The following is a 55,620-nucleotide window of genomic DNA, read 5'->3' on the forward strand; positions in this document are numbered from 1 at the left end:
TTCCGATCTCCCGCCGCCCACCGAACCGCCGCCGCCTCCGACCACGCCCCCGGCGCCGGTCACCACCTCGCCGGCCCCGCCGCCGACGAGCGCTCCCGCCGAACCGGCGCCGACGACCGCCGCGCCGGCCACCACGGCACCGGCGCCCCCGCCGGTCGTGCCGCCGGTCAAGACCCCGCCGCCACCGCCGCCGCAGCCGGCCGGCGGGCCCCTGGGGGTACGCGTGACCACCGAGGACGTGGTCCTCCCGCCGGCCTACTGGAACGCCGACGCCACGGTGGCCACGCTGCGGGTGACGGTGGCCAACACGGGCGGACGGGCGGAGCGGATCAGCCTCGGCTACACGCTGCCGCCGGGGCTGACCGACGCGGGCAACCCGGGTTGCGAGCCGGCCGGCGACGGCAACCACCGCTGCGTCGGGTGGGACGCCGAGCCGGGTGCCCGGTTCAGCGCGACCATCCGGGTCCGGGTCGACGGCGACGCCTGGCGGACCATGCCGCTGGCCGGATCGGTCCAGGTCACCGCCGTCGCGCCCGGTGTGACCGGCGCGGCGTACGACGACGAGGGCTTCGCGGTGCTGTTCCCGCCCGGGCCACCGGTGCCCGGCATCTCGCTGCGCGCCGACGAGGTGCTGTTCGACATCAGCGGCGCCCCCAGCACGCTCACCGTCCGGCTCGGCAACACCGGCAAGGTCGACGCCGCTGGCCGGATCGAGGTGCTCCTGCCCGAAGGGGTGACAGTGGCCGGCACCGAGAGCGGCTGCGCCCCGGTGTCGGCCGACCGGACCCGCTGCGAGCTGGGCGTGCTGGCGGCCGGGCGGACCGCCACCGTACGGCTGACGCTCGCCGCCTCGGCGGAGGCGCAGCGGCGGGCGCCGCTGTCCGGCGCGGTGATCGGCCGGCTGGATCCGCGTAGCGGGCGGGACCGGCAGGTGCAGATGAGCTTCCGGATCAGCGCGGCGGCGGCGGACGCCGTCCCACCCGGTGGGGCGCCGGCTCCGACCGGTTCGCAGGGCGTGCTCGTCGCCGCCGGCGAACGGGACCGCGACGACTCCTCGGTCCGGGGGACCGCCATCGCGCTCATCGCCGTGTCCGGTCTCCTGGTCGTGCTCGCGCTGACGCTGGCGACCCGTTCGCTGCGCCGCCGCAGCGACATCACCGTGCCGGAGCGTCCGATCACCGACCGGTGATCATGGATATGTGGTGATCTGGGTTACGGGCCCAGGTACTAAACGCTGCAAAGCAGGGCATACAGCGGCCCGATCCAGTCCCATACGTCGGACCTCGACCAAGGTGGCCCTAACGTGGCGACGTAGGCTCTGACGTGAGAATCGGAGCGGGCCGGGCCGGCGAGGGCGACGGCGCTCAGTTAAGCGAGGTGCGGGTGTGACCAAGCAGATCCGTCAACTGGACCGGGTGGTCATCCGGTTCGCCGGTGACTCCGGCGACGGCATGCAGCTCACCGGCGACCGGTTCACCTCGGAGACGGCGCAGTTGGGCAACGACATCTCCACGTTGCCCAACTTCCCCGCCGAAATCCGCGCTCCCGCCGGGACCCTGCCCGGCGTGTCGAGCTTCCAGGTGCACTTCGCCGACTACGACATCCTGACCCCGGGTGACGCGCCGAACGTGCTGGTGGCGATGAACCCGGCCGCGCTGAAGGCCAACCTGGCCGACCTGCCGCGCGGGGCGGACATCATCGTCAACACCGACGAGTTCACCCGGCGCAACCTGGCCAAGGTGGGCTACGCGGCCAGCCCGCTCGACGACGACTCGCTCGCCGGGTACGCGGTGCACCCGGTGGCGCTCACCTCGATGACGATCGGCGCGCTGGCCGAGCACGACGTGTCCAAGAAGGACGCCGAGCGGGCCAAGAACATGTTCGCGCTCGGGCTGCTGAGCTGGATGTACTCCCGCCCGTACGAGTCCACGCTGCGCTTCCTGGAGCGCAAGTTCGCGGCCCGCCCCGAGCTGGTGGCGGCGAACGTGGCGGCGTTCCGGGCCGGCTGGAACTTCGGCGAGACCACCGAGGACTTCTCCGTCCGGTACGAGGTCAAGCCGGCCAAGATGCTGCCGGGCACCTACCGGAACATCACCGGCAACGCGGCGCTGTCGCTGGGCCTGGTGGCCGCCGGGGTGCGCTCCGGGCTGCCGGTGTTCCTCGGCGCGTACCCGATCACGCCGGCCTCGGACATCCTGCACGAGCTGAGCAAGCACAAGAAGTTCGGCGTGGTCACCATGCAGGCCGAGGACGAGATCGCCGCGGTCGGCGCGGCGCTCGGTGCGTCGTACGGCGGCGCGCTCGGCATCACCACCACCAGCGGCCCGGGCGTGGCGCTCAAGAGCGAGACGATCTCCCTGGCGGTGGCGCTGGAGCTGCCGCTGGTCATCGTCGACGTGCAGCGGGCCGGCCCGTCCACCGGCATGCCCACCAAGACCGAGCAGGCCGACCTGAACATGGCCCTGTACGGCCGGCACGGCGAGGCGCCGGTCGCGGTGATCGCGCCGAAGTCGCCGTCGGACTGCTTCCACGCGGCGCTGGAGGCGGCCCGGATCGCGCTGACCTACCGCACCCCGGTGATCCTGCTGTCGGACAACTACGTCGCCAACGGCTCCGAGCCGTGGCTGCTGCCCGACGTCGAGTCGCTGCCCGACCTGCGGGTCGAGTTCGCCACCGAGCCCAACGGCGAGGACGGCACCACGTTCCTGCCGTACCTGCGGGATCCGCAGACGCTGGCCCGCCCGTGGGCGGTGCCCGGCACGGCCGGTCTGGAGCACCGGATCGGCGGTCTGGAGAAGGCCGACAAGACCGGCGACATCTCGTACGACCCGGCGAACCACGACTTCATGGTGCGGACGCGGGCGGCCCGCATCGAGACCATCCCGGTGCCCGACGTCGAGGTGGAGGACCCGGACGGCGACGCCCGGGTGCTGGTGCTGGGCTGGGGCTCGACGTACGGGCCGATCGGCGCGGCCTGCCGTGGCCTGCGCCAGCGCGGGCTCTCGGTGGCCCAGGCCCACCTGCGGCACCTGGCCCCGATGCCGGCCAACCTCGGCGAGGTGCTGGGCCGCTACGACAAGGTGGTCGTGCCGGAGATGAACCTCGGCCAGCTCGCCCACGTGATCCGGGCGAAGTACCTGGTCGACGCGATCGGCTACAACCAGGTCCGCGGCCTGCCGTTCACCGCCGCCGAGCTGGAGACGATGCTGGAAGAGGTCCTGAAGAATGTCTGAGCCCGTCGCCCTCAAGCTCACCGCCAAGGACTTCAAGTCCGACCAGGAGGTGCGCTGGTGCCCCGGTTGCGGCGACTACGCCATCCTGGCGGCCGTGCAGGGCTTCATGCCGGAGCTGAACATCCCCCGGGAGAACATCGTCTTCGTCTCGGGCATCGGCTGCTCGTCGCGTTTCCCGTACTACATGAACACGTACGGCATGCACTCGATCCACGGCCGCGCCCCGGCGATCGCCACCGGCCTGTCGGTGTCCCGGCCGGACCTGTCGGTCTGGGTGGTCACCGGCGACGGCGACGCGCTCTCCATCGGCGGCAACCACCTGATCCACGCGCTGCGCCGCAACGTGAACCTGAAGATCCTGCTGTTCAACAACCGGATCTACGGGCTCACCAAGGGCCAGTACTCACCCACCTCCGAGGTCGGCAAGATCACCAAGTCGACGCCTGCCGGCTCGGCGGACGCCCCGTTCAACCCGCTGTCGCTGGCGCTTGGCGCCGAGGCCACGTTCGTGGCCCGGACGATCGACTCGGACCGCAAGCACCTCCAGTCGGTGCTGCGGGCCGCCGCCCAGCACGAGGGTTCGGCGTTCGTGGAGATCTACCAGAACTGCAACATCTTCAACGACGGCGCGTTCGACCCGTTGAAGGAGCCGGCCACCCGGGACGACTTCCTGATCCGGCTGGAGCACGGGCAGCCGATCACGTTCGGCAAGGACGGGCAGTTCTGCGTCGTCCACCCGCCGGGCGGTTTCGGGCTGGAGGTCCGGGAGACCGCGAACACCCCGGCCGAGGAGATCGTGGTGCACGACGCGGGCGTGGCCGACCCGGCGTACGCGTTCGCGCTGTCCCGCCTGCCCGGCCTGGACCTGAGCAACACCCCGATCGGGGTGTTCCGGTCGGTCGGCCGCCCCTCCTACGACAGCGTAGTGCAGGAGCAGGTCGCGGCCGCAAAGGCCACCGTCGACAAGACCCCGGAGCAGCAGCTCGCGGCGCTGCTCGGCAGCGGCGACACCTGGACGATCCTCTGATCCGCCGCTGACCCGTCACGGATGAAGGGCGGGCCGTTCCCCCGCGGAACGGCCCGCCCTTCGCGTGTGCGCCGGCCCGGTCAGGCGGCCGCCGAGGCGGGCACCCACAGCTCGTCGACGGCCCGCTCGGCCGCGGCGAGGCTCTGCTCGAACAGCGGGATCAGCTCGGCCATGGCCGGGTTGACCGGGGCCAGGGTCAGCTCGGCGCAGATGAACCGCGGCTCCAGGCCGGTCAGGGACAGGCCGTGCGGCAGCCACGGCTCGGCGTGGTCCCAGCCCTCCCGCGGGGTGCCCGGGCCGTACCCGCCACCGCGGCTGACCAGGACGACGAACTGGCGGTCGCCGAGCAGCCCGGCGTTCGTGACCGGGTCGTACGCGATGCCGGGGGCGATCAGGTGGTCGACCCAGGACTTCACGCTGCTGGGCGGGCCGTAGTTGTAGAGCGGGAGCCCGAGCAGGACGGTGTCGGCCTGCTTCACCTCGGCCACCACCTCCTCGGTCAGCCGCCAGGACGCCTGCTGCTCGGGCGTGTGCTGATCCGGCGGCACCATGCGCGCGAGGCCGCTCGCCGTGTCGAGGTGCGGAAGCGGGTTCCGACCCAGGTCGCGGTAGGTGACGGTGCCGTCCGGGTGGGCGGCGCGCCACGCGGCGGCGGCGCGTGCGGTGAGCCGGCGGCTGACCGACCGCTCCCCGGTGATGCTCGAGTCGATGTGCAACAGGTGAGCCATTTCTTCCTCCTCCATCGATCGTTCGTGTAGGACCAACTATTTATAGCAGGCCGATGTTCCCCGGGCCGCGTAAACTGGGTCACATGTCCGCCGCACCGGTCGAGGAGTCCGAGCGCCGCTCCGGGCCCCTGCTCGACCACCTGGCCCGGCGGATGCGGCTGCGCTCGGAGTCGGTGCTGGCCCCGCTGGGCCTGCGCCCCCGCCACCTGGTGGCGCTCACCGTGCTGCGCGACGCCGGCGGAATCAGCCAGCAGGCGCTCGCCGGCACGCTCCAGATCGACAGCACGAACGTGGTCGGGCTGCTCAACGACCTGGAGGCGGACGGCCTGGCCGAGCGCCGCCGCTCCCCGGAGGACCGCCGCCGGCACGAGGTACGCCTCACCGAGGCGGGCACGAAGCGGCTACGCGAGGCGGAGTGCGCGCTCGCCGGGGCGGAGGAGGAGGTCCTCGGCGCGCTGGCGCCGGGCGAGCGGGATCTGCTCTACGACCTGCTGCGACGGGCCACCCAGGGCAGGTCGTCGACCTGCGGTGAGGTGATCGCGGAGGGCGGCCCGGGCGCCTGCTGACCGCGGGCGCCCGGCGGGGCGAGGGTCAGATCGAGGTGGCGGCCTGCGGCCGGTCGTCCCGGACGTGGACCAGCATGTCGCCGGTCTCGATCACCGCACCGGCGCGGTCGTTCAGCGTGACCACCTTGCCCCGGCGGACCAACGCGATGACCAGCGACTCCAGCTCACGCGGGGAGCGGCCCACCTCGTCGCGCTCGGCCGACCGCATCGCCAGCGCCATGCCCTGACCCGGGGTGAGCAGGTCCTCCACCACGTCGATCAGGGGCGGGGCCGAGGTGGACAGGCCGAGCAGCCGCCCGGCCGTGGCCGACGAGACGATCACGTGGTGCGCACCGCTCTGCTTGAGCAGCGGCGCGTTCTCCGCCTCCCGGACCGCCGCGATGATGCGTACCTGACCGGCGGTGAGCTGCCGGACCGTGAGCGCCACCAGCACCGACGCGTCGTCGCTGTCCGTCGCGATGATGACCGACTTCGCGGTACGCACGTGCGCCTGCTCCAGCACCGACGAGCGGGTCGCCGAGCCCTCGATCGTCACCAGCCCGTTGGAGGTGGCCTGCCGCAGCGCCGGCCCGCTCCGCTCGACCACCACGATCTTGGACTTGTCCGTGCCGTTCTCCAGCAGGGCCGAGACAGCGCTGCGGCCCTTGGTGCCGTAGCCGCAGATGATGACGTGGTCCTTCACGGTTCTCCTCCACCGCGACAGGCGACGGCCGGTGCGGTACTGCTCGGTCAGGACTTCCAGGGTGGTGCCGACCAGGATGATCAGGAACAGCACCCGGGCGGGGGTGATGAACAGGACGTTCGCCAGCCGCGCCGACGGGCTGACCGGGGTGATGTCGCCGTACCCGGTGGTGGAGAGCGAGACCACCACGTAGTAGAAGCAGTCGAGCAGGCTCAGGCCGCTCTCGTCCACGTCGCGGTAGCCGTCGCGGTCCAGCCAGACCACCGCCACCGTGGCGAAGACCAGGCCGAGGGCGGCGAGCAGGCGCAGACTCAGCGCGCTCAGCGGCCCCCGCCGTTGCGCGGGAAAATGGATCACCGTCGGTCCTGCTCCGCCACCTGCACGCCCTCAAGATAGCGGTTACGCCGCGAGCCGGCTGGCTGGGCCAGGCGCCCGCCCTCCTGGCCACCAGCGGTAAGGATTTCGTCACATCCATCGACGCGCCTGCGGGTGAGACTGATGACTCACCGATCGTGACGAGGGGACGTCGGGATGCGTACACGCATGGCATCGACCGCGCTTGCGGTGGCAGTCGGGATGGTGGTCGCCGGAGCGCCGCCCGCGGTGGCGAACCGGCCCGGGGACCGCCCGCCCGGGACGGCCCGGCCCACCCGGCCGAAGCCCACCGTCGTCCCGTCGCCGACCTTCTCCCCACGACCCACCACCACACCGACACCGACCGCCGCACCGACGCCGACGCCGACCGTCTCGCCCACCGGTACGCCGACCGCCACCACCCCGGCGCCGATGCCGACGGCGAAGCGGACCGCCGTGGTGCTGCCGTCGCTGGACGGCCGGGGCAGCATCGCGTACGACGTCAACACGGCCGGGGTGGTGGTCGGAGCGGCGGAGGTGGCCGGCGGCTACTGGCACGCGGTGCGTTGGGTGGACGGTCGGATCGAGGACCTGGGGACGCTCGGCGGGCCGAACAGCCAGGCCCAGGCGATCGACGACCGGGGACGCATCGTCGGCACCGCCCAGGCGGCCGACGGCAGCAGCCACGCCGTGGCCTGGGTGGACGGGAAGATCCAGGATCTCGGCCTGACCGGGGGCATCTTCTCCATCGCGTACGACACCGCGGGCGACCGGGTGGTCGGCGTCTACCACGTCACCGACAGCTTCTCCGGGCGGCGGGCGTTCGTCCGGACCGGGAACACCGAGATCACCATCGACGCCCCGCCTGGTGCGAGCGCGCTCGCGGTGAACGAGGCCGGCACCGTCGCGGGCACCTACGGCTACAAGGACTGGACCGATCCACCGTTCGTCAACCAGGCATTCGTCTGGCGCGACGGCGTCCTGCGGTCGCTGGGCACGCTGGGCGGATCCACGAGCGACGCGACCGGCATCAACGACCTCGGTCAGGTGGTCGGCACGAGCTGGACCGCGGACGGCCGGTTCGCCGCCTTCTTCTGGGACGGTACGACGATGCGCCGGCTGGCCACCGCTTCGTCCTCACCGACGGCGCAGGCCGTGAACGACTCGGGTCTGGTGATCGGCACCGACGGCACCGACGGCCGCGCGATGATCTGGCCCTCGCCCACCGCGGCGTCCCAGCTGCTGCCCCTGCCGGACGGGGCGGGGAGCAGCGTCGCGATCAACGTCAACGACAGCGGCCTGATCGTCGGTCACGTGTCCTTCACCTCGCCGAACTCGCAGCTCCGAGCGGTCGTCTGGCGTTGATCCGCACCTGCCCGGCCGGTACCACGGGGGCCGACCGGGCAGGTGCCGGGCGCGTGGACGGGGCATGATGGGAAAGTCCGGGACGCCCGACCGCGAGGAGGCCGGCATGTCGTTGCTGCGACGCGTGATCGGCGGGGTGCTCCGGCGCATCCGCCTGCGCCAGGGCCGCACGCTGCGCGAGGTGGCCCAGGCCGCCGGCGTCTCCCTGCCCTATCTCTCCGAGGTCGAACGCGGCCGCAAGGAGGCCTCCTCCGAGGTGCTCGCCGCGATCTGCCGCGCGCTCGGCATCCACCTCGCCGACCTGCTCGAAGAGGCCCGCGACGAGCTGCGCCGGGAGCGTCCGGCCCCGGTCGGCCCCGGGGTCTCGGCGGCCCGCTTCGACCGGGTGCCGACCGCCCGCACCGGGCCGCAGCTGCGGGTCGGCCCGCCGCGGCTGTCCGTCACGCGCCGCCCGGCCGTGTCGCCCCGCCCGTCCGTGACCCGTCGGCCCGCCGTCTCGCTCCGGCCGCACGTCGCCCGCCGCCCGGTCACCGCCACGCCGCTGCTGGGCGGCACGCTGCGGCCCGTCGGCCTGGTGCCGGCGCCGCTCGGTGCGCCCCTCGACGCCGCCACGCCGATCGGGTTCGCCGGCGGCATCCGGATCTGGCCGGCTCCCTCCGCCCCGGCCGTCCGCCCCCGTCCGCGTACCTCCGTCACCGTCGCCCGGCGACGGGCCCGCGCCGGCCGGCGGCGGCCGGTCGCCGCGTAGCTTCTGCCCAGGGCGAATCTGCCGCCGGCAGAAAGTCTGGGCCGCGTGGGTGCGCCCGGCGGACGCTGGAGACCGCCGGGTTCCCGGGCGGTCCCCCGCCCACCGGCGTACGGAGGTGGGCGGCGATGAGTGGCATCTGGATGCTCGACGAGGGGCAGCCGGCGTTCGGCGACCGGGTCTTCGAACGGCTGCTGAAGGAGCGGATCATCTTCCTCGGCACCGAGGTCACCGACGCGTCGGCCAACCAGATCTGCGCGCAGATCCTGCTCCTCGCGGCCGAGGACCCCGAGCGCGACATCTTCCTCTACATCAACTCGCCGGGCGGCTCGGTCAGCGCCGGCATGGCCGTCTACGACACCATGCGGTACGTCAAGAACGACGTGGCGACGCTGGCGCTCGGGATGGCCGGGTCGATGGGGCAGTTCCTGCTGTGCGCCGGGGCGGCGGGCAAGCGGTTCGCGCTGCCGCACTCGCGGATCATGATGCACCAGCCCTCCGGCGGGATGGGCGGCACCGCCGCGGACATCACCATCCAGGCCGAGAACATGCTGCACGTGAAGCGCACCATGCAGGAGCTGATCGCCCGGCACAGCGGGCGGACGCTGGAGGAGATCCAGCGCGACTGGGACCGCGACCGCTGGTTCACCGCCGAGCAGGCGCGCGAGTACGGCCTCGTCGACCAGGTGCTCACCCGCGTCGACCAGCTCGCGGCGTGAGCGGGCGCGGCCCGGCCGGTCCCGCACCGGCCGGGCCGCCCTCGCGGTCAGGGGTAGCTGATCACCGGGCTGGTGCCGTACGAGCCGACGACAGGGGTGCCGACCTCGTTGATCGTGCGCTCGATGCCGCCGCTGCCGTCCAGGAACACGGTGATCGCGTCGTGGAACCGCACCCCGGCCCGGCGCGGCGCCTCGATCGCCCGGTCGCAGCGGATGTCCACGCCCTGGTTGAAGTACGAGTACACGCCCAGCCCCCACGCCTCGTGCGTGCGGACGTGGTCGGCCACCTTGTACGAAGCCCAGCCGTTGCCGGTCGGGCTGCGCCAGGCCGCCTGGCTCGGCGGGTCGTACGGCAGTTCGCTCTGGTAGAACACGGTCCGGCCGCGCTCGCCGTTCCAGATCGTCTGCCAGCGCTGATAGTGCTCGACGAACAGCCCGTACGCGGTCACGTCGTCGCCGTTGACGATCACGCCGGTGGCAGCGGTGTTCACGGTCCAGCCGATGGTGCCGGCCCGGCCGTGGTCGCCGCGCCAGGCCCAGATGTTGTCAACGAGCGTGTGCCGACTGTTGATCACCAGGCTGGTCACCGCCCGCCCGGCGTACGGCCCGCCGATGCGGAAGAAGACGTCCTGGAGTGAGATCGGGTTCGTGGCGTGCGACCGGTGGCAGTGCCGCGTACCGACCTCGACCAGCACCGGCGACTCGACCGGCCCGGCGTCCACGAGCACCCCGGCGATGCGGACCCCGTCCACGTCCTCGATGCGCAGCGCCGCGTCCCCGCGGTCCGGGACCAGGCTCGGCATCCCGAGGCCGAGCACCACGGTGTCCGGGCGGCGTACCCGCAGGGCCCGGTCCAGGTGGTAGACGCCGGGGGTGAGTAGCAGGTGCCTGCCCCGGGCCAGTTCGGCGTTGAGGCGCTTGGCCGAGTCGGTCGGCCGGGCCAGGTAGAACGCGGACAGCGGCAGCGACGGCACCGGCGCGCCGCCGGCAGCCCAGGTGGTGCCGGCGGTGTCGCGGCGCAGGCGCGGTACGGCGACCAGCCAGGCGCCCCGGGCGTCGACGAACAGGTACGGCTTCTCCCGGGTGACCGGGCTGGTCGGCAGCGTGGTGTACGGCGGGTCGGGGAAGCCCTGCGCGGGCGCGCCGATCACGCCGGAGAAGACCTGGTTCCACACGCCGTTCGTCCACTCGCCGCCGAGTTCGCTGTCCCGGGTGAGCCACTGCTGCTGCGAACCGTTGATGGTGATGCCGTCCACCTTGGAGTCGGCGATGTAGCCGCCGCTGGAGTAGCCGCCGTTGCCGGGTTCCAGCCACAGCACGCCCTTGACGTGCACCCGGCGCATCGGTGACGCCTGCGAGACGGCCCATTGGTTCGACCAGTCGGTCGGGGTGACAGCGAGGTTCTCCGCCGAACGCCAGAAGTTGGTGAGCGCGGAGATGCCGGCGGGCGAGTTCGGGTCCGGCTGCCCGACCACCCGGACCGCGCCGTGGATCTCCACGTCGTCCGGGTGCGCGCCGAGACCGGCGACAGTCGTGTAGTAGCCGAGCCGGGCGTCCACCTCGTAGCGCCCGGGCTTGAACAGCACGGCGTACCTGTCGAAGCCCATCTCGTTGCGTTCCTGGGCGGTGAACAGCCGGTCCAGCGTGGACTGGATCTCCTCGACCGGCGTGCTGGGGTCGTACACGAAGACGTTCGGGCCGAAGTCGGGCTCGCGGGCGGGTCGTGCGGCCGGGGACGCGGCGGCGGCGCCGGCCGGGAGGCCGAGGGCGGTGAGCGAGGCCGCGGAGGCGGTGAGCGTGAGGAAACGGCGGCGGGAGGGGTCGGGTGATCGCATCTGCCTGCCTGTTCGGTGATGGGACGGGAGAGCGCTCTCTCGGCTGTTCCTACCTCATCACCGTCGATGCCGCCAGAGCCCGCCGGTTCCGGAACCGGCGGGCTCTGCTGCGGGCCGTGCTCAGGCGCGCTCGGCGCGCTGCTTGACCAGGTCGTCGACGAGCTTCTCGACGTAGTCGGCGGTCTCCTCCCAGCGGGTGACCGCGACGCAACGGATGCCCATCGCCTTGACCGGGTAGTCGTTGCCACCCACGTCCAGGCGGTCACCCACGAAGAGCACGTTGTCGATCTTCAGGTCCAGGTGCTCCAGCAGCTTCCGCATGCCGTACGCCTTGTCGACGCCCTTGCGGGTGACGTCGATCGACGTCGAGCCGCCGCCACGCACCTCCAGGTCGGGCAGCTTCGCCGCGACCGCGTCCCGCAGCCGGCGCTTCTTGTCGCCGTCCGGGTCCCAGCCGTACTTCTCGGCCGGCGGGGCGGACTGCCCCAGCGCGGAGAACGTGATCTGGCTGCCCCGGTCCTCGATGATGTCGCCCCAGGTCTTCGCCTCCCACAGGCCCAGCGCCTGCGCCGACTCGGTCAGCGCCGTGACGACGCGGGCCTTGTCGGCCTCGGTGAGATCCTCCGCGTAGACCTGCCGCCAGTCCCCGTCGGACCAGCGGTAGTAGCGGGTGCCGCAGGTCGGCATCAGGTGCAGCCGATCGCGCTGCTCCTCGGTGAGGTCGAGGTGGGCGAGCACCTGCGACTGGAACTGCTCGAACCGGCCACCGGAGATGACCAGCACGTCCACCTCGGTGAGCAGGTGGCCGAGCAACTCCGCCATCCGACGATCGATCTGGGACTTGGAAATCGCCAGGGTGTCGTCGAGATCGAACGCCACCACTCGAAGATCGTTCACGAATACCTCATGTCGTCGCGGACAGGCCAGGACCTGCCAGGGTACCGACGGGTCCTGGCACCGGCCTTGAGGGCCCGGCGGGTGACATGTCCCCTCGACGGAGGGTAACCCGGCGGGTCTCCGGGCGGCCTCGCTTCCCGCTCCCGACACCCGCGGCCCCCGCTGACGGTATCGTCGGCGGTCGATAGCGTTCGCGGCCACCACGCCGACGGGCTCGTCCACGATCGCCGATGGGCCGAACCCGCGACTCGGCGCGCCCGACAGCACGCCTGCTCACCATGAGCTTTGAGGCGGTCACGCTGGGTTGAACTGCTTCACGGAAAATTGCATTTGGCAAGAGATGACACCGATATTTTCTCGATGCGATGCATCTGCTTGTCAGGTACCCGACAGTGAATTGCCCACTCTTGTGCTAGCTGTCCGCCGGGAGGATGCTCGAACGGTCGAACGGCACTGCGTCGCCTCACACAGAGGGCGGCGCCCGGCTGCCACCGGACGCCGCATTCGACTCCACCGCTGCAACGGAAGGAGTCACGTTGACTGTAATCCCTCACGGGTCAGACTTCGAGACACCAGAGGACGAGGACGAAACCGTTGCCGAGCCGCCCGACCGGCACCGGCTCATCCTGGCGTACATCAAGACGCTCAGTCCGATCATCGCCGCCGTCGTCGCCTGCATCGGGACGCTGGTGGCAGCGCTGGTCCGCTGACCCGCCGGCCCCGCGCTCCGGCTCCGGCCGGACGCGGGGCCGTCCCGTCCGGAAAGGTCCGGCCGGACGCGGGGCCGTCCCCCGCTGAACGGTCTGGCACACTGCGGCGATGCCGACGTTTGATCGACTCTTCGCCGAACATGTCGGCACCGGCCTGGCCCGCCAGATGGCGCTGGCCGACCTGCTCGGCGAGCGCGACTGGCAGCTCGACGTGCCCGACGGCATCGCGACGTTCGAAACCGACCTGCGGTACCGCGTCCAACTCCTCGGCAGCGAGAGCCACCTCGACGGCACCTGGCTCTGGGCCTGGGCCAACGAGGCCAGCAACCTCCCGCCGTCGGTGCTGCATCTGGCCGGCTGGCTGCGCGAGTACGGGCACCGCCAGGGGGTCGCCGAACTCACCGAACCCACGTTCCCGCTCCAGCGCGCCGACGGACACCGCCTCGCCATGCTGGCGTCCGGCCTGACCGGCCGCTGCTACTACCGTGGGCCGTACGACGGCGGCGCCGTCTTCTTCCACCTCGACGACGCCCCGCCGCAGATCACCGCGCCGGTCCGGCCGGAACGGGCGCTGACCGTCCTGGCGCAGGTCCTTCAGTCCTTCCCGGTGGAGCATCGCGTCGCCGTCGAGTCGTTCCTGCACCAGCAGGGGTGGCACCTGGATCGGGCGCCGATGTCGGTGACGGCGCAGGATCGGGGCGGCTCGGTTCTGCGTGTCGACTTCGACGCGATGGGTCGGGTCAGCAACCTGTCGGGAACGGTCAGCCCGTAGGCGGAATGTGGTGCCCCCGGCAGGATTCGAACCTGCGACACACGGTTTAGGAAACCGATGCTCTATCCCCTGAGCTACGAGGGCGCGAGCGCCTAGTCTAGCGACCTGGGGGTTCACCTGGGGTGGCCGGGAGTGGCCCACGTTCCCGGGGCCGCCGTTCTCCCAGCCCAGGACCACAGCCCGAGCACACAAACCCCGGGTTGCGACAGGCGGTCGGCCGCGGTGACCCGCGTTGGCACCGGTTCACCCGGGTTGGCATCCGCTGGAGAGCACACACCGCGCACATCACTTCTCGCCCACGACGATGGGATCCTGGTCGCCCCACCCGGCTCCGGCAAGACCGTTATGGCCTGCGCCGTGATCGCCGAACGCAACACCTCCACCCTCATCCTCGTCGACCGCAAAGCCCTCGCCGACCAGTGGCGCACCCGCATCCAACAGTTCCTCGACATCAAGCCCGGCCAACTCGGCGGCGGCCGACGCAAGCTCACCGGCACGGTCGACATCGCGCTGCTGCCCTCCCTCGCCCGACGTGACGACGTCGCCACCCTGACCCAGGGGTACGGGCACGTCATCGTCGACGAATGCCACCACCTCGCGTTGACCGAGCGGGACGAACAGCTGCGGGCGGACTACCAGCCCTACGGAGACCGGAAGCCTTACGTGGTGGCCGAAACCCTTGCCGCGCTGCACGGCCCCACCGACGGCACGGTGACGCTTCCGCGTCACCTCGACTGGTCCGGGCACGCCGAGTACGACCTGAACCGGCCCACGCGCCTGGCCAGCATGTACAAGGTGGTGCTCACCGAAACCAGTACGGTCGAGGATCTGCACACCTGGCTCAATGCCGACCTGCTGCGGCGGCTCTGGCCCACCCTGTGGCTGCCACCCCAGCTCCGCCAGCACTGGGAAGACGCCTTCCCCGAACTCGCCCCGACCCGCAGCAACGCGACGTAGCGGTGGGCCCCTTCCGCGAACCGCCCCGTTCGCCTGGCCCGCAAATCGAACATCGAATGACTGCATATCGAACGCTTCGGGTGCCGCAAATCGAAAGCAAGTGCCCTCGCAGATCGGAAATGCGGCGGTTATGATGACGCCGTGCCCACACCGCATCTAGTCCCCCGCCACGCTGCCGCGCAGGTCAACGCTGCTCTGGCGGACACCCGCGTCGTCTTGATCAGCGGGGCCCGCCAAGCGGGCAAGAGCACCCTGGTCCGCCTCGTTGCCGGCGATCGTCTGGCCGAGCGCCGCGATCTTGATCGGGCTCAGGACCGGGCGGCGGCGATCGCCGATCCGGTCGGGTTCGTGGACTCCTCCGAACTCCTGGTCATCGACGAGATCCAGCGCGCTCCGGAGCTCCTGTTGGCCATCAAGGCTGCCGTCGACGAGGATCCCCGTCCTGGCCGGTACCTGCTCACCGGGTCGGCTCGGCTGTTCGGCATGGTGGCTGCGCCGGACGCGCTGCCTGGTCGGATGGAAACCGTCGAGCTCTGGCCATTTTCCCAAGGCGAACTCGACGGAGCCCTGGACGGATTTATCGACGCCGTCTTCGCGCTCGGCCCGGACCTGCGACACGAGTCGGACGTGACCCGCGCCGACTACGCGGCTAGGATCGTGCGAGGCGGCCTACCCGAGGCCACCGCCCGCACCGACCCGCGCCGCCGCCAACGGTTCCTCGACGCCTATGTCCAGGCGCTCATCGACCGCGACGTCCGGCAGCTCTCCGACATCCAGCACAAGGGCGAGCTACGCAGGCTGGTACGCCTCCTCGCGGCCAGGTCCGCGACCATCATCGCCGCGAACTCCCTCGAATCCGCCCTCGGACTGAGCCGGCCGACGATCGTCCGCTACCTCCAAGCCCTGGAAGAGATCTTCCTGATCAAGCGGATTCCCGGCTGGTCCCGCAACCTCGGCACCCGTGCCACCGCCGCGCCAAAGCTGATCTTCGTCGACTCGGGCATCGCCGCCAACGAAATCGCGACCGACGCCCGGGCACTGCTCCGGCCGGGCGCACCGTTCGGGCCGCTGTTCGAGTCATTTGTGCTGTCCGAACTGTCCCGGCAGCTCACCTGGTCCGAGCAGTTCGTCGACCTGTCTCACTACCGCGACCAGAGCAGGTACGAAGTCGACGCGGTGCTCGAGAACCGAGCTGGTCAGGTGGTCGGGATCGAGGTCAAAGCAGCCAGCACCGTCGGACCCGACGACTTCCGCGGCCTACGCCGACTCGCCGACCGCCTCGGCGACGACTTCATCGTCGGCATCGTCCTCTATACCGGAACCGCCACGCTGCCGTTCGGCGACAGACTCCGCGCCATGCCGGTCAGCGCCCTATGGCAGGTTTCCGCCTCGACAGCAGATTGACCTCGCTCGCAGGCCGCTCCCCAGCCGTCAGGGGAGTGGGCATGCCCTCAACCGGGCGAGGGCGGTGGTGTGGTGGCGACGAGCAGGGTGAGTTCCCGGACCAGGTCGTCCAGGGACTGACCGGTCTGCGCGCGGACCAGTCCGAGGGCAAGGTCAGCGAGGAGGTAGAAGCCGAGCGTGCGGGCCTGGTCGGTGTCGAACGAGGCCAGCAGCGCCTCCGCGCCGGCGAGATCACCGCGGTGGCGGGCGGCGATGACCCCGGCGGCGCGCTGCACGAGGTCGGCGGCGACCGGAACCGGAACGGTCACGCCGGTCAGAGCTTCGGCGCGGCGGCGCGGGCGGCCTCGAACCGGGCGGTCACGTCGGCCCAGTCGACGAGATTCCACAGCCGGTCGACGTAGTCCGGGCGCACGTTGCGGTACTGCAAGTAGTAGGCGTGCTCCCACGCGTCGAACACCAACAGCGGCGTGGAGCCCTGCCCGACGTTGCCGTGGTGGTCGTAGACCTGCTCCACGATCAGCCGCTGCCCCAGCGGCTCCCAGGCGAGGACACCCCAGCCGGAGCCCTGCACGCCCTTCGTCGCCGCCGACAGTTGGCCAGCGAAGCCGTCGAAGGAGCCGAAGTGCTCGTCGATCGCGGCAGCCAGCTCACCGTCGGGGCGGTCGCCGCCGTGCGGGGACAGGTTGTTCCAGAAGATCGAGTGCAGCACGTGCCCGGAGAGGTTGAACGCGAACGTCTTCTCCAACCCGACCAGCGCCGCGAAGTCACCCTTGTCCCGGGCCTCGGCCAGCTGCTCCAGGGCGTCGTTGCTGCCCTTGACGTACGCGGCGTGGTGCTTGCTGTGGTGCAGCTCCAGGATCTCGCCGGACATCGCCGGCTCCAGCGCACCGTAGTCGTACGGCATGTCGGGCAGAGAGTAGACGGCCACCAGCAGCTCCTCACACCATCGTCGTCGCAGAGTTGGGCGGGCACCCCGGCGATGGTGCAGATCATCACGTTGCCGGAGCACCCGCCCACTGCTGCCAGCATTACGTAGTTGCCAAGCTTTGGCAATAAGAGCGGTCCAGAGTGAGGCGCGGCCCGACGTCGGGTCGGGCGCAGCACGTCACAGGAGACCGCCACAGCGGTCGATGGAAGAGTAGAGCCGACCAGCACTTACGCACTTCGCTGGGCTTCAGCCGGCGATCACAACGGCGCGCGGGTGCGACCGGCGCAGAAAGCTTGGAAAGAGAGAATCCGCAGGTCATCGGCCGTGCGGCTACACACGGAGCGTCGTCTTAGGAAACCGATGCTCTATCCCCTGAGCTACGAAGACGCGAGGGCCCAGTCTAGCGACCTGGGGTGGCAGGGAGTGGCACACGTTCACCCACGTTCCCGGGGCCGCCGTTCTCCCAGCCCAGGACCACAGCCCGAGCACACGAACCCGGGGTTGCGACAGGCGGTCGGCTGCGGTGACCCGCGTTGGCGCCGGTTGACCCCCGTTGCGATCCGCTGGAGAGAACACACCGCGCCATCATTGAAGATCAACGACATTCCGTCCGCAGGCCCACAGTCGGCGCCGCCACCGGAGACCAGGGAGCGCTCAGCCCGAGGTCGCTCGGATCCGCCGCGAATCTGACCATGATGGTCCCCCAAGCGTCCGCACATGCCGAGATCAGTGCGTTATCTGGCTAAGGCGCGCCTGGCCAGTCGGCCACGATGACCAATGGAACTGAGTCCGGCGACCGGTAGTCGTCCCCAGGAAGGTACTCGATGTGCTGATGCCGACGGACTGCCCGGTCATCGGCGGTCTCGGCTTGCTCAGCCACTCCATCGAGCCCGTCCCAGAGGATGTCGAGATACTCGCGACCACCGGAGAAATGCAGCGTGGTCCCGCCTTGCAGACTGACAAGCAGCGGGCCGGCGGTCGCCTCTTGACTGACGACCCCGCCGGTGATCGCCACCTCAAAGGGCTCGGGATGTTGGCGTAGCAGCCGGCCGAGGGCGCGGAGGGCAGCCGGCGGACCGGCAAGCTCCAGCTCGCCGCCGCTGACGGAAAGACGGCAGCACCGGTGATCGTCCATCGGCGCATTGTCCTTCACCTCGCGGCCCCTCGCGTCGCCGGCACCGCCTTCCGGATCTGCCGCGACGATGGCACCCTGCGATCAGCAGGTCGACTCGGGCAGCGGGCTTCGAGCGCCGGGTCACATCACGACGCGGACGCCGGGCCAGCGTTCGGTGGGGCGGTGGCGGGCGAGTCGTTGCCGGGAGATCTCCGGGCTGACTCTGGCCGGGTTGCGCCGCCACACCCCGTCGAGCAAATCGTCGAGGCCATGCGGGGCGCACACCGTGATCTTGTTGTGCGCGTCGAGGCGGATGGCCACGGCGGTGGCGTACTCGGGCCAGGTGGCAACGGCATCGGCGACGGTCCGCAACGGCGCCACCGGACCTCCGCCAATCGTTCGCCCGGCTGTCGCTGTTGGAATCCTGGTCAGTCGAACAACCGGCCCACAAGCGCGCCCTGGCCGGACTGCAGGACGTGCGCGGCCCGTAACGGTATCCAGAAGCACTCGAACCGGGTGGGCTCCTGCTCGCCGTCGTGGTCTTCCCGGCTCGCCCACCGTTCGGGCGTCGGCCCGTGCAGCGCCAACTCGAAGACGTGCCGACGCTGAATCTCGAAGCGGAGCGGGCTGATGTCGTACTCGATCGCCCCCAGCTTGCGCACGACGCTGAAGCCGGTCAGTCCGGTCTCTTCGCGGGCCTCGCGCAGCGCCGCGTCCGCCGGATCCTCACCGGGGCGGACGCTGCCGCCGGGCACCTGGATGCCCACCTCCTCGTAGCTGACGTCGGTGTGGCGGAAGACGAGCAAATGACCTTCCCGCACGACATAGCAGAGAACCTTGTTGGTGATCACCTTCTCGGGCACGGCGCCTTCCTCCACTCCTTTCCTCTGGTACGTCTACCCGGGGTCTGGCAGGTGCGGATCGGGCGGGCCGAAGATTACTGCCCGCAGACCACGGGTGAGGCTGCCCCTTTCCCGTCGGCGATGCAGGGCCGCGACGGCGCGTGCGAATGCGGTGTGCCAGTCGCCGGGGATGCGAGGTGCGCCGAGCAGGAGAGAACCAAGGGCTGCAGGCAGAGTGGTTATCGGTGCAGTCCCTGGGATGCCGCTCATGCGGTCGGCGCGTTGAGGACGCAGTCGACCGCCATGTAGAGGGTTTCGGTTTCGGACACCAGGATCGAGTCCTCGGCGGGTAGGGCTCGGGCGATGGAGAGCCCTTGGAGGACGGTGAGCAGGAACCTCACCCGGCGCGCGTGGTCTTCCCGGGGGAGCGCGCCTTCGTCAGCGAGAACGGTGAGCCAGTACTCGACACGATGCCACCCTGCCCGGTCGACGGCGAGATACGCCGCGCGTACCTCCTTGGTCGGTTCGGGGGCGATGAACGTCTGATACGCCTTGCTCCACGCCTCACGTGCCCGCTCTCCGACGCCGGCGGGGGCGAGCACCTGCCGGAGACAGCCGACCAGTCGATCTCGCGCGGGAAGCGATCGGTCGTGGATCGAGTCGTCGGGGAACATGTGCTCGTGGATTCTGGCGAGCACAGCGTCCTGCAACGCACGCTGAGTCGGAAAGTGGAACCTGAGCGAGCCTGTGCTCACCCCGGCCCGTGCCGCGACCGCACGCACGCTCAACCGCGCAGCTAGGTCCTCGGCGAGCATCGCCGCCGCAGCCGCGAGGATCCGCTCTCGTGAGCTGGCACTCCTGTCGTCCGATGTCATCCGGCACCTCCTAGTACATCGTACTAGCACGCCGTGCTAGCGTTGCCACTAGTACGGCGTGTTAGTGGAACGCGTCGGTCGACGGGGAGCGAGGCAACGTGATCGAGGACTGGCGGCAACGGCGGGCGGCCAAGCGCATCAAGAGCGGAGACGGCCGGGCGCTGAAACGCCTCCGCTGGTGGCAGCTACCCTTCCGCGCACTGTTCCACCTCGCGCTGCCCAACGGCAGCGGCGGCCAGACGGTGTACGCCGTCGACATCCCACGCCGGACCGACCCGGACGGCGGCAAGGCGAGAGCGCACCTGTATCTGGACGGCAGACACCACGCCGAGTCCACGCTCCCGGCGGCCTTCCCCGTGGAGGGCGGCACCATTGAGGTGGCGAACAGCGCATTCGGGCTCAAACGCTGCCACTACGTCACCACCGCGGGCGCCGAGTACCGGCTCTTTCCCGATCCGAAGTCCGCCGAAGGACGCCGCGCCCGCGTCGAACGCGAGCACCCGACGCTGAGCCGCTCGATCAGTCTCCTCTCGGTGCTGATGCTCGTCATCGGCGTGGGCCTGAACCTGCTGCAACTCGCCGGACCGGTTTCGCAGATTCCCACGATCGCGGAAAACGTCGGAACGTTCGAGTCGCCCGTCCGCTTACCGATCTGGCTCAACTTCGCCCTCGCCGTCGGGGCCGTACTGGGGAGCACCGAAAGGGCACTCCGCCTGCGTTACAGCGTGCTCGACCACGCCGGGAAGTAACCCCATTCACAGGAGGACAGCATGACCACGGCAATCAAGCCGAACTCTCTACTGACTCCCGGCGAGCCCCGCAACGGGCCGTCAGTCCCCACCGGGGTGGAATACCACCGGGTACTCGCCGGCGACAAACGCCGGATCGGTCGCGGCGTTCTCGCCATCATCCTCCTGCTGGCCGGGCTCGTCATCTTCCCGACGGCCATCGGCAGGGCGGCTGCGGTCATCGACGTCCAGCAGGGCAACACCCCGCCGATCCTGGGCGGCACCGACTACACGCCGCTCTACCACGCCAGCACCATGCTCTCCCTCGGCCTGCTCATTCCCTGGAGCATGCTCATCCAGCGGTGGCTCTACGGCGTGCCCGGTGCGTCCCTGCACTCCGTGACGTCGCGGTTCCGCTTCGACCTGCTCGGCAAGTCGCTGCTCATCTACGGTCCCGCCTGGCTGGTGGTCAACGCCATCGGAGCCCTCACGCCCGTCGAGGAATCCCCCTGGTCACAGACCGACCTCATCGCCATCTTCATCGCCACGATCCTCCTCACCCCACTCCAGTCGGCGGGCGAGGAATACGGCGTACGTGGGCTGATCTTCCGCGTGATCGGAAGCTGGACCCGCGGCCCACGGGCGGGACTGATCACCGGAGTGCTGCTCTCGAGCGCGCTGTTCACGGCCGCACACGGCGCGACGGATCCCTACATCGTCGTCTGGTACTTCGTGCTCTGGACCGGACTGGCCATCATCACCTGGCGCACCGGCGGGCTTGAGATCCCCGTCATGCTGCACGCCGTACTCAACACATTCAGCATCATCCTGGCCGTGGCCCTGCGGGTAGACCTCGGAAGCGCGCTAGGGGACCGCTCAGCCGGAGTCGGCACGCCGTATCAGCTCGTTCCCGCCCTTGCGGTCGTCGTCATCACCGCAACCATCTGGTGGCGTACCCGAAAGACAGGACCAGCACTCACCGCGGGCCGCAACACGCGGTCGTGACGGGGCGGTGGCGGCCCCGGCGGTGGGGCCGCCGGGGCCGCTGACCGCGACCCGGCTCGGCAGGCCGCAGCCACATCCACGCACTGCACCATCCGCGCCATGCCGGTCAGGGCCCCGAGAACCAGAGGGCGCGGCCTGCTGATCTTCGGCAAGCGATCGCCGCAGGGCCGCGCAGCGACCAGCACACGAAGCCAAGAAGTGAAAGCCGCGGGGTTGTCGGCCTTCGCCGGCAGGCACGCCGGACACGATGTGCAAGGAGCCGCGAGCAGGGTCTCGGGCACTTTCGCGCGCGTACGACATGGTGACGATCACCACGCTGGGCAAACTCTCCCCCTACGGAAGAGTAGGTTCGATGCCGATGATCGAGGCGTGGCCCCGGGTGGCTGGGGCCGGATCTGTGCGCGTCCGCGAGACGCCCGAGTGGAAATGGCTCTATGTCTTCTGTGCTGTCCGCGGTCGTCCGGCCGCGTCTGTCCCGTCCGTCGTGGCTGTCGCCGAAGGTGTTCCGCACCGAGGTCCTCGCCGGCCTGGTCGTCGCCCTGGCGCTGATCCCGGAAGCGATCTCCTTCTCGATCCTGGCCGGGGTCGACCCGCGGGTGGGGTTGTTCGCCTCGTTCACCATGGCGGTCACGATCGCGATCTGCGGTGGCCGACCGGCGATGATCTCCGCCGCGACCGGCGCGATCGCCCTGGTGGTCGCGCCGCTGGCGCGGGAGCACGGGCTGGACTACCTGATCGCGGCGGTGATCCTCGGCGGCGCGATCCAGATCCTGCTGGCGGCGCTCGGGGTGGCGAAGCTGATGCGGTTCATCCCGCGCAGCGTCATGGTCGGCTTCGTCAACGCGCTGGCGATCCTGATCTTCGCCGCTCAGATTCCGCACCTGCTCGGCGTGCCCTGGCTGGTCTACCCCCTCGTCGCCGTCGCCCTGGCGATCATGGTGGGGCTGCCCCGGCTCACCCGCGCCGTCCCGGCGCCGCTGGTCGCCATCGTGGTGCTGACCGTGGTCACCGTCGTCGCCGGCGTGGCGGTGCCGACCGTCGGTGACGAAGGTGCCCTGCCGGACAGCCTGCCCACCCTCGGCCTGCCGCAGATCCCCTGGACCATGGACACCCTCACCCTGGTCGCCCCCTACGCCGTGGGGATCGCGCTTGTCGGACTGATGGAGTCGCTGATGACCGCCAAGCTCGTCGACGACATCACCGACACCCCTTCCAACAAGACCCGCGAGTCCTGGGGCCAGGGTGTGGCCAACATCGTCACCGGGTTCTTCGGCGGGATGGGCGGCTGCGCGATGATCGGCCAGACGATGATCAACGTGAAAGCCTCCGGCGCCCGTACCCGGCTGTCGACGTTCCTGGCCGGCGTGTTCCTGCTGGTCCTGGTCGTCGCGCTCGGTGACGTGGTCGCCGTCATCCCGATGGCCGCTCTCGTCGCCGTGATGATCATCGTGGCGGTGTCGACGTTCGACTGGCACTCGGTCACCCCGGCCACTCTCAAGCGGATGCCGTACGGCGAGACGATCGTCATGCTCGCCACCGTCGGCACCACCCTGGCCACCCACAACCTGGCCATCGGCGTCGTCGCCGGCGTCCTCGCCGCCATGGTGATCTTCGCCCGCCGGGTCGCCCACCTCGTCGAGGTCACCAGCGTGCTCGACCCTGACGGCACCACCCGCATCTACTCCGTGCACGGGGAGCTGTTCTTCGCCTCCAGCAACGACCTCGTCGGCCAGTTCGACTACGCGAACGACCCCGACACCGTGGTCATCGACATGACCCACGCCCACGTCTGGGATGCCTCCTCCGTCGCCGCCCTCGACGCGATCACCACCAAGTACGCCGCGCGGGGCAAGGCCGTGGAGATCATCGAGCTGAACCAGCCCAGCGCCCGCATCCACGACAGCCTCGCCGGGCAGCTCGGCGTCGGTCACTGATGACCGCGACCAGCCGGGGCACCGGGCCGGAGCAACACGCCTCCGGCCCGGCCACTGGCCGCCTCATGCAGATCGGCGAAGCCGCCGAGCGGGTCGGGCTGAGCATCCGGACCATCCGCCACTACGAGGAAGCCGGCCTGATCGTCCCCTCCGCGCGCAGCGAGGGCGGCTTCCGCCTCTACACCGAACCCGACCTCGACCGCCTCGCCGTGGTCAAGCGGATGAAACCCCTCGGGTTCACCCTCGACGAGATGCGCGACCTGCTCGCTGTCCTCGACGCCCTCGACACCGCCACCGGCGACGACCGCGCCGAACTGCTCGACCGGCTCGGCATGTTCCACACCGCCGCCACCACCCGTGTCACCGCGCTCCGCGACCAACTCGCCATGGCTGAAGGCTTCGCCGAGACCCTCCGCGACGAACTCGACCACCACGGCAGCCCGGCGGGCTGAGCACCGCCGCTGCCGACTATCCCTGAACTACACGAGGACGGCGCCCTGGATCGCCTGACCTGGGGATCAGCGACCGGGCTTGCCGCAACCGAGGTGCGTCTCACGGCGCCCGGCCAGCCGGCTGAGCAGCGAGAGACCCTGACCTGGATCGGCCGGTCAGGTGCGCAGCACGTTGGCGTAGATCAGCCAGGCCAGCGCGGACTTGGCCGCGAGGCTGAGCACGATGTACGAGACCTCGCCGTAGCGGTAGTCACGCCACCGGCCGCGCTGGGCGTACTGCAGGGCCATGTTGACCGCGAAGCTCGCGAAGAGCAGGAACTGCACGATGATGATCGCCCACACGAAGCCGGGGATCTCCGGCGGCTGGGCGACGTAGACGCCGATCGCCAGCCAGGGAGCCAGGCCGACGAGCGTACCGAACCAGAAGGCGCTCCAGTCGGCGCGTCCCGGCGTCTGCTGCCGCTCCATCAGCAGCCCGAACAGGATCATCGCGGTGTTCGCGGCGAAGATCCCGATGACCGCCGCGAGGTCGCGGATCCCGACGAACAGACCGATCAGGACGATCATGATCGACGCACTGACCGAGTATTCGATCCAGCGGGCGTAGTTGGCGCGCCGGTCGAGGTTGCGCTCGTACCAGCGGTGCACGCCCGGCGCGGCGGTGACGAAGTGGTCGAGCGCGGCGAGGAGCAGGAACACCGCCACCGCCGGTCCGACGGCGATCCGGAAGGCCACCTCCGGGAGCGTCGCGTCCCGCAACGTCACCGGATCCGCCGTCAGGTACGACGCCGTGACCGGCAGGGACAGGTCGTTGCCGGCCGCCCACATCCAGACACCCTCGGCAGCCAGCAACACTCCGACGAGCACGTTGAACCCGCGCAACCGCCGGTAACGGTCACCGCTCGCCGCCGCGTGGTGCCCCATGCGCGTCACCATAGGTAGCCGAGGGAGCCGTCCGCCGAGTTTTGGACACATCACCGGCGCGCAGTGGCGGCTTACCGATCGCCCTTGTCGTCCCGCCACCCGTCGATGAGCGCCGGTAGTTCGCGCCAGAGGTAGTCGTAGAAGTCGCGCATCTCGGCGAGGCGGGCTCCGGCGAGGCTGCCCGCGCCGGCCACGGTGATGCCTTCTTCGGCGGCTTCCCGCAGGCTTCCGATCATCGCGTTCTGGCCGGACATGAGGGTGGCCCAGGCACCCTCGCGGAGCCGAAAATGCTCGCGGCGGCTGCCCGGAGCGGGTACCCGCTCGATCAACCCGACGGTCGCGAGGGACTTGATGGCGGTGGACACGCTGCCGGAACTGATGGCCAAAGTGTCCGCGATCTCGCCGGCAGTCATCGTCTCCTGGTCGGTGAACAGCAACGCGGCCAGCACGCGCGCCGTCATCCGTTGCAGCCCGCCCTCGGCGAGCGTCAGTGCCAGCTTCTCCGCCGGGCCGCTCAAAGCCATCCGCGCCCTCCCGTACTCCATCATCCGGAAGCCTAACATCTTGCAATCTTCAGAAATCTTTGAAAGTTCGATACTCTGCGAGACATGCCTGACGTGATCCAGCTGGAGAAGCTGACCAAGACCTACGGCCGCCGCCGAGGGCTGCGCGACCTCGACCTGTCCGTCGCCGAAGGAGAGGTGTTCGGCTACCTGGGTCCGAACGGGGCCGGCAAGTCGACCACCATCCGCGTGCTGCTGGACCTGATCCGACCGACCAGCGGGCGCGCGCTGGTGTTCGGGCACGACCCGCGCCGCGACGCGGTGGCGCTGCACCGACGCATCGGATACGTCGCCGGTGAATTCGTGGTCAACCCCCGGCAGCGCGTCGGTGAGTGCCTGACGTTCCTGGCCCACCTACGTGGAGGCGTACCGAAGGCCCGCATCGGCGAGCTGGCCGGGCGGTTGGAGCTGGATCTGACGGCACGGATCAAGACGCTGTCCAAGGGCAACCGGCAGAAGATCGGCCTGGTGCAGGCATTCATGCACCGCCCCGAGCTGCTGATCCTCGACGAGCCGACGTCCGGGTTGGACCCTCTGGTGCAGCAGACCTTCCTCGACCTGGTTCGCGAAGCCAGAGCCGACGGGCAGACGGTGTTCATGTCCTCGCACATCATGAGCGAGGTCGAGGCGGTCGCCGACCGAGTCGGCATCATCCGCGACGGCCACCTCGTCGCCCTCGACACGGTGGCTCGACTCCGCGACCGCAGCGTGCACGAATTCCAGGTCACCTTCGCCGACCCGGTCGACGAAACCGCACTCGCCGCCCTGCCGGAGGTGACCGGCCTGACCATCGACGGCCCAACCGCAAGGTTCCACCTGGCCGGCAGCCCCGACGGGCTCATCCGCGTACTCGCCCAGCAGCGGGTCACGAGCCTCCGCGCCACCGAACCCGACCTGGAACAGCTGTTCCTCACCTACTACCAGGCCGACGCTGCGAGCAAGGAGACCACGCATGCCTGACCTGCTGACCAAGACGCTGTGGGACGGCCGACGCGGCCTGGCCGGTTTCACCACCGGCACCGCCCTGCTCGGGGCGATGTACGCCGGCTTCTACCCCCAGGTCGCCGACGGCGCGATGGGACAAACCGCCCAAGGCATGTCTCCCGCGCTGCGGCAGGCGCTACGGATGGAGGACCTCTCCTCCGCCGCCGGCTACCTCGGCTCCAGCGTGTTCGGCATCATCGTGCCCCTGGTCGCCATCATCTTCGGCATCGCCACCGGCACCCGCGCCATCGCCGGCGACGAGGAAGCCGGCTACCTCGACCTGCCCCTCGCCCACCCGGTCAGCCGCACCCGCCTGCTGCTGCACCGCTTCGCTGCCCTGAGTGCCGGTGCCGTCCTCATCGCGGTGGTGGTCCTGCTGGCCATGCTCGCCGTCCGGCCCGGCGCACAACTCGACAGCATCACCGTCGGCCAGTTCACCGCCCAGTGTCTCGCCCTGGCCCTGCTGATCATCGTCTTCGGGACAATCGCCATCACCACCGGCGCGGCCACCGGGAGCCGGCCCACCGCCCTGGCCGCCACTGCGGGCATCGCCGTCCTCACCTACGCCGCCAGCACCCTCGCCGGCCAGATCGGCGCCGACATTCTCCGCTACGCCTCCCCCTTCCACTACTACATCGGCGGAGAACCCCTGCGTAACGGCTTCCAATGGGCCGACCTGACCATCCTGACCACCACCACCGCGGTCCTGCTGACCATCGCAGTCGCAGCATTCAACCGCCGCGACCTGACCAGCTGAGCTCGAACGGCCTGTGCCCTCGCCGCATGGCGCCGCGAACTGCTCAACGACGAGGAACGACGCTTCCGGCCGGCACCGCATACGCCGTCTTCACCGGCATCGGCGCCGTCGGGGGGCGATCCCCCTGGGCATCGTCGTCCACGACGAGCCTGTCCGGGTACGGATGCCGTCGCTGCTCAGCCATGACGGCGTGCTCCTGCGGCAGTCGTAGAGCCGCAGGAGCACGGCACGCGCAGGGGCGTCGGAGTAGCGCTCCCCGAACGGGGCAGCCGACGTCAGTCGATCCTCCCGCTGAACCGTTCCACCTGGCCGGCGCGTAGCTGCAGGTGAGCGGCGGCAAAGCGAGCCCGCATGCGGCGGTCGTGGGTGACCACGACCACCGCGCCCGGGTAGTCGACCAGCATCTGCTCCAACTCCTCGACCAGGGCCGGGCTGAGGTGGTTGGTCGGTTCGTCCAGCAGCAGCAGGTCGACCGGCTTGCTGACCAGGCGGGCCAGTTCGAGCCGGCGAAGCTGTCCGTAGGACAGCTCCCTCACCCGCAACCGCAGGTCGGACGACCTGAACAGGCCCAGCGACAGCAGCTCGTCCGGGTCACCGGACCGGCCGTCCGCGAACGCCTCCCACACCGTCAGGTCCGGCGGCCACGGCGTCATCTCCTGCCGCAGGTGACCGGTCCGGCCCCGGATGCGTACCCTGCCGTAGTCCGGTCGCAGCTCTCCGGCCAGGAGCCCGAGGAGGGTGGACTTGCCCGCGCCGTTGGGTCCGGTGACCAGCAGCCGGTCCGCGCCGCCGATCCGCAGTGAGGGTACGTACAGCCGGCCGGTGACGCGGACCTCGGTGAGTTCAGCGGCCGTCTCCGGGGCTTCCCGGCCGACGTCGCTGACGCCGGCCGCGAACCGCAGCGGGTCGGGCGGCGGTGTGACCGGGCTGTCCGTGAGACGCGTGATGCGCTCCTTGGCGTTGCGGATGCGTCCCATCGCGCCGTGGTCACGACCGCGGGCCCGGAAGGCGCCGTGCCCGAACTTGGCCATCGGCGCCCGTCGCGGGATCGCGGCGAGACGGAACGCGTTGGCGGCGGCGAGCCTGCGGTTACGGGCCAGCTCGTCGCGCCACGCTTCGTACTCCTGCAACCGGCGGCGGCGTTCGGCGGCCTTGGCGACCAGGTACCCGTCGTAACCGTCGCCGTGGCGTGTCACAGTGCCCTCGCCGACTTCCAGAATCGTGTCGGCGACTCGGCTGAGGAACTCCCGGTCGTGGGTGACCGCGAGCACGGTGCCGCGGTGCTGCCGCAGGTGCTCCTCCAGCCACCCCACGGCCTGGTCGTCCAGGTCGTTGGTCGGCTCGTCGAGCAGCAGCAGTTCCGGCTGGGAGGCCAGCGTGGCGGCCAGCGCCAGGCGGGAACGCTCCCCGCCGGACAGCGTGCCGAGTGCCCGCGTACGGTCCAGACCCGGCAGGCCGAGCCGGTGCATCGCCTTGTCGACCCGGGTGTCCGCCCCGTAGCCGCCCCGTGCCTCGTAGCGGGAGAGCAGCCCGGCGTAGCGCTCCAGGCCGGCGGTGAGCTCGGCCCTGGGCAGGCGTCCCAGTCCCGCCTCGGCGTGCGTGATCAGCGACTCCAGCTCGCGAAGATCGGCCAGCGCGAGATCGATCGCGTCCTGGACCGAGGCCTGTGGCGGCAGCGCCAGCGACTGGGCCAGGTAGCCGACACCGCCCGGGGCGACCACTGTCACGTCGCCGTTGTCCGGGAGGTCCACCCCGGCGATCAGGCGCAGCAAGGTCGACTTGCCGGCGCCGTTGTCGCCGATGACGCCGACCTTCTCGCCGGGTCTGACGCTGAAGGACACCGTGTCCAGCACGATGCGCTCGTCGTAGCGGCGGATGATGTGGTGCAGCGAGAGTTGCGACGTGTGCACAAGGCTCCTGTCTCGCACGTCGGTCCGGATGCACGCCTGGCGCGCGGGTGCCGTGTGCCAGGCGTTCTCGATCCGGTGGTGCCCTGACGTCCGCGCCGCCGCCCCGTCGGGCCAGGACCGCCGAGGCGGCACCGCGAACAGCTCCACCGGCGGAGTTCACGCTCGCTTTCGGAAGGTCGAACGCGCCCACAGATAGCCGACGAGCGCGATGGCCACGCACCAGGCGACCGCGACGGCCGCGTCGGTGGTGTCCGGCGCGCCGTCGAGCAGCCCGCGCACGGTCTCGATGATCGACGTGAACGGCTGGTACTCGGCGAACTGCCGCAGGCCCGGGCCCATCTTCTCGGCCGGGACGATCGCGCTGCTGAAGAACGGGAGCATGACCAGCGGCACGGCGGCCATGCCCGCCGTCTCCGGTGACTTCGCGGACAACCCCAGCGCGACGGTGAACCAGCCCGCCGCGAACGCGAGCAGCACCGTGACGCCGCCCACGGCGAGCCAGTCGACCAAACCGGCCTTCGGGCTGAACCCCAGCAGGAAGGCCACCCCGACGAGCGCCGCGACGGCGATCAGATTGGTCAGCAGGCTGGCGACGACGTGGCCCGCCAGGATCGCGCCTCGGGAGACGTCCATGACCTTGAACCGGTTGATGATGCCCTTGGTCATGTCGGAGTTCACCGCCGTCGCGGTGCCGCCCAGCCCGTAGCAGACGGCCAGCAGGATCAGGCCCGGCGTCGCGTAGTCGATGTAGTCGACGCCGACGTCGAAGGCGTCGCCGAACATGTAGACGAACATCAGCATGATGATGATCGGCATCAGGACGGCGTTGAACACCGACGTCGGGTTCCGGCCCAGGTGCTTGACGTTGCGGCGCAGCATGACGAGTGAGTCGGCGCTCATTTCGCGTCCACCTCCGTGGGGTGGCCCGTCAGGGCGAGGAAGACATCGTCGAGGTCAGGGGTGTGCACGGAGCACCCATCGGCGCTGAGGGAGTGCTCGTCCAGTCGGTCCAGCACGGCCCGCAGCGACTTCGTGCCGCCGTCGGCGGGCACCCGCAGGGCCAGCGCGTCGTCGTCGCGGGCCGCCTCGGGGAAGACCCCCGCGGCGGCGTCGAGGTCGGCGGCGGTGGCGAACCGCAGGCGTACGTGGGTCCCGGGAACGAGGCGCTTGAGCTCCTCGGGCGTGCCCTGCGCGACCAGGCGACCCCGGTCGAGCACCGCGACGCGGTCGGCCAACTGGTCGGCCTCCTCCAGGTACTGCGTGGTGAGGAAGACGGTCACACCGTCGGCGACCAGGTCCCGCACGATCGACCACATGGTGCGGCGGCTGCGCGGGTCCAGGCCCGTCGTCGGCTCGTCCAGGAAGATGATCTTCGGGTCGCCGACCAGCGTCATCGCCAGGTCGAGCTTGCGCCGCATGCCGCCGGAGTAGGTGGAGGCTGGCTTGTCCGCCGAGGCGGTCAGCTCGAACCGGTCCAACAGGCCCGCGACGATCCGCCTGCCGTCGCCGGTGACCCTCCGGTTGAGGTCGACCATCAGCTGGAGGTTCTCCCGGCCGGTCAGCAACTCGTCGACGGCCGCGAACTGGCCGGTGACGCCGATCGCGGCGCGGACCGCGCGGGCGTCGGTGGCGAGGTCGTGGCCGGCGACACGGACCGTGCCCCCGCCGGCCGCCAGCAGCGTGGTCAGCACGTTGACCGTGGTCGTCTTGCCCGCGCCGTTGGGGCCGAGCAGGGAGAAGATGGTGCCGGCGGGAACCTCGAAGTCGATGCCGTCCAGGACGGACCTGTCCTTGTACGCCTTGCGCAGGCCCGAGACCGAGATCGCCGGGGCCGTCACGCGGTCACCTCGGCGGCGTCGAGGGCCGCGACGATCTTGTCGATCATGTCGGTGAGGGCGGGGCCGGGCTCGCCCTGCCGACTCCGCACGCCCGCGTCGAGGGCGACGACGACGGTACGGCGGAAGTTGTCGGCCTCGCTCGGGTCCTGGGCGGCGAGCAGGCGCATCGCCTCGGTCAGCGCCGGCAGCACCCGGTCGGCGATCGCGGCCACCGACCTGCCGCTGAGGTCCACGCCCGTCGACTTCTCGGCGAGCACGTGCCCGACCAGGCCGGTTGCCGAGGCCAAGGCGATGGATCCGTCGGTGGCTATCCGATGGGGTGAGCCGCCGGCGGCTCCGGCGGCCGACAGCAACGTGACGGCGCCGTACGCGGCTGTGCGGAGCGTGAGTTTGTCGTGGGCGGAAAGGTTGACGGTCATGGTGACGGGCTCCTGAGGGTGACGTCGCCGGATTTCGGGAGAAGGGGTGAGCGGCGGGCCGCGATGGTGCGGGGGGTCTCGGCATCCGGCCGGGACGACGCAGTCTCTCGGGCGTACCACACTTTTCATGACAAACCTCTCCTCGGTGGCGCGCGTGGGCTCGGCGCCCGCTGTCGTGGTGGTCGCTGCCGCCGGTTACGGCAGGGTGATCTCGTAGCGGAGACTCCGCCCGAGAGGGCGGAAGCCCAGGTGCCGACGCAGGGCCTGCTGGGCCGGGTCGTCATGGGCGGTACGGGTCTCGATCTCTTCGACGTGCGGATCGATCTCCCGTACCCGCTTGATCAGAGCGGCGTTGACCCACAGGCCCAGTCGACGCCCGCGATGGCCGGCACGCACAGCCGGCCCGTACTGGCGGGCGCGGCGCTCCCGCGGCCCCTCCCTCGTCGCCAAGGCGTAGGCGACCAGGCCACCGTCCGCCTCCGCCGCGCTCACCACCGCGTCACCGGGACGGCTCGGTCGCCGAAGCATCTGCTCGACGCTTGTCGCGCCGCACAGGTCTCCGGTCCAGTAGCGCAGGCGGTATCCGGGATGCTCGACGTCGACCAGCTCACCCAGCCAGGCGTGGTGGACATCGCAGTAGGTGAGCAGGTCGTGACCCCAGGATCCGGTACGCCGGAAGCCGTGCCGGACACAGAACGACTCCCCCGCGGAACCCGCGGCGACCTCGGCGACCAGCCGTCGGCCCGCAGCGTGGGCACCGGCGGCGGCCAGCAGTCGCGAGCCGATCCCCCGTCGGCGCCATGACGGCTCCACGTGCAGACTCAGTTCGAGAGTGCCCGGCGGCACGGCCCCCGGCAGTGGCGACCCGCACTCGAACGGCTCGACCGGACGCAGGCCGGCGACCCCCGCCACCAGGCCGGGGGAGGTCACGGCATGCCACCGCGCGGCGCCGAGGTGATCCGGCTCCGCCACGATGTCGATCCGGCGCTCGCTCATGCGTCCACCATCGTCCGGCCGCCGCTTGCGAACAACGCCGAAGATCGCACCGCCGCATTAGTCACGGGTAATCGATCGACAGCCTGCCCGACCGCGACCGGGGGGCCGGGTCACGCACGGGCATCGTGTCGCTGTCGCGGCCCTAGACTCTCCGTTCGAGCGCGATGATCGGAGATGGGGCCGCACGGTGGAACTGCGTGACATCGAGATCTTCCTGACGCTGACCGAGGAACTCCACTTCGGTCGTACGGCGGAACGCCTGCACGTGTCCCAGTCACGGGTCAGTCAGTCGATCAAACAGCAGGAGCGCCGGATCGGCGGGGGCCTGTTCGAGCGTACGAGCCGGGCCGTCCGGCTCACTCCGCTCGGCGAGCGACTACGGGACCGTCTCCGCGCCGGCTACGACGAGATCATCTCCGGCATCGAGGAGGCCACCGCCACCGCCCGCGGCCAGGCCGGCACACTGACCATCGGCACCATGGCCACCCAGTACCAGTCGATAAGGACCGTCCTCGACCTGTTCCGGCAGCGACATCCACAGTGTGAGCTGCGCATGCGCGAGATCCTGCCGGTCGACCCGTTCGGACCGCTGAGGGCCGGCTCGATCGACATCGGGATCCTCTGGCAACCCGTCCGCGAACCCGACCTCGCGGTCGGGCCGGTACTGCACAGCGAGAATCTGGTCCTGGCCGTCGCCGCCGGCCACCCGCTGGCCGGCCGGCACGAGGTCGAGCTGGAGGATCTCGGCGATCACCCGGTCGTCCACCCCGAGGGCCCCATCCCCGACTACGTGTGGGAGGCACACACCCCATCCACCACACCGGCCGGACGGCCCATCCGGCGCGGACTGGGCATCGCCACCCTCGAGGAGGCATTGCGGGCGATCGCCGACGGCGGCGTCGTGTCCCCGATCGGATCCGACGCGGCATCCACCCGGCAGCGAGGCGACATCGTCTTCCTCCCCATCACCGACGGACCGGTGCTGCACTACGCGCCGGTGTGGCGCAGCGGCGGGGAGACTCCCCTGATCCGCGCCTTCGTCCAGGCCGCCGCGGAGGCGCGGACCAGACCGCCGTCGTCGCCCGGCAGCCACACCGGCGCCCCTCGCACCGGCGCAGCGTCGGACATCGGCGCGTAGGCGAGGTCGGGCCGGGGACAGAACTGTGCCGAGTGCTCACCGGCTGGAGCCGGAGCCGGGACACGCCGGCACGGGTCCAGAACTCGCCGCCGGCAGATCGCTGAACGAGGGAGCCGGTTCAGCTGCCGGAACCAACCGCACCGGCCCGCGGTCAGGTTGCCGGCGCTCACCCGCAGGCACGCTTCGATCGAGGCGTACGCGGTCGGCTGTTCGGGCACGGACGCCGAGGGCCCGGCGCGGAGAACGATCCTCCGCGCCGGGCCCGGGTCGGTTCCGGTCAGGCGGCGCAGGTGGCGGTCGCGCCCTGGCCGGTGCCGGTGCCCTGGAAGCCGAAGTTGGTGGTCTGGCCGGCGCCGACCTGCCCGTTGTAGCCCACATTCGTGAACCGGACGGTGCCGCTGGTGCCGCTGGCCTGGGCGTTCCAGGTGCCGGTGATCGTGGCACCGCCCGGCAGCGCGACGGTCACGGTCCAGCCGTTGATGGCCGCGGAGCCCGCGGTGACGTTCACGCTCGCGGTGAAGCCGCCGTTCCACTGGTTGATAGCGACCGCCGCGGAGCAGCCGTTCCCGGCCGGCGGCGGCGTGGTCGGCGGCGCCGTGGTGGGCGGCGCGGTCGTCGGCGGAGCCGTGGTCGGCGGCGCGGTCGTCGGCGGGTTGGTCGTCGGCGGCGCGGTGGTCGGCGGGTTCGGCGCGCCGTTCGCCAGGCTGAAGGCCAGGTCCGGCTGGAACGAACCGGCCGTGTAGCGGCAGCCGTCCGCCTCACCCGGGGGTTTCACCCAGAGGTACGCGTCGATGTTGGCATCGCCGGTGTTCGTCGTCGGGTACTGCCCGATGCGCCGGTCGGTGTTGTCGTCGGCGCACCAGTCACCGGCGGCTCCCCCATTGCGGCTGGTGTCGATGACCTGCCGCTTGCCGGAGATGCCCATGCCGTTGAGCGCGGAGATGACGGCCCGGCCGAAGTTCGCCTCGCTGGAGGTGGGGTTGAAGTTCGACACGTTGGTGAAGAAGCCGTCGGCGTACTGCACGCCGGCCGCCCGGAGCCGGTTGGCGGTGTCGTTGGCGCTGTTCCAGGTGGAGTGACCGCCGTCGAGGTACACCTTGGCGCTCGGGTTGGCCGACTTGATGGTCTGGGTCGCCGTGGAGAGCGCCTGGTTACGGGCGTTGAGCTCGCTGGGGCTCAGGCAGGTCTGGAGCGCGAGCGAGTCGGTCTCCAGGATGATCAGGACGGTCTGGTTGCCGAGTCCTCTGGCGAAGTTGGACACCCAGGTCTGGTACTGGTTGAGGTCCGGCGCGCCACCGGCGCTGGCGCCGCCGCAGTCCCGGTTGGGGATCTCGTAGACCGACAGCACCGGGATCTGCTGCGCCGAGTTGGCGGCGCCGACGAACGCGGAGACCTCGGACTGGATGGTCGACGGGTTGAAGTTGGCGTACCAGCGGGCCTGCGGCTGGCTGGCGATCTTGTCGCGGATGACGGCGGCGCGGGAGTCGCCGGGGTTGGCGGCGACCCAGCGGACGACCGCCGAGGACGGGTCGCGGTAGAGCGATCCGGACACGGTGCCGGCGGACGCGCCGCCGACGGCGAAGCCGACGCCGGCCACGGCGAGGCCCGCGACGGCCGCCATGCTGATGGCCGCTGATCTGCGGCGGGACGAGAGGATAGCCACGTCGTGTTTCCTCCTGATCACATAGATGTATCTAAGTTTGTGGGAGCGTTCCCACGACGGTAACGGAGGTGCGCGTCGATGCCAAGATGTGAACGACCGCCACTGCCCCGTAATCTGGCACCGGTCGACGAAGCGGGCGCGGGAGGAAGACCAGGCATGACGGCGTTACCAGGCCAGCGTCCAACCACGGCGAGTTCGCCGGTCGCCGGACGGCCGGCGGACGAGGATCTGCGGACGCTGTTCGGGCAGTCCATCGCCGTCTTCGCGGCGCTCGCCGGGCCGACGCACGTGGTGGAGGCGGCGAACCCGGCGTTCTTCACCGCCATCGGCGAGGAACGCGCGCGCACCGGGATCCCGCTCGCCGAGTTGATGCCGGAGCTGGACGGCCAGGGCTTCATCGCGCTGCTCGACGAGGTCTACCGTACTGGCGAGTCGTACACCGGCCACGACGCCCGGATCATGCTCGGCAGCGGATCGCAGGCGCGGGAGACGTTCTTCGACTTCACCTACGAGGCACGCCGCGACACCGACGGCACGGTGACCGGGATCCGCGTGATCGGGGTGGAGACCACGCAGGTCAAGCACGCGCAACGGCTGATGGCCGAGCACCGCGCCATGCTGGAGCAGATCGCCCGGCAGGCGCCGCTGGCCGAGGTGCTCGACGGGATGGCCCGCTGCATCGAGAACCTCGCGCCCCAGGAGGTGCTCGTCTCCGTCCTGCTCGCCGACGCCGACGGCCGGCACCTGCGCCACGGCGCCGCGCCCAGCCTGCCCGACTTCTACAACCAGGCCATCGACGGGATCGCCACCGGCGAGGGTGTCGGCTCGTGCGGCACCGCCGCGCACCGGCGGGAACCGGTCATCGTCACCGACATCGCCAGCGACCCGTTCTGGGCCGACTTCCGCGACCTGGCCGAGCGGGCCGGGCTCGCCGCCTGCTGGTCCACGCCGATCCTGGCCCGCGACGGCAGCCTGCTCGGCACGTTCGCCATGTACCACCGCACCCCGCGTGTCCCGCGCGACACCGACCTGGCGCTCGCCCGGGTCTTCACCGGCACCGCCGCCCTGGCCATCGAACGCCACCACATCGAACAGGCGAAGACCGACGCGGACGCCCGCGCCCGGGCCGCCCACGACGAGCTGGCCCGGGTGGTGCGGGCGGAGCGGGAACTACGGGCCGAGGCGGAACAGCGCGCCGCCGCCGCTGCGGAACTCACCGCCCGGCTGCGTGCCGCCGCCGCGGCGCAGGCCGCCACTCCCCGCCCCGAGCGGTGTCAGCTCGGCGGCGGCGACGGCTGCACGGCACCCGCCGAGATCAAGATCGCTGACTCGTGGGGCGACTCGGCGTGGGGCTGCCCGCTCCACGTCGAGGAGGCAATCATCAACGTGCGTTCGGTCTTCGTCGCCAACGAGGAACTCGGCGGCCTGGCCGCCTACGTCAACCGCTGACCACTCGACCGGCGCCCGGCGGCACCGTCAAGGGGACCGGTGCGCGCGGCCGGGGCCCTCGCCCCCGGGCGACGGTCTAGCGTCGGTCGGGCGCGCCGGCCGGCTCACGAGCGGGGTGCGCCGCGGTGAACGGGCTCCGCAGGCGGGTCATGGTTTCGACGCTGACGTCCGCGATCGGACTGCGCGCGTCGTCTGTGGCTCCGGCCCCCTCCACACGGAAGGGGTTCAGGGCGAACGTGTCGTCGGGCACGAAGTGCTCCAAGGGAATCTGCACGGCAGCGCTCGACTCAGTCGTCGCGGCTGGGAAACCGTGGGAGAAGCAAGCGGTGGCGATCAGTCATCGGTACCCCGCGTCGTCAGCCTAGCGCGCATCGGCCGGGCGGGCGCGCCACGGCCGGAATCGGCGACGTGCTCAGAGCTGGACGACGTGGCCCACCCGGGGTGGCGTACGGCCCGCGAGCACGTCGAGCCACGCGTCCCGCAGCGCCTCCGGACCGGTGCCGACCCGCACGTCGAGCCATCCGCTCACCACCCGGGAGAACCGCTGCCAGGCGTCGGCGAACCGCTCGTCGAGGCCGGTCCGGCCCCAGTCCTGGCTCCGCTTGCGGATGCGCACCGGCGCGAAGAAGACCTCCCCGGCGGCACCCGCGTTGGGCGTCTGCTGGGTGAGACCGACGGCGATGTCCCGGACCAGCAGGTCACCGAGGTGCGCGCGCAGGGCGGCGCGGGTGGTGGGTGAGCCGGACAGGTCGAGGTAGACGGTAGGTACGGCGTCGAGCGTGCCGATGTCGTCGTAGGAGAGGACCTCGTCGTAGCAGCCGAGCGACCTGGTGAAGGCGAGGTTGCCCGGCGCGGTGAGCCCGATCAGGCGTGGGCCGCGACCGTGCAGTTCGAACGCTGTGGCGTACGCCGTCTTGCTCGACGCGGACGATAGCACCAGCGACCGCGCGCCGTAGGCGTCCTCGTCGATCACCTGGTCGGCGAGCATGAACGAGGTGAAGAACAGCGGGCGGAACAGGATCAGCAGGTCCTCCTGCTCCGCCCGGTACGCGGGGTCGCCGCCGGTGGACCGGTAGGAGTTGTACGGCGAGGGCAGGCCGGCCCGGTGCGCGCTGGCGTCGCGGAACCCGGACTCGTCCACCCGGTCGGGGCGTACCACAAGGTGCCCGGCGGGCGGCAGATAGCCGTAGACCCGGCCCCCCGGCTCGACTACGGCCACTGTGGAGGCGACCACCTCGGCGAAGCCCCACAGTGGTGGGAGGCCCCACCCGTCGTCGAGCCCTCGGGGCTGCGGCGGGAAGAACTCCCAGTAGCGCATCGCCTCGCCGAGCACCGCGTAGGTGACGTTGTTGGCGGTCAGGCCGACGCGGTCCACGCGCAGCAGCGCCTCCCCGTCGGCGAGGTCGGGCACGGTTCCGTCGACGAGTGTGGTGCGAGCGAGGTCGTCACGGGCCACAGCGAACGTCCACGAGTCAGCCATGACCTGACGCTAGGCAGACGCGAAACTCCAGACAAGTGCACTGGGAGTGCAAAATCCCACTCGACCGGACCGTTGCGCGCCACCGAGTTAGCGGTGACGAACACCGGTCAGCTCCGCCGCCGCAGCCCAGCACCACCCCGGTTGAGGCCGACGATCGCGCCGTTGAGGGCGGTGGCGAAGAGGGTCCACGCGACGTACGGGGCGAGCGCCGCCCCGGCGGCACGGTCGGTGCGCGCGGCGCGGCGCAGCAGCACCAGGCTGGACGTGTTGAGCGCGGCGATCTCGGCCAGCGCGGCGCCGGGCCTGCGGGCGCCGAAGAACAGGGCGGTCCAGCCGGCGTTGAGCGCCAGGTTGAGCGCGTACCCGCGGGCGAAGGCGGCGCGCTCGGGCCCCTCGGAGCGGTCCAGCGCCCGCGCGCCGGCGATTGCGATCAGCCCGTACAGCGGAGTCCAGACCACGGGGAACGCGGCCGACGGCGGCTGCCAGGCGGGCTTGCGCAGGCGGCGGTACCAGCGCGACGAGGTGCCGGTGGAGGTGGCCGCGGCGCCCGCGGCGGCGGTCGCGGTGACTGCTGCCGCGGTCTTGACCAGGGTCGGTACTCGCATACCAGGTCAGCTACCCGGCCAGCGGCGAATGAACCCGCGCCATTGAAAGATCCACTTCCGGGTACGCCTCGACGCACAGATCCTTCACGGGAGCATGCGGAACTCGTAGACGATTTTCATGCCCTTCGATAGCCTCGCCATTCAGTGATGCTTGTCGATAGGAGACCCCCATGCGACGGCTCGTGCTCTCCTTCACGCTGGCGGCGATCGGCGCCTGGGCCGTGGTGCCGGCCCCGGCCTCGGCCGCACCCCGCCCGGCACCCACGCCCGTCACCGACGCGGTGACCGCGAAACTCCTCGGCCAGGCCGACGCCGCGACCCGGACCGCCGGGCCGCAGCGGACCCGGGTCACAGTCACCCGGGCGAGCGGCGGATGGGCCTTCGGCACCGCGGTGCTGCTGGCGGACCGGTCCCGGGACGCGCACCCCACCGGGTCGGTCTTCCTCGCGCGGGCCGACGGCGAGGGCTGGACCGTCGCCTTCGACGGCGAGGCGTCGTTCGGTGACCTGGCCGCCGCGTCACCGCTGGTGAACAAGGACGAGAAGACGGTGTTCACCACGCCCGTCGCACCCCTGTACGCGGGGAGCGACTTCCGGACCGGCATGGCGCTGCCGTTCGCGGTCGGGCAGACGTGGACGCTCACCGGCGGGCCGCACGGCTGGGGCGGCGGCGCGCCGTGGAGTTCCGTCGACCTCGCCGGCGGCGACCAGGTGGTCCGGGCCGCGCGGGCCGGAACCGCGTACACGATGTGCACCGGGTGGATCCGGGTCATCCACGACCGGGGCTACTCGACCGACTACTACCACCTGTGGAGCAGCATCGCGGTCAACGGCGCCGCCGTCGGGCAGGGCGCCTACCTCGGCTACACCGGCACCGACGTCACCTGTGGCGGCTCCGCCACCGGCCGGCACGTGCACTTCGGGCTGCGGCAGAACTCGGCGTACGTCCCGATCGCCGGGCACGGCATCGGCAAGTGGGACTTCGTCAGCGGTGCCGGCGAGTACCAGGGCGGCGCCCGGCACGGATCCGCCTTCGCCGGCGTGGGCGGCGCCGTCTACAACTACGGCGCGCTCGGCTTCAACCAGGGAGTCGTCGACGCCAACGGCGGCGGCACGCTGACCCGGCGGTCCGGTCCCGGAACGGGGTACGGCGTCCTCGGTTCGCTCGCGGACGGCGCCACGGTCACCGTCTCCTGCTCCGCCAACGGCACCTCGCACACCGGCCGGTACGGCACCACCGCGTTGTGGGACCGGCTCAGCGACGGCAGCTGGGTGTCCGACGCCTACCTGTCCACCGGCGTGAACGGGCCGATGAACGGCTGGTGCTGACCACTCCGGGCCGCGCGTGACCGCGCGCGGCCCGGCCTCGCCGGCCGTGCGTGCGGATACCTGTGACTGCTACCTTCCGGACGCATGGACGACTCCCCTCGCTGGTACCGCCCGGCCCCCGACGTGCTGCTCCTGGTCGGCAGCGCCACCGCACTGCTCGGCTACCTGATCCCGTGGTTCCGCGCCAGCCGCCTCCACCAGTGGTCGTACTCGGGATGGGCCTACCTGGAGACCGAGGGCGGCTGGACCTGGTTGGTCGTGGTCTCGCTGGCGATCGCCGTTATCGCGGGCCTCTGGGCCGGGCGGAGCACGGCGTGCGCCAAGCTGGCGGTCGGTGCGGCGGTGGCCGGGATGTTCCTCGCCGGTGCCGTGGTCGCGGTGAGCCTGGGCGCGCTGCCGGAGCGCGACAGCATCAACTGGGTCGGTGAGCTGCCCTTCGAGATGGGACTGCCGCTCATGGCCGTCGGATTCGGGGCCGTCGTCGCCGGGGCGCTGGGCACCGTACGCCGCCCGGTCGAGGAGTGACGCGACGTCACGCCGCCGGCAGGTCCACCACCCGGGTGGCCCAGCGGGCCATCAGCGCCGGGTCGTGGGTGATGACCAGGACCCCGGCGCCCTGGCGGCGCTGGTAGTCGCCGATGACGGCGGCGACGTGCGCCTGGGTGGAGGCGTCGAGCATCGCGGTGGCCTCGTCGCAGAGCAGGTAGTCCGGCCGGTGTACCAGGGCGCGGGCCAGGCAGGCGCGTTGCAGTTGCCCGTCGCTCACCGCGTGCGGGCGGCGGGTCAGCAGATCGGCTGTCAGCCCGGCCAGGTCGGCCAGTTCCGCCGTACGGGCGGCGGCCTGCTCGCGGGACGTGCCGGTGGCGCGGAGCGGCTCGGCGATGATGTCGGCGAGGCTGAGCCGCGGGTCGGTGGCGGCGCGCGGGCTCTGGAACAGGATCGCGACGCGGGTACGCACGTGCGCCGGCAGGCGGTGACGTACGCCGCCGAGCGGTTGCCCGTCGATCGTGACGTGGCCGCCGTCCGGGGCGTGCAGCAGGGCGAGGACGCGGGCGAGTGTGGACTTGCCGCTACCCGACGGTCCGCGCAGCCCGACCGTCTCACCCGGGGCGATGTGCAGGTCGACCCGGTCGAGGACGCGCTGCCGGCCGTACGCGACGGAGACCTGGTGCGCGGCGAGCCCGGCGGCCGGCGCGGCGCCCCGGGCGGCGGCGTCGGTGGGGCCGGGAACCGTGAGCGTCATGCCGGTACCTCCTCGCGCAGCGGGTGGTGACAGGCGACCCGGCTCGCGGCGGCGAGGCGGGGCACCGTCGCGCAGGTGTCGGTGGCACGGGCGCAGCGCGGGGCGAAGGCGCAGCCGCCGGGCAGATCGGTGAGCGCCGGCGGGTGGCCGGGTACCGGGACGAACGCGCGATCGGGCAGCGCGTCGAGCAGCCCGGCGGTGTACGGGTGGGCCGGGTCGTCGAACAGCACCTCGGCCGGACGGTGTTCGACGATGCGGCTGGCGTACATCACGGCGACGGTGTTCGCGACGCGGCGCGCGGCGGCCAGGTCGTGCGTGATGAGCAGGACGGCCGCGCCGGTGTCGCAGCGACGGCGCAGCAGGTCCAGCGTGTGGTCGACGAGCGGCCGGTCCAGGCCGGTGGTGGGCTCGTCGGCGAGCAGCACCGGCGGGTCCGGCGCGAGAGCCAGCGCGGTGGCGAGCCGCTGGGCCATACCGCCGGACAGCTCGTGCGGGTACCGGTTCAGGTCGGCCGGGTCGAGGCCGACGTCGGCGGCGATCCGGTCGGCGGCGGCCGGCGCGTCCCGGCGGGTGTGCCCGTGGGCACGCAGCGTCTCCTCCAGCAGCTTCCGCCCGGTACGGACCGGGGTGAGCGCGGTGGCGGGGCTCTGCGGGACCAGGCCGACGCCCCGGCCGCGTACGTGCCGGGCAAGGTGCCGCTCGCCCGCGCCGATCAGGTCGACAGCCTCGCGGCCCGGCGCGTGCAGGCGGGCGTGCCCGGTGACGGCGGCGTTGCGCGGCAGCAGGCCGAGCAGGGCGTGCGCGAGTACGGACTTGCCGCACCCGGACTCACCGACCACCGCCAGTAGCTCGCCGGGCCGCAGCGTGAGGCTCAGGTCGGTGACGGCGTGCACGACCGCGTCGCGCAGCCGGAAGCGGACGGTCAGCCCGTCGACGGTCAGCAGTGCCGGGGCGGTCACAGGTGCAGCTCCGCCCGTACGCGCGGGTCGAGGCGGTCACGCCACCGGCCGGTGAGCACGGCGAGCGCCAGCGTGGTCGCCACCAGCAGGAGGCCGGGGACGATGCTGGCCCACCAGGCGCCGGTGAGCAGCGACCGCTGCCCGTCGTTGATCATGTTGCCGATCGAGGCGAGGTGCGGCGGCAGGCCGAGGCCGAGGAACGACAGCGCGGTCTCGTGCCAGACGGCGTGCGGCACCATCAGCGTGGTCGCCAGCGCCAGGCGCGGCAGCACGTGCGGTAGCAGGTGCCGGGTCAGCACCCGGGCCCGGCTCGCGCCGCCGGAGATCGCGGCGTCCACGAACGGCCGGTTGCGCAGGCTGAGCAGCTCGGAGCGGACGATCCGGGCGGTGGACAGCCAGTGCGTCAGCGCGATGGACGCGATCACGGCGCCGAGGCTGGGACGCAGCATCGCCACGATGAAGATGCCCAGCAGCAGGTGCGGCAGCGCGGCGACGGTGTCCACGACGCGCATCAGCGCCCGGTCGACCCAGCCGCCGACGCTACCGGCGACGGCGCCGACCAGGCCGCCGATGACTGCGGCGACGAGCGCGGCGACCGCGCCGACGAGCAGCGAGACGCGCAGGCCGTAGAGGCTGCGCAGAGCCACGTCGCGGCCGAGGTCGTCGGTGCCGGCCAGGTGCTCCGGCGAGGGCGCGAGGCGGGTACGGGCCAGGTCGACGGCACTCTGGTCGAGCGGCCACAGGACCGGGGCGAGCAGCGCGGCGGCGACGACACCGGCGAGCACGACGACGGCGACTGTCGTGCCCGCGCTGCCGGGACGCCACAGGCGCCGGACGCGCGCGGGGAGGGCGAGGTCAGTCATCGAGGCGTACCCGGGGGTCGGCGGCGGCGTAGGCGAGGTCGGTGACCAGGTTCGCGGTCAGCACCACGACGGTGGTCACCAGGGTCGTGGCCGCGAGCAGCGGGAAGTCGGCGCCCAGCGCGGCCTCGACGGTGACCGCGCCGAGGCCGGGCAGGGAGAACACGGTCTCCACCAGGACCGCGCCGCCGACGAGTTCGGGCAGGTGCGTGCCGACCAGGGTGAGGAACGGCAGCAGCGCGGTCCGCAGCGCGTGTCCGAACAGGACGACCCGGCCGGGGAGCCCTCGGGCGCGGGCGGCCAGGACGTGGTCGTCGCGCAGGCTCTCGGCGACCGCGTCGCGGACGAACAGCACGAACCACGGCGCCTGCGAGATCGCCAGCACCGTCACCGGGAGCACCAGGTGCCGGGCCACGTCGGCCGGGTCGGTGCCGGTGGCGGTGATGTCGGTGAGCCCGCCGGCGGGCAGCCAGCCGAGGCTGAGCGCGAACACGGCGATCGCCGCGAGACCGATCCAGAACACCGGCATCGACTGCACGGCGTACGCGACGGCGCGCAGCGCCCTGTCGAACCAGCCACCCCGCCGGTACGCGGCCAGCGTGCCGAGCAGCACGCTCGCCACCAGCACCAGGGCGAGCGCGGTGCCGACGAGCAGCAGCGTCCAGCCGGCCCGGGCGGCGAGCACCGAGGTGACCGGCTCGTGCCGGCTCGTCGACCACCCGAGGTCGCCGCGCAGCAGGTTGCCGACCCAGCGGGCGTACTGCACCGGCAGCGGGTCGTCGACACCCCAGTTGGCGCGGATCTGCGCGAGGTTCTCCTCGCTGGTGGTGAACGCCGCCGCGCCCGCGTACTGCTGCGCCGGGTCGATCGGGGAGGCGGCGCCGAGCGCGAACATGCCCATGCTGGTGGCCGCCAGCACCGGTACGGCCACCAGCAGCCGGCGCCGGACCACGGTGCCCGCCCCGGCCAGCCGCCGCCGGCCGGTCACGATTCTTTCGTCCAGGTGTGCACGTTCCACCAGATGCTGTTCGCCACGTCGTGCTCGTGCGGCTCGACCCGTGGCGTCACCCCGGTCACGGCGTCCTTCAACACGTAGGTGTGCTGGAGATAGGTGAGGAACACCCACGGCACGTCGGCGGCGAGCTGCCTCTGGAACGTGGCGTACGCGGCCTTGCGGGCGGCCGGGTCGGCGTTGTCCCGGCCGCCCCGCAACGCGGCGTCGGTGACCGCCGACCGGTACGAACCGGGATTGAAGAAGCCCTGCCCGGCGAAGGCCGAGCTGAACAGCTTGTAGGAGACGAAGTCCGGGTCGTACGGCGTGCCGTAGCCCATGATCAGGGCGTCGTTCTTCATCCGGGGGGTGATCGCGTCCCAGGTCAGGCCCTCCGGTTTGACAGTGATGCCGACCTTCTTCGCGTCGGCGGTGACGGCCAGCGCCAGTTCCTTGCGCAGGCTGTCGGTGGCCGGGTACAGGAGCGCGAACGCGGCCGTACGCCCGTCCTTGACCCGGATGCCGTCCGGGCCGGGCTTCCACCCGGCGGCGTCCAGCGCGGCGGTCGCCGCGGCGGTGTCGGCGGCGGGCCTGCCGGTGATCGACGGCTCGGCGTATTCCGACGTGGGCGGCACCGGCCCGAACGCGGGCTCGCCCGCACCGCCGAGCACACCCGTCACCATGGCCTGCCGGTCCACGGCAAGGTTCAGCGCCTGCCGGATCGCGAGGTCGCCGGTGACCGGGTTGCCCATCGGCAGCATGACGCCCCGGTAGTCGGCGGTCGGCACCTTGTGCACCCGGTAGCCGTCCCGGTTCTCGAACCCGGAGGCGAGCTTCGGCGCCAGCTCCGCCGCGTCGAACTCGCCGGCCCGCATCCGCTGGGCCCGGACGTTGTCGTCGGCGACGAACGCCACCACCACGCCGGAGTTCGCCGGCTTGCCGTCCCAGTACGTCTCGTTCGCCGCGAGCACGAGCCGGTCACCCGGGGTCCAGGAGGTGAACCGGTACGGGCCGGTGCCGACCGGCTTGCGGTTGAACGCGGCCTTGTTGACGTCCTGCCCGGCGAACGCCTTCGCCGGGACGATCCCCAGCGCGAGCCGTTGCAGGAACGGCGCGTACGCGTACTTCAGCGTGAACACGACAGTCGCCGGATCGGGTGCGGTGACGGAGGCGAGCATGTCCAGATCGGAGCGCAACGTCGAGTCGACTCTCGGGTCGAGCACCGCCTGGTAGGTGAACACCACGTCCTGGGCGGTCAGCGGGCTGCCGTCGTGGAACAGCACGCCCTCGCGCAGCTTCGCGGTGACCGTCTTCCCGTCCGCCGAGACGGTGGGCAGCTCGCGGGCCAGGGCGGGCGTCAGCTCGTTGCGGGCGTCCCGGGCGACCAGCCCGTCGAAGATCAGCGACGCGCCGTCGACGCCGTAGTTGAGCACCGGGTTGAGCGTGTCCGGCTCGCCCGCGGTGGCGACCACGAGCGTGCCCGCGCCCTTCGGGTCTCCTGTCGGCGCCGTGGGCGACGAACAGCCCGCGACGGCGAGCAGGGCGGCGGCGAGCACCGCTGCCACGTGTACGGGCTTGGGCTTGATCGCCACCGGCAACCCCTCGAACACTCGTCTGCGGGTGGCAGCGGGCGGGCGCTCCGGCGAGGATCGATCATCGCGTGCCGGAGCGCCCGCTACCGCCACTATTCGGTAGTTGCCAACTATATGCAATAACCTCCGGTCGATGACGGCCACCCGCCGCCCCCGGTGTCGCTCGCGAGGCGGACGCCCGGCACGCTGAATATGCTCAGAGGGTGGAGGACAGCGAGCAGGCGGTGCTGGCCGGGATGTTGCAGTCGGCCGAGGACGCCGCCCCGGTGCAGGCGGTCGAGGCCGTCACCGGCGTCATCGCCACGGCGCTGAACGCGCGCGGCGTCTCGCTGCTGATCGCCGACTTCAGCGGCCGTGCGCTGGTCCGGCTCACCCACCAGCCGGCCCGTGGCGGTCCCGGCCAGCGCCACGACGAGGAGGACGCCGAGATCCTCCCCTTCGACGGCGGCCCCTACGAGCAGGCCCTCCGCCGGCAGGCCCCGGTGGTCGTCCCCGGCGACGGCGCCTGGACCGTACTGGCGCCGGTCACCGACCGCGGCGAGGCGATCGGCCTGCTGGAGATCGGCCTGCCCGACGAGCCGGACGGCGAGGTGGTGAACTGGGTCGCCCGTACCGCGCACACGCTGGCGTTCGTGGTCATCGCCAACCGCCGGCACACCGACCTGTTCGAGTGGGGCCAGCGCACCACCCCGTTCACCCTCTCCGCCGAGATTCAACGCCGCCTGCTGCCCGCCTCGTTCACCTGCGAGGCCGGCGCCTTCGCCCTCTCCGGCTGGCTGGAACCCGCGGCGAGCGTCGGCGGCGACACCTTCGACTACAGCCTCGCCCGGAATCTGCTGCACCTCAGCGTCACCGACGCGATGGGCCACGGCGTGGCGAGTGCGCTCACCGCCACCCTCGGCGTGGGCAGCCTGCGCAACACCCGCCGCCGCGGCGGAAATCTCGTCGCCCAGGCCGAGGAGGCCAACCGGGCCATCGCGGAGCACGCGAACGTCCGCGGCGCGTACGTCACCGCCGTACTGGGCCGCATCGACCTCGCCACCGGTCGCTGCGAGCTGCTGAACGCCGGGCACGTCCCGCCGATACTGGTCCGGGACGGCCGGGTCGCACCGGTGGACCTGCCGGGCAACTTCCCGCTCGGTATGTTCCCCGACGAGGGCTACCGCAGCGGGGACCTGCCGCTGCGGCCCGGCGACCGGCTGGTGATGGTCACCGACGGCATGCGCGAACGCAACGCCGCCGACCTCGACCTGCCCGGCGCCCTGCTGGGCATCACCCACCTGCATCCCCGCGAGGCGGTCCGGGCGCTGTCCGACGCGGTGCTGGAGATCGCCGGGCCGGCGCTGGCCGACGACGCCACACTGCTCGTCATCGACTGGTACGGCGACCACGGGCCCCGGCGCAGCACCGCCGGCGCCGACCTCGCCCGCGCGAGCGGTCAATCCGGTGAGGAGCGCTCACGGCACCAGCGGTGACGCGTCCTCCGCCTCCGCCACCGTGTCGAACAGCGGGATCACCCGGTCCACCGAGGTGATCGAGAAGACCCGGCGCACCGACGCGCGGACGCCGGCCAGACCGAGCCAGCCGTCCCGCTCCCGCAGGCTCTTGTAGCCGACCACGAGCGCGCCCAGGCCGCTGGAGTCCATGAACCCGACCCCGGCCAGATCGACGACGACGACCCGGGCGCCGGCCTCCGTCAGCTCGTACAGCCGGTCGCGCAGCTGCGGGGTGGTGCTCATGTCCAGGTCACCGGCGACTTCGATCACCGTGCCGACACGCCCCCGCCTGCTCGTCGCCGAGAACTCCACCAGTCCCCCTCAACCGTGCACCTCGCTACCCGACACCGTGCCAGAAGTCGGGCGCTGCCGCCTCCCGTGGGCACGCGCCGGCTCAGCGGTCTTCCCGGGAAGTGGTGGACGACACCTCGGTGCCGGTCCGCCGCACCGGAGCGGGGATCCGCACCGCTCGGGCGGGCACCCGGTACGAGCAGGCCGCGCGACCTGGCCGCTGTCGCCGTCGACCAACGGCTCCATCTGCGGTAGCGCCGTCGCGGGCGCGGCTGGACTACCCTCGCCGCCGTGGACACTCTGGAGATCGATGCGCCTGTCGTCGGCGTGACCGTCTACCCGGACCGCGCCCGGGTCACCCGCCGCGGCCGCGTCCGGCTGACCGCCGGCGACCACCGGGTACGCGTCGCCCCACTCCCGCTGGGCCTGCGCCGCGACTCGATCCGGGTGGGTGGCCGGGGCGCGGTGACGGTGCTCGGGGTGGACGTGGCCGCGTGGCGGCAGGCCCGCAGCACCGACGCCCAGGTCGTCGAGCTGGAACAGCGGCGGCGCCAACTGGCCGACGAGCTGGCCGAGGTCGGTGACACCGACGCGATCGAGGACCAGCGCGGCGAGTTCCTCACCCGGCTTGCCGAGCGCGCGGGTGGCACGTACGCCCGGGCACTGGCCGCGGGCGACGCGGCCCCGGCCGACGTCGCGGCCTTCACCGACTCGGTGGCCGGTCAGCTCGCCGAGTCGCGGGCCCGGCGGCGCGGGCTGGCCCGGCGGCGCACCGAGCTGGCCGAGGAGCTGGCCGCCGTCGACCGGGAGCTGGACGCGGCGCGCGGCAAGCGGGAGCCGGACCGGCTGGCGGCCGAGGTGTCCGTCTCGGTGGACGCCGACGAGACCGAGGTGGAGCTGGAGCTGACGTACCTGGTGGACGGCGCCCGCTGGACGCCCTCCTACGACCTGCGGCTGGTCGAGGACACCATGACCGTCACCTGGTTCGGGCTGGTCAGCCAGGGCACCGGGGAGGACTGGCCGGAGTGCGAACTCCACCTCTCCACGGCCCGCCCGGCGGCGGCGAGCGGCGTACCCGAATTGGCGCCCTGGTATCTCGACCGGTTCCGGCGGCAGCCGCCGATGGCCGTGTCGGCCGCGTCGTTCGGCGGCACGGTGCCGCCCCCGGCGCCCGGCGCGGCGCCGGCGGCGGGCCGTCCACGCGCGGCGCGGGCCGCGGCGCCGGCGGTGCAGGAGAGCGTCGCCGAGGTGGAGCAGGGCGTGACGGCGGCCACCTACCGGCCCGCGCGGCCGGTGGCGGTGCCGGCGGACGGCAGCGCGCACCGGGTGACGATCGCGGTGCTGGAGCTGCCGGCCCGGCTGGACCACGTGAGCGTGCCGGTACGCGCCGCCGAGGCGCACCTGCGGGCCACGGTCCGCAACACGTCGGACCACACGCTGCTGCCCGGCCCGGCGTCGGTCTTCCACGGCGCTGATTTCGTGGCGGCGACGCGGCTGAAGACGTGGGCGCCGGGCGAGGAGACCGAGCTGGCGCTCGGGGTGGACGACCGGGTGCGGGTGGAGCGGAAGCTGTCCCGGCGCACCGAGAGCAAGGCCACGCTCGGGTCGACGCGGCGGCGGGAGGTGGAGTACCGGATCACTGTGGCGAACCACACGCCCCGGCCGGCCACTGTGGAGGTACGGGATCAGCTACCGGTGTCCCGCGACGAGTCGGTGGTGGTACGCGAGGCGGCGCTGACGCCGCCGCCGGCCGAGCGTACGGAGCTGGGCGAGCTGACGTGGCGGCTGTCGCTGGCGCCGGGTGAGAGCGGCGAGATCGCCCTGGGCTTCCGGGTGGAGCTGGCGAAGGGCGTCGAGCTGACCGGCTGGCGGGAGTAAGCGTTAGGAAGGGCCCCTTCTTATGCACGAGGCGTTAAGAAGGGGCCCTTCCTTCGGTTCTCAGATGCGGCGGCGGCCGTAGAGGCCGGCGAAGACGGCGACGCCGATGGCGGCGAAGCCGACCTGGAGCGCCAGCTCGATCCAGTCGATGCCGGGGGTGTCGTCGACGCCGAACGCGCCGGCCACCAGCGTGCCGACGAACGCGGCGACCACACCGATGAGCAGGGTCAGCCAGATCGGGATGTTCTGCTTGCCCGGCACCACCAGGCGCCCGAGCGCACCGATGATGAGACCGATGATGAGCGCGGTGAAGAAGCCCGTGATCTCCACGAGAGGCGTCCCTTCCCTCAAATGTGTTGGCGCCTGCCTGGTTGCCCCGATCAACCAGTCGGCCAAACCCGGGAGCCGCTTTCGTCACGGAACTGTCATGACCGTCAGTGATCAGTGGTCCGAGGGCTGCCGGCGGCGCGGCGCGCCGGGCGGCTCCTCCCTGTCGATGCGCAGTTCCCGCTCCAACTCGGCGATCACCATGCGCAGGTCGTCCAGGCGCTGGCTGATCGCGATCCGGTCCACCTCGTCCGGAACCCCGTCCCCGTCGGAGTCGTAGTCGGAGGCCAGCCCCTCGGTCATCTCCAGCCGGCGCGCCTCCTCCATCGAGTTGACGATGACGGCGATGAGGATGTTCAGCAGGAGGTTCACCGCGATCATCACGAAGCTGACGTAGTAGAGCAGCGTCCACGGCGACACCTCCAGACCCTGTTCCAGCAGGTCCGGCAGCGTCTCCAGGGACAGCAGCACGAACAGCGTGACGAGCGAACGGCCGATGTCGCCGTACTGCTCGGGGTAGCGGTCGCCGAAGATCAGCCAGCCGGCCATGCCGTACACGTAGAGCGTGACGGCGGCGAGCGCGAGGAAACCCGCGACGCCCGGGAGGCTGCGCCACAGCGCCGCGACGATGGTCCGCAGGCCGGGCGAGAAGCGCACCAGGCGCAGTACGCGGGCGACCCGGACGAACCGCAGCACCGCCGAGTCGCCGTGCAGGCCCGGGACGAATATGGCCGCCGTCACCAGCAGATCGAAGACGTTCCAGCCGTGCCGGAAGAAGTCCTGCGGGCGGCGGCCGTACGCGAGCACCCGGATGGTGATCTCCACGACGAAGACCGCCCGGAACATCCACTCCGTCCACCGCAGCACCGGCCCGGCCGCGCCGAGATTCGGGTACGTCTCGATGCCCAGCACCACGCCGTTGGCCATGATGAGCACCACGATGGCCACCTCGAACGGCCGGGACGCGACGATCCGGGCACAGTGGCCGGCCAGCCCACGCTTTCCGTCGCTGGTCCGGCGCCCGCCGCGCGGTGCCGGAACCGTGTCCCCGATCAGCGCCTGCCTCCTCGATGCGGGGTCCGGGCGACGTACGGGCGACGGGGGGTAGCCATGCCGACACTGTATTGGGTCGGCTTCGGCTGATGATCACGGCGGGACCGGCCGCGTAGCGGCGGCGTGAAAACGGGCGGCCCGGCCGTAGCGGGCGCGTGAAGATCGTTGCCCGGGGCCGGGGCGCTGCGGTGTGCTGACCGGTGTCGGCGGGTCGCGTCGGTTCGACCCGGCCCGCCGCGTCGGCGTCAGCAGAGGAGGCCGGGGTGGACGGCTATCACCACGAGGACGGCGAACGGATGCACGAGGCGCTTGTCTGCGTACGGCTGCGGGTCTCCACCCCGGGCAGCCGGCTGCTGGACTTCCTGCGCGACGAGCCGTGCGCGCGGCAGGCGTGGTGGATCGCGGCCGACCTGGACGCGATGGTGCGGCTCGCGGCGCCGAGCCGGACGCTGCTCCAGCGGGCCGTGGCGGACCTGGACCGGCGGGCCGGCGCCGAGGTGGTTCGGGTGCACAGTGTGCTGCGCCCGCTGGAGCTGCCCGGCCCGACTCAGAGCCAGCCGCGGCGCTTGAACAGCAGGTAGAGCGCGCCGCAGACGGCGAGCATCAGGGTGACCGCGAACAGGTAGCCGTACCGCCAGTCCAGCTCCGGCATGTGGGTGAAGTTCATCCCGTAGACGGTGCCGATCAGGGTGGGCGCGAACAGGATGGCCGCCCACGCGGAGACCCGTTTGATCTCCTCGTTCTGCTCGAAGCTGGCAGCGGTCAGGCTGCGCATCTCCTCGTTCTGCGCCTGCGACACCAGCGTGGCGTTGACGGTGAGGATGTTCTGGAGCAGGTGCCGGAACCCGTCCACCCGTTCCACCACCTGGGTCAGGTGGTCGGCCACGTCGCGCAGCCGGCGGCGTAGTTCCTCGTCCGTGCCGTACCTGTCGAAGCCGTGCGTGAGGGCGTCGACCACCTTCAGCAGCGGCCGGGCGGCCCGCTGGAACTGGATCACCTCGCGGCTCAGCTCGTAGATGCGGCGGCTGGCGTTCGGGTCGCCGCCGAACACCTCGGTCTCGATCTCGTCGATGTCGTTCTCCAGCCCGGCCACCACCGGCGCGTAGCCGTCCACCACCCGGTCGAGTACGGCGTAGAGCACTGCTTCCGGGCCGAGCGCGAGCACCTCGGGTTCCGCCTCCAGCCGCCGCCGTACGCCGGCCAGGTCGGGCGTGCCGCCGTGCCGCACGGTGATCACGAAACCGGGGCCGAGGAACAGGTGCAGCTCGGCGAACTCGACCGCCTCCCGGGCGTCCAGGTAGCGGGCGGCGCGCAGCACCACGAACAGGGTGTCGCCGTAGCGTTCCAGCTTGGGGCGTTGGTGGGCGTTGATCGCGTCCTCGACGGCCAGGTCGGGGAGCTGGAACTCGGCGGCGAGCGAGGCCACCTCCTCCCGGCCCGGCCGGCGCAGCCCGATCCAGGCCATCGCGTCGTCGAGGTGTTGCAGGCAGCGGAACGTGTCGGCGAGGGTGACAGGCGACGCCCGGCGTACGCCGCCGACGTAGACGCCGCTGTCGACCAGCCCGTCGGGGCGCTCCGGCTCGGCCGCGCCCGCGTCGATGGCGTGCTCGTCCAGACGGCGGCCGAACCCCTCCGAGGACCGGTTGTCCGCCATGCCCCCTCCCCGCTGCTCGGCCGGGTCGCCGAGTCCCCCGCCCGCGCTCGCGCAAACGTCAGGGGCGGTAGCGGTAGCCCATGCCCGGTTCGGTGATCAGGTGCCGGGGCCGGGCCGGGTCGTCCTCCAGCTTGCGCCGCAACTGGGCCATGTACTGCCGCAGGTAGTTCGTCTCGTGGTGGTACTCCGGTCCCCACACGTCGTGCAGCAACTGGCGCTGGCTGACCAGCTTGCCCGGGTTGCGCAGCAGCTTCTCCAGCATGGCCCACTGGGTGGGGGTGAGCTTGACCTCGACGCCGTCGTCCCGGGTGACCGTCCGGTCGGCCAGGTCGACGGTGTTGCGGCCGATCCGCAGCGCCGGTACGGCGGGCGTGGCCGGGGCGAGCCGCCGGGTCACCGCCCGGATCCGGGCGAGCAGTTCGTCGACGCCGAACGGCTTGGTCACGTAGTCGTCGGCGCCCGCGTCGAGCGCGGACACCTTGTCCTCGCTGCCGGCCCGCCCGGACAGCACGATGATCGGCACGGCGGTCCAGCCGCGCAGGCCCCGGATGACCTCGGTGCCGTCCAGGTCGGGCAGGCCGAGGTCGAGCACCACCAGGTCCGGCGGGTGCGCGGCGGCGGCCTTGAGCGCGGTAGCGCCGCTGTCTGCGACCTCGACGTCGTAGCCCCGGGCGCGCAGGTTGATCCGCAGCGCGCGCAGGATCTGCGGCTCGTCGTCGACGACCAGGATCCGGGTCATTCCTGCGGCCCTTCCGGCTGGGTGGCGGCCGGCAGCCGCAGCACCATGGTGAGACCACCACCGGGCGTGGTCTCCGGGGTGATGCTGCCACCCATCGCCTCGGCGAGCCCACGGGACAGCGCCAGCCCCAGGCCCACCCCGGTCTGGTTGTCCCGGTCCCCGAGGCGCTGGAACGGCAGGAAGACGTGCTCCCACTGGTCCTCCGGGATGCCCGGCCCGGTGTCGATCACCCGCAGCTCGACCTGCCCGGCGTGCGCGCTGCCGGTGATCGTCGGTGGCCGCCCGGGCGGGCTGTGCCGCAGCGCGTTGGCCACGATGTTGACGAGCACCCGCTCCAGCAGGCCCGGGTCGGCGAGCGCCGCCGGCAGGTCGGCCGGGATGTCAGTGGTCACCTCGGCCGCCGCCGGGCCCAGTTCGTCGAGCGCCAGGGGTACGGCGTCCTCCAGCCCGATAGCGGTGGCGCTCACGCCCAGCGCGCCGGCCTGCAACCGGCTCATGTCGAGCAGGTTCGCCACCAGCCGGCCCAGCCGGTCCAGCGACTCGTCGGCGGTGGCGAGCAGTTCCTCCCGATCGTCCGCGTCGAACTCGACGTCGTGACTGCGCAGGCTGCTGACCGCCGCCTTCGCCGACGCCAGCGGCGTACGCAGGTCGTGGCTGACCGCCGCGAGCAGCGCGGTCCGCATCCGGTCGGCGGCGGCGAGCGGACGGGCGGTCGCGGCCTCCTCGGCCAGCCGCTCCTGGCGCAGCGCGACGGCGGCCTGCGCGGCGAACGCCTCGACCACCCGCCGGTCGGCCGCCTCCAGCCGCCGGCCGGCGAGCACCACGCTGAGCCGGTCGTCGACCGGCACCACCGTCTCGCCCGCGCCCGGGCTACCGGGCGGCCGGTCACCGACGCTCGCCACCACCCGCCAGGCGTCCGCGCCCCGGGCGCGCGCCGGGCGTCCGCCGGCCTCGTCGGTCAGCTCCAGCACGCTCACCGCGCGCAGCCCGAACGTCTCCCGCAGCCGGTCCAGCAGCGCGGGCAGCGGCCGCTCGCCGCGCAGCACGCTGCCCGCCACGGTGGCCAGGGTCTGCGCGTCGGCGGAGGCCCGGGCCGCCTCCCGGGTACGCCGGGCGGCCACGTCGACCACCCAGCTCACCGCGATGGCGACGCCGACGAACACGCCCAGGGCGAGCAGGTTGTCCGCCTCGGCGATGGTGAGCGTCCGGTACGGCGGGGTGAAGAACCAGTTGAGCAGCAGCGAGCCGCCGAGCGCGGCGACCAGCGCGGGCCACAGTCCGCCGACCAGCGCCACGCCCACCACACCGGCGAGGAACAGCAGGATGTCGTTGGTCAGGGTGAGGTCGGGCAGCGTCCGCAGCACGAGCGTGAGCAGCGGCATGCCGAGCACCGCGAGCGCGTACCCGATCAGTCGCCGGCGTCGCGACAGCGCGGCGGGCACCGACGTGCCCCGGCGCCCGCGGCCCGCCTCGGGGTGGGTGACCAGGTGCACGTCGATCGGGCCGGACAGCGCGGTGGTGGTCACCCCGACGCCCCGGGCGAACACCTGCGCGAACCGGCCCCGGCGGCTCGCGCCGAGCACGAGCTGGGTGGCGTTGACGCCCCGGGCGAAGTCCAGCAGCGCCGCCGGGATGTCGGTGCCGAGCACCTGGTGGTACGTGCCGCCGAGGCTCTCCACCAGCACCCGCTGCCGGGCGAGCTGGGCCGGGTCGGCGCCGGCCAGCCCGTCGCTGCGGGCCACGTGCACGGCGAGCAGGTCGGCGCCCTTGCTGCGGGCGGCGATCCGGGCGGCCCGGCGGATCAGCGTCTCACCCTCCGGGCCGCCGGTCAGCGCGACGACCACCCGCTCCCGCGCCTCCCAGGTGTCGGATATGCCCTGCTGGGCCCGGTACGCGTCGAGCTGCTCGTCGACCTTGTCGGCCAGCCAGAGCAGCGCCAGTTCGCGCAGCGCGGTGAGGTTGCCGACCCGGAAGTAGTTGCCGAGCGCGGCGTCGATCTTGTCGGGCCGGTAGATGTTGCCGTGCGCCATCCGGCGGCGCAGCGCCTCCGGCGTCATGTCCACCAGCTCGACCTGCTCGGCGGCCCGGACCACCTGGTCCGGGACCGTCTCCCGCTGGGTGGTGCCGGTGATCTGCGCGACCACGTCGTTCAGTGACTCCAGGTGCTGCACGTTGACCGTCGAGAGCACGCTGATCCCGGCGTCGAGCAGCTCCTGCACGTCCTGCCAGCGCTTCTCGTGCCGGGAGCCGGGCACGTTCGTGTGGGCCAGCTCGTCCACCACGACGACCTCGGGCCGCCGGGCCAGCACCGCGTCCAGGTCCATCTCGGTGAACCCGACGCCCCGGTACGTCATCGACCGGCGCGGCACCACCTCCAGGTCACCGATCATCTCGGCGGTGTGCCGGCGGCCGTGCGTCTCGACCAGGCCGATCACCACGTCGGTGCCGCGCTCGGCCCGGCGCTGGGCCTCTTCGAGCACGGCGTACGTCTTCCCGACGCCCGGAGCGGCACCGAGATAGATCCGCAGTTCACCCCTGCCCACGCCCCCATCCTCCCCGAGTGCAAGGAAGGGCCCCCTGTTAACGCCTCGCGAGGTGAAGGGGGCCCTTC

At 71.7% G+C, this 55,620-nt stretch carries 55 protein-coding genes and 1 tRNA gene; 24 read left to right on the top strand and 32 right to left on the bottom strand.

The features are described 5' to 3' along the window. From ACPCK6_RS02865 to ACPCK6_RS02875, 3 genes are all read left to right on the top strand, one after another. On the top strand, positions 1-1,189 hold a 1,189-nt coding region (locus tag ACPCK6_RS02865), incomplete at its 5' end, for a hypothetical protein (protein ID WP_423480251.1). Between the two features lie 196 nt (positions 1,190-1,385). Beyond that, positions 1,386-3,233, top strand: coding sequence for a 2-oxoacid:acceptor oxidoreductase subunit alpha (locus ACPCK6_RS02870; RefSeq protein WP_396879793.1), 1,848 nt, complete (start codon positions 1,386-1,388; stop codon positions 3,231-3,233). Beyond that, positions 3,226-4,260, top strand: coding sequence for a 2-oxoacid:ferredoxin oxidoreductase subunit beta (locus ACPCK6_RS02875; protein ID WP_318332233.1), 1,035 nt, complete (start codon positions 3,226-3,228; stop codon positions 4,258-4,260). The genes ACPCK6_RS02870 and ACPCK6_RS02875 overlap by 8 nt, the downstream gene beginning before the upstream one ends. Before the next feature lie 80 nt (positions 4,261-4,340). Here ACPCK6_RS02875 and ACPCK6_RS02880 read toward each other — a convergent pair whose 3' ends face one another. After that, positions 4,341-4,988, bottom strand: a complete 648-nt coding sequence (locus tag ACPCK6_RS02880; protein ID WP_423480252.1) for an FMN-dependent NADH-azoreductase — start codon at positions 4,986-4,988, stop codon at positions 4,341-4,343. Positions 4,989-5,071: 83 nt separating this feature from the next. Between ACPCK6_RS02880 and ACPCK6_RS02885 the strand changes: the two genes are divergently transcribed. Continuing rightward, complete coding sequence (locus ACPCK6_RS02885) at positions 5,072-5,554, top strand: MarR family winged helix-turn-helix transcriptional regulator (protein WP_174361689.1); 483 nt, start codon at positions 5,072-5,074, stop codon at positions 5,552-5,554. A gap of 25 nt (positions 5,555-5,579) precedes the next feature. On the opposite strand, the gene ACPCK6_RS02890 is transcribed toward ACPCK6_RS02885, so the two are convergent. After that, positions 5,580-6,593 (bottom strand): potassium channel family protein, encoded by a 1,014-nt coding sequence (locus tag ACPCK6_RS02890; RefSeq protein WP_396879791.1) that lies wholly within the window; start codon positions 6,591-6,593, stop codon positions 5,580-5,582. 174 nt (positions 6,594-6,767) lie between these two features. Here ACPCK6_RS02890 and ACPCK6_RS02895 point away from each other — a divergent pair, with 174 nt between their 5' ends. The 3 genes from ACPCK6_RS02895 (at position 6,768) to ACPCK6_RS02905 (ending at position 9,419) form a co-directional block, all read left to right on the top strand. Continuing rightward, positions 6,768-7,955 carry a hypothetical protein gene (locus ACPCK6_RS02895; RefSeq protein ID WP_423480253.1) on the top strand — a complete coding sequence of 396 codons (1,188 nt, stop codon included), beginning with the start codon at positions 6,768-6,770 and terminating at the stop codon, positions 7,953-7,955. Between the two features lie 106 nt (positions 7,956-8,061). Further along, on the top strand, positions 8,062-8,703 hold the full coding sequence (locus ACPCK6_RS02900) for a helix-turn-helix domain-containing protein (RefSeq protein ID WP_423480254.1): 642 nt from the start codon (positions 8,062-8,064) through the stop codon (positions 8,701-8,703). 125 nt (positions 8,704-8,828) lie between these two features. After that, positions 8,829-9,419: an ATP-dependent Clp protease proteolytic subunit gene (locus tag ACPCK6_RS02905; RefSeq protein ID WP_396879788.1), complete on the top strand. Its 591-nt coding sequence runs from the start codon at positions 8,829-8,831 to the stop codon at positions 9,417-9,419. A 47-nt stretch (positions 9,420-9,466) separates the two neighbouring features. Here the strand turns inward: ACPCK6_RS02905 and ACPCK6_RS02910 are convergent, their stop codons facing one another. Together ACPCK6_RS02910 and ACPCK6_RS02915 are read right to left on the bottom strand one after the other, a co-directional pair. Continuing rightward, a complete protein-coding gene (locus ACPCK6_RS02910) occupies positions 9,467-11,254 on the bottom strand; it encodes a pectate lyase-like domain-containing protein (protein WP_423480255.1) in 1,788 nt (595 codons plus the stop codon). Between the two features lie 120 nt (positions 11,255-11,374). Beyond that, positions 11,375-12,151, bottom strand: coding sequence for an HAD-IIB family hydrolase (locus ACPCK6_RS02915; protein WP_145754543.1), 777 nt, complete (start codon positions 12,149-12,151; stop codon positions 11,375-11,377). A 536-nt stretch (positions 12,152-12,687) separates the two neighbouring features. Here ACPCK6_RS02915 and ACPCK6_RS02920 point away from each other — a divergent pair. Next, a complete protein-coding gene (locus ACPCK6_RS02920; RefSeq protein ID WP_423480256.1) occupies positions 12,688-12,861 on the top strand; it encodes a hypothetical protein in 174 nt (57 codons plus the stop codon). Between the two features lie 109 nt (positions 12,862-12,970). Beyond that, positions 12,971-13,633, top strand: coding sequence for a DUF6882 domain-containing protein (locus tag ACPCK6_RS02925; RefSeq protein ID WP_423480257.1), 663 nt, complete (start codon positions 12,971-12,973; stop codon positions 13,631-13,633). An 8-nt stretch (positions 13,634-13,641) separates the two neighbouring features. Here ACPCK6_RS02925 and ACPCK6_RS02930 read toward each other — a convergent pair. Then, positions 13,642-13,717: transfer RNA gene (locus tag ACPCK6_RS02930), tRNA-Arg, on the bottom strand. A gap of 138 nt (positions 13,718-13,855) precedes the next feature. On the opposite strand from ACPCK6_RS02930, the gene ACPCK6_RS02935 reads away from it, so the two are divergent. Continuing rightward, the gene (locus ACPCK6_RS02935; RefSeq protein ID WP_423480258.1) at positions 13,856-14,590 is read left to right on the top strand and encodes a DEAD/DEAH box helicase; all 735 of its coding nucleotides are present in this window, start codon (positions 13,856-13,858) and stop codon (positions 14,588-14,590) included. Positions 14,591-14,731: 141 nt separating this feature from the next. Then, positions 14,732-15,994 carry an ATP-binding protein gene (locus ACPCK6_RS02940; RefSeq protein ID WP_423480259.1) on the top strand — a complete coding sequence of 421 codons (1,263 nt, stop codon included), beginning with the start codon at positions 14,732-14,734 and terminating at the stop codon, positions 15,992-15,994. 47 nt (positions 15,995-16,041) lie between these two features. Here the strand turns inward: ACPCK6_RS02940 and ACPCK6_RS02945 are convergent, their stop codons facing one another. From ACPCK6_RS02945 to ACPCK6_RS02970, 6 genes are all read right to left on the bottom strand, one after another. Then, positions 16,042-16,302: a superoxide dismutase gene (locus tag ACPCK6_RS02945; RefSeq protein ID WP_396882180.1), complete on the bottom strand. Its 261-nt coding sequence runs from the start codon at positions 16,300-16,302 to the stop codon at positions 16,042-16,044. A gap of 5 nt (positions 16,303-16,307) precedes the next feature. Then, entirely contained in the window at positions 16,308-16,922 is a 615-nt protein-coding gene (locus ACPCK6_RS02950; protein WP_423480260.1) for a superoxide dismutase, read from the bottom strand. Positions 16,923-17,664: 742 nt separating this feature from the next. Further along, complete coding sequence (locus tag ACPCK6_RS02955; protein ID WP_423480261.1) at positions 17,665-18,075, bottom strand: Imm32 family immunity protein; 411 nt, start codon at positions 18,073-18,075, stop codon at positions 17,665-17,667. Positions 18,076-18,177: 102 nt separating this feature from the next. Beyond that, positions 18,178-18,417 carry a nucleotidyltransferase family protein gene (locus tag ACPCK6_RS02960; RefSeq protein ID WP_396882177.1) on the bottom strand — a complete coding sequence of 80 codons (240 nt, stop codon included), beginning with the start codon at positions 18,415-18,417 and terminating at the stop codon, positions 18,178-18,180. Positions 18,418-18,464: 47 nt separating this feature from the next. Continuing rightward, complete coding sequence (locus ACPCK6_RS02965; RefSeq protein WP_396882176.1) at positions 18,465-18,899, bottom strand: NUDIX hydrolase; 435 nt, start codon at positions 18,897-18,899, stop codon at positions 18,465-18,467. A 245-nt stretch (positions 18,900-19,144) separates the two neighbouring features. Beyond that, entirely contained in the window at positions 19,145-19,753 is a 609-nt protein-coding gene (locus ACPCK6_RS02970) for a TetR/AcrR family transcriptional regulator (protein WP_396882175.1), read from the bottom strand. Between the two features lie 98 nt (positions 19,754-19,851). Here ACPCK6_RS02970 and ACPCK6_RS02975 point away from each other — a divergent pair, with 98 nt between their 5' ends. The 4 genes from ACPCK6_RS02975 to ACPCK6_RS02990 all read left to right on the top strand — a co-directional run bounded on the left by ACPCK6_RS02975 (position 19,852) and on the right by ACPCK6_RS02990 (position 23,872). Next, positions 19,852-20,502, top strand: coding sequence for a hypothetical protein (locus tag ACPCK6_RS02975; protein WP_396882174.1), 651 nt, complete (start codon positions 19,852-19,854; stop codon positions 20,500-20,502). Positions 20,503-20,523: 21 nt separating this feature from the next. Beyond that, the gene (locus ACPCK6_RS02980) at positions 20,524-21,486 is read left to right on the top strand and encodes a CPBP family intramembrane glutamic endopeptidase (protein WP_423480262.1); all 963 of its coding nucleotides are present in this window, start codon (positions 20,524-20,526) and stop codon (positions 21,484-21,486) included. A 434-nt stretch (positions 21,487-21,920) separates the two neighbouring features. Beyond that, positions 21,921-23,420 carry a SulP family inorganic anion transporter gene (locus ACPCK6_RS02985; protein WP_396882172.1) on the top strand — a complete coding sequence of 500 codons (1,500 nt, stop codon included), beginning with the start codon at positions 21,921-21,923 and terminating at the stop codon, positions 23,418-23,420. Next, the gene (locus ACPCK6_RS02990; protein WP_423480263.1) at positions 23,420-23,872 is read left to right on the top strand and encodes a MerR family transcriptional regulator; all 453 of its coding nucleotides are present in this window, start codon (positions 23,420-23,422) and stop codon (positions 23,870-23,872) included. The genes ACPCK6_RS02985 and ACPCK6_RS02990 overlap by 1 nt, the downstream gene beginning before the upstream one ends. Before the next feature lie 156 nt (positions 23,873-24,028). On the opposite strand, the gene heR is transcribed toward ACPCK6_RS02990, so the two are convergent. After that, positions 24,029-24,796, bottom strand: a complete 768-nt coding sequence (gene heR, locus ACPCK6_RS02995) for a heliorhodopsin HeR (protein WP_423480264.1) — start codon at positions 24,794-24,796, stop codon at positions 24,029-24,031. Between the two features lie 71 nt (positions 24,797-24,867). After that, positions 24,868-25,341: a GbsR/MarR family transcriptional regulator gene (locus ACPCK6_RS03000; RefSeq protein WP_423480265.1), complete on the bottom strand. Its 474-nt coding sequence runs from the start codon at positions 25,339-25,341 to the stop codon at positions 24,868-24,870. Positions 25,342-25,404: 63 nt separating this feature from the next. On the opposite strand from ACPCK6_RS03000, the gene ACPCK6_RS03005 reads away from it, so the two are divergent. After that, complete coding sequence (locus ACPCK6_RS03005; protein ID WP_423480266.1) at positions 25,405-26,319, top strand: ABC transporter ATP-binding protein; 915 nt, start codon at positions 25,405-25,407, stop codon at positions 26,317-26,319. Beyond that, on the top strand, positions 26,312-27,100 hold the full coding sequence (locus ACPCK6_RS03010; protein WP_423480267.1) for an ABC transporter permease subunit: 789 nt from the start codon (positions 26,312-26,314) through the stop codon (positions 27,098-27,100). The genes ACPCK6_RS03005 and ACPCK6_RS03010 overlap by 8 nt, the downstream gene beginning before the upstream one ends. Before the next feature lie 275 nt (positions 27,101-27,375). On the opposite strand, the gene ACPCK6_RS03015 is transcribed toward ACPCK6_RS03010, so the two are convergent. From ACPCK6_RS03015 to ACPCK6_RS03035, 5 genes are all read right to left on the bottom strand, one after another. Continuing rightward, a complete protein-coding gene (locus ACPCK6_RS03015) occupies positions 27,376-29,010 on the bottom strand; it encodes a TlrC/CarA/OleB/SrmB family ABC-F type ribosomal protection protein (RefSeq protein ID WP_423480268.1) in 1,635 nt (544 codons plus the stop codon). A 156-nt stretch (positions 29,011-29,166) separates the two neighbouring features. After that, on the bottom strand, positions 29,167-29,910 hold the full coding sequence (locus ACPCK6_RS03020) for an ABC transporter permease (RefSeq protein ID WP_423480269.1): 744 nt from the start codon (positions 29,908-29,910) through the stop codon (positions 29,167-29,169). Further along, positions 29,907-30,848, bottom strand: coding sequence for an ATP-binding cassette domain-containing protein (locus tag ACPCK6_RS03025; RefSeq protein WP_423480270.1), 942 nt, complete (start codon positions 30,846-30,848; stop codon positions 29,907-29,909). The genes ACPCK6_RS03020 and ACPCK6_RS03025 overlap by 4 nt, the downstream gene beginning before the upstream one ends. Continuing rightward, the gene (locus ACPCK6_RS03030) at positions 30,845-31,267 is read right to left on the bottom strand and encodes a hypothetical protein (RefSeq protein WP_423480271.1); all 423 of its coding nucleotides are present in this window, start codon (positions 31,265-31,267) and stop codon (positions 30,845-30,847) included. The genes ACPCK6_RS03025 and ACPCK6_RS03030 overlap by 4 nt, the downstream gene beginning before the upstream one ends. Positions 31,268-31,462: 195 nt before the next feature. Beyond that, positions 31,463-32,263: a GNAT family N-acetyltransferase gene (locus ACPCK6_RS03035; protein ID WP_423480272.1), complete on the bottom strand. Its 801-nt coding sequence runs from the start codon at positions 32,261-32,263 to the stop codon at positions 31,463-31,465. A 187-nt stretch (positions 32,264-32,450) separates the two neighbouring features. Here ACPCK6_RS03035 and ACPCK6_RS03040 point away from each other — a divergent pair, with 187 nt between their 5' ends. Then, positions 32,451-33,401: a LysR family transcriptional regulator gene (locus ACPCK6_RS03040; protein ID WP_423480273.1), complete on the top strand. Its 951-nt coding sequence runs from the start codon at positions 32,451-32,453 to the stop codon at positions 33,399-33,401. A 277-nt stretch (positions 33,402-33,678) separates the two neighbouring features. Here ACPCK6_RS03040 and ACPCK6_RS03045 read toward each other — a convergent pair whose 3' ends face one another. Continuing rightward, the gene (locus ACPCK6_RS03045) at positions 33,679-35,064 is read right to left on the bottom strand and encodes a glycoside hydrolase family 6 protein (protein WP_423480274.1); all 1,386 of its coding nucleotides are present in this window, start codon (positions 35,062-35,064) and stop codon (positions 33,679-33,681) included. A gap of 156 nt (positions 35,065-35,220) precedes the next feature. On the opposite strand from ACPCK6_RS03045, the gene ACPCK6_RS03050 reads away from it, so the two are divergent. Beyond that, positions 35,221-36,513: a GAF domain-containing protein gene (locus ACPCK6_RS03050; protein ID WP_423480275.1), complete on the top strand. Its 1,293-nt coding sequence runs from the start codon at positions 35,221-35,223 to the stop codon at positions 36,511-36,513. Between the two features lie 412 nt (positions 36,514-36,925). Here the strand turns inward: ACPCK6_RS03050 and ACPCK6_RS03055 are convergent, their stop codons facing one another. Both ACPCK6_RS03055 and ACPCK6_RS03060 read right to left on the bottom strand, forming a co-directional pair. Then, positions 36,926-37,993 (bottom strand): DUF2855 family protein, encoded by a 1,068-nt coding sequence (locus ACPCK6_RS03055; protein ID WP_423480276.1) that lies wholly within the window; start codon positions 37,991-37,993, stop codon positions 36,926-36,928. A gap of 107 nt (positions 37,994-38,100) precedes the next feature. Next, on the bottom strand, positions 38,101-38,598 hold the full coding sequence (locus ACPCK6_RS03060; protein ID WP_423480277.1) for a TspO/MBR family protein: 498 nt from the start codon (positions 38,596-38,598) through the stop codon (positions 38,101-38,103). Between the two features lie 170 nt (positions 38,599-38,768). Between ACPCK6_RS03060 and ACPCK6_RS03065 the strand changes: the two genes are divergently transcribed. Further along, positions 38,769-39,926, top strand: a complete 1,158-nt coding sequence (locus tag ACPCK6_RS03065; protein WP_423480278.1) for a M23 family metallopeptidase — start codon at positions 38,769-38,771, stop codon at positions 39,924-39,926. 84 nt (positions 39,927-40,010) lie between these two features. Next, entirely contained in the window at positions 40,011-40,451 is a 441-nt protein-coding gene (locus ACPCK6_RS03070) for a hypothetical protein (RefSeq protein ID WP_423480279.1), read from the top strand. 7 nt (positions 40,452-40,458) lie between these two features. Here ACPCK6_RS03070 and ACPCK6_RS03075 read toward each other — a convergent pair whose 3' ends face one another. Genes ACPCK6_RS03075 through ACPCK6_RS03095 form a run of 5 tightly spaced genes read right to left on the bottom strand, consistent with a single transcriptional unit; the run spans position 40,459 to position 45,571 of the window. After that, entirely contained in the window at positions 40,459-41,169 is a 711-nt protein-coding gene (locus ACPCK6_RS03075; RefSeq protein ID WP_396882161.1) for an ABC transporter ATP-binding protein, read from the bottom strand. Then, positions 41,166-42,128 (bottom strand): ABC transporter ATP-binding protein, encoded by a 963-nt coding sequence (locus ACPCK6_RS03080; protein ID WP_396882160.1) that lies wholly within the window; start codon positions 42,126-42,128, stop codon positions 41,166-41,168. Before ACPCK6_RS03080 ends, ACPCK6_RS03075 begins: the two co-directional genes overlap by 4 nt. Next, on the bottom strand, positions 42,125-42,991 hold the full coding sequence (locus ACPCK6_RS03085) for an ABC transporter permease (protein ID WP_423480280.1): 867 nt from the start codon (positions 42,989-42,991) through the stop codon (positions 42,125-42,127). Before ACPCK6_RS03085 ends, ACPCK6_RS03080 begins: the two co-directional genes overlap by 4 nt. Then, the gene (locus ACPCK6_RS03090) at positions 42,984-44,006 is read right to left on the bottom strand and encodes an ABC transporter permease (protein ID WP_423480281.1); all 1,023 of its coding nucleotides are present in this window, start codon (positions 44,004-44,006) and stop codon (positions 42,984-42,986) included. Before ACPCK6_RS03090 ends, ACPCK6_RS03085 begins: the two co-directional genes overlap by 8 nt. Continuing rightward, a complete protein-coding gene (locus ACPCK6_RS03095) occupies positions 43,973-45,571 on the bottom strand; it encodes an ABC transporter substrate-binding protein (protein WP_423480282.1) in 1,599 nt (532 codons plus the stop codon). The genes ACPCK6_RS03090 and ACPCK6_RS03095 overlap by 34 nt, the downstream gene beginning before the upstream one ends. A 203-nt stretch (positions 45,572-45,774) precedes the next feature. On the opposite strand from ACPCK6_RS03095, the gene ACPCK6_RS03100 reads away from it, so the two are divergent. Then, complete coding sequence (locus ACPCK6_RS03100; RefSeq protein WP_423480283.1) at positions 45,775-47,046, top strand: PP2C family protein-serine/threonine phosphatase; 1,272 nt, start codon at positions 45,775-45,777, stop codon at positions 47,044-47,046. Here the strand turns inward: ACPCK6_RS03100 and ACPCK6_RS03105 are convergent. Continuing rightward, complete coding sequence (locus ACPCK6_RS03105) at positions 47,029-47,379, bottom strand: STAS domain-containing protein (RefSeq protein WP_396882154.1); 351 nt, start codon at positions 47,377-47,379, stop codon at positions 47,029-47,031. The genes ACPCK6_RS03100 and ACPCK6_RS03105 overlap by 18 nt on opposite strands. Before the next feature lie 270 nt (positions 47,380-47,649). Between ACPCK6_RS03105 and ACPCK6_RS03110 the strand changes: the two genes are divergently transcribed. Next, a complete protein-coding gene (locus ACPCK6_RS03110; RefSeq protein WP_423480284.1) occupies positions 47,650-49,236 on the top strand; it encodes a mucoidy inhibitor MuiA family protein in 1,587 nt (528 codons plus the stop codon). Between the two features lie 60 nt (positions 49,237-49,296). Here ACPCK6_RS03110 and ACPCK6_RS03115 read toward each other — a convergent pair whose 3' ends face one another. Together ACPCK6_RS03115 and ACPCK6_RS03120 are read right to left on the bottom strand one after the other, a co-directional pair. Beyond that, complete coding sequence (locus ACPCK6_RS03115; RefSeq protein ID WP_174533488.1) at positions 49,297-49,566, bottom strand: GlsB/YeaQ/YmgE family stress response membrane protein; 270 nt, start codon at positions 49,564-49,566, stop codon at positions 49,297-49,299. A gap of 111 nt (positions 49,567-49,677) precedes the next feature. Continuing rightward, positions 49,678-50,688 (bottom strand): ion transporter, encoded by a 1,011-nt coding sequence (locus ACPCK6_RS03120; protein WP_423480339.1) that lies wholly within the window; start codon positions 50,686-50,688, stop codon positions 49,678-49,680. A 191-nt stretch (positions 50,689-50,879) separates the two neighbouring features. Here ACPCK6_RS03120 and ACPCK6_RS03125 point away from each other — a divergent pair, with 191 nt between their 5' ends. Further along, positions 50,880-51,197, top strand: coding sequence for a hypothetical protein (locus ACPCK6_RS03125; RefSeq protein WP_423480285.1), 318 nt, complete (start codon positions 50,880-50,882; stop codon positions 51,195-51,197). Here the strand turns inward: ACPCK6_RS03125 and ACPCK6_RS03130 are convergent. From ACPCK6_RS03130 to ACPCK6_RS03140, 3 genes are read right to left on the bottom strand one after another with little or no spacing between them, the layout of a single operon-like run. Then, on the bottom strand, positions 51,164-52,270 hold the full coding sequence (locus tag ACPCK6_RS03130) for a magnesium and cobalt transport protein CorA (RefSeq protein WP_013283806.1): 1,107 nt from the start codon (positions 52,268-52,270) through the stop codon (positions 51,164-51,166). The genes ACPCK6_RS03125 and ACPCK6_RS03130 overlap by 34 nt on opposite strands. Before the next feature lie 58 nt (positions 52,271-52,328). Continuing rightward, positions 52,329-53,009, bottom strand: a complete 681-nt coding sequence (locus ACPCK6_RS03135) for a response regulator (protein ID WP_396882150.1) — start codon at positions 53,007-53,009, stop codon at positions 52,329-52,331. Next, entirely contained in the window at positions 53,006-55,552 is a 2,547-nt protein-coding gene (locus ACPCK6_RS03140; RefSeq protein ID WP_423480286.1) for a sensor histidine kinase, read from the bottom strand. Before ACPCK6_RS03140 ends, ACPCK6_RS03135 begins: the two co-directional genes overlap by 4 nt. Positions 55,553-55,620 lie beyond the last annotated feature (68 nt).

The sequence above is a fragment of the Micromonospora sp. AB353 genome (assembly GCF_049538395.1).
GTDB classification, from domain to species: Bacteria; Actinomycetota; Actinomycetes; order Mycobacteriales; family Micromonosporaceae; genus Micromonospora; species Micromonospora aurantiaca.

Excerpts from the sequence above, each read along its gene's own strand:
- ACPCK6_RS02875 (WP_318332233.1), top strand. The coding sequence starts at position 3,226 with ATGTCTGAGCCCGTCGCCCTCAAGCTCACCGCCAAGGACTTCAAGTCC.
- ACPCK6_RS02880 (WP_423480252.1), bottom strand. The coding sequence starts at position 4,988 with ATGGCTCACCTGTTGCACATCGACTCGAGCATCACCGGGGAGCGGTCG.
- ACPCK6_RS02885 (WP_174361689.1), top strand. The coding sequence starts at position 5,072 with ATGTCCGCCGCACCGGTCGAGGAGTCCGAGCGCCGCTCCGGGCCCCTG.
- ACPCK6_RS02895 (WP_423480253.1), top strand. The coding sequence starts at position 6,768 with ATGCGTACACGCATGGCATCGACCGCGCTTGCGGTGGCAGTCGGGATG.
- ACPCK6_RS02900 (WP_423480254.1), top strand. The coding sequence starts at position 8,062 with ATGTCGTTGCTGCGACGCGTGATCGGCGGGGTGCTCCGGCGCATCCGC.
- ACPCK6_RS02905 (WP_396879788.1), top strand. The coding sequence starts at position 8,829 with ATGAGTGGCATCTGGATGCTCGACGAGGGGCAGCCGGCGTTCGGCGAC.
- ACPCK6_RS02910 (WP_423480255.1), bottom strand. The coding sequence starts at position 11,254 with ATGCGATCACCCGACCCCTCCCGCCGCCGTTTCCTCACGCTCACCGCC.
- ACPCK6_RS02925 (WP_423480257.1), top strand. The coding sequence starts at position 12,971 with ATGCCGACGTTTGATCGACTCTTCGCCGAACATGTCGGCACCGGCCTG.
- ACPCK6_RS02970 (WP_396882175.1), bottom strand. The coding sequence starts at position 19,753 with ATGACATCGGACGACAGGAGTGCCAGCTCACGAGAGCGGATCCTCGCG.
- ACPCK6_RS02980 (WP_423480262.1), top strand. The coding sequence starts at position 20,524 with ATGACCACGGCAATCAAGCCGAACTCTCTACTGACTCCCGGCGAGCCC.
- ACPCK6_RS02985 (WP_396882172.1), top strand. The coding sequence starts at position 21,921 with ATGTCTTCTGTGCTGTCCGCGGTCGTCCGGCCGCGTCTGTCCCGTCCG.
- ACPCK6_RS02990 (WP_423480263.1), top strand. The coding sequence starts at position 23,420 with ATGACCGCGACCAGCCGGGGCACCGGGCCGGAGCAACACGCCTCCGGC.
- heR (WP_423480264.1), bottom strand. The coding sequence starts at position 24,796 with ATGGGGCACCACGCGGCGGCGAGCGGTGACCGTTACCGGCGGTTGCGC.
- ACPCK6_RS03000 (WP_423480265.1), bottom strand. The coding sequence starts at position 25,341 with ATGGAGTACGGGAGGGCGCGGATGGCTTTGAGCGGCCCGGCGGAGAAG.
- ACPCK6_RS03005 (WP_423480266.1), top strand. The coding sequence starts at position 25,405 with ATGCCTGACGTGATCCAGCTGGAGAAGCTGACCAAGACCTACGGCCGC.
- ACPCK6_RS03010 (WP_423480267.1), top strand. The coding sequence starts at position 26,312 with ATGCCTGACCTGCTGACCAAGACGCTGTGGGACGGCCGACGCGGCCTG.
- ACPCK6_RS03020 (WP_423480269.1), bottom strand. The coding sequence starts at position 29,910 with ATGAGCGCCGACTCACTCGTCATGCTGCGCCGCAACGTCAAGCACCTG.
- ACPCK6_RS03030 (WP_423480271.1), bottom strand. The coding sequence starts at position 31,267 with ATGACCGTCAACCTTTCCGCCCACGACAAACTCACGCTCCGCACAGCC.
- ACPCK6_RS03035 (WP_423480272.1), bottom strand. The coding sequence starts at position 32,263 with ATGAGCGAGCGCCGGATCGACATCGTGGCGGAGCCGGATCACCTCGGC.
- ACPCK6_RS03050 (WP_423480275.1), top strand. The coding sequence starts at position 35,221 with ATGACGGCGTTACCAGGCCAGCGTCCAACCACGGCGAGTTCGCCGGTC.
- ACPCK6_RS03055 (WP_423480276.1), bottom strand. The coding sequence starts at position 37,993 with ATGGCTGACTCGTGGACGTTCGCTGTGGCCCGTGACGACCTCGCTCGC.
- ACPCK6_RS03060 (WP_423480277.1), bottom strand. The coding sequence starts at position 38,598 with ATGCGAGTACCGACCCTGGTCAAGACCGCGGCAGCAGTCACCGCGACC.
- ACPCK6_RS03065 (WP_423480278.1), top strand. The coding sequence starts at position 38,769 with ATGCGACGGCTCGTGCTCTCCTTCACGCTGGCGGCGATCGGCGCCTGG.
- ACPCK6_RS03070 (WP_423480279.1), top strand. The coding sequence starts at position 40,011 with ATGGACGACTCCCCTCGCTGGTACCGCCCGGCCCCCGACGTGCTGCTC.
- ACPCK6_RS03075 (WP_396882161.1), bottom strand. The coding sequence starts at position 41,169 with ATGACGCTCACGGTTCCCGGCCCCACCGACGCCGCCGCCCGGGGCGCC.
- ACPCK6_RS03085 (WP_423480280.1), bottom strand. The coding sequence starts at position 42,991 with ATGACTGACCTCGCCCTCCCCGCGCGCGTCCGGCGCCTGTGGCGTCCC.
- ACPCK6_RS03130 (WP_013283806.1), bottom strand. The coding sequence starts at position 52,270 with ATGGCGGACAACCGGTCCTCGGAGGGGTTCGGCCGCCGTCTGGACGAG.
- ACPCK6_RS03135 (WP_396882150.1), bottom strand. The coding sequence starts at position 53,009 with ATGACCCGGATCCTGGTCGTCGACGACGAGCCGCAGATCCTGCGCGCG.